The organism is Vibrio sp. Of14-4 (genome assembly GCF_022347625.1).
GTDB lineage: Bacteria > Pseudomonadota > Gammaproteobacteria > Enterobacterales > Vibrionaceae > Vibrio > Vibrio pristinus.
In genome coordinates, this window is record NZ_JAKRGI010000002.1 from 57,672 (window position 1) to 115,342 (window position 57,671).

The 57,671-nt window shown below is 41.8% G+C and carries 56 protein-coding genes and 1 pseudogene (2 of these 57 cut by a window edge); 16 read left to right on the forward strand and 41 right to left on the reverse strand.

Annotation, left to right across the window (positions count from 1 at the left end):
• The 5 genes from MHN79_RS02495 to MHN79_RS02515 form a co-directional block, all read right to left on the reverse strand.
• Window positions 1–605 carry the 5' end (the start) of a TldD/PmbA family protein gene (locus tag MHN79_RS02495; RefSeq protein WP_239171573.1) on the reverse strand. It extends 736 nt beyond the left edge of the window, so only the first 605 of its 1,341 coding nucleotides appear in the window; its start codon is at window positions 603–605; the stop codon falls past the left edge of the window.
• The gene (locus tag MHN79_RS02500; RefSeq protein WP_239171574.1) at window positions 605–1,990 is read right to left on the reverse strand and encodes a TldD/PmbA family protein; all 1,386 of its coding nucleotides are present in this window, start codon (window positions 1,988–1,990) and stop codon (window positions 605–607) included. The genes MHN79_RS02495 and MHN79_RS02500 overlap by 1 nt, the downstream gene beginning before the upstream one ends.
• Window positions 1,991–2,086: 96 nt before the next feature.
• The gene (locus tag MHN79_RS02505; RefSeq protein WP_239171575.1) at window positions 2,087–3,622 is read right to left on the reverse strand and encodes a BCCT family transporter; all 1,536 of its coding nucleotides are present in this window, start codon (window positions 3,620–3,622) and stop codon (window positions 2,087–2,089) included.
• The gene (locus MHN79_RS02510) at window positions 3,609–4,511 is read right to left on the reverse strand and encodes a homocysteine S-methyltransferase family protein (RefSeq protein WP_239171576.1); all 903 of its coding nucleotides are present in this window, start codon (window positions 4,509–4,511) and stop codon (window positions 3,609–3,611) included. The genes MHN79_RS02505 and MHN79_RS02510 overlap by 14 nt, the downstream gene beginning before the upstream one ends.
• A 112-nt stretch (window positions 4,512–4,623) precedes the next feature.
• Window positions 4,624–6,342: a hypothetical protein gene (locus MHN79_RS02515; protein ID WP_239171577.1), complete on the reverse strand. Its 1,719-nt coding sequence runs from the start codon at window positions 6,340–6,342 to the stop codon at window positions 4,624–4,626.
• A 394-nt stretch (window positions 6,343–6,736) separates the two neighbouring features.
• On the opposite strand from MHN79_RS02515, the gene MHN79_RS02520 reads away from it, so the two are divergent.
• Window positions 6,737–7,369 (forward strand): hypothetical protein, encoded by a 633-nt coding sequence (locus tag MHN79_RS02520; protein WP_239171578.1) that lies wholly within the window; start codon window positions 6,737–6,739, stop codon window positions 7,367–7,369.
• 58 nt (window positions 7,370–7,427) lie between these two features.
• On the opposite strand, the gene MHN79_RS02525 is transcribed toward MHN79_RS02520, so the two are convergent.
• From MHN79_RS02525 to MHN79_RS02535, 3 genes are read right to left on the reverse strand one after another with little or no spacing between them, the layout of a single operon-like run.
• Window positions 7,428–8,309, reverse strand: a complete 882-nt coding sequence (locus tag MHN79_RS02525; RefSeq protein ID WP_239171579.1) for a hypothetical protein — start codon at window positions 8,307–8,309, stop codon at window positions 7,428–7,430.
• 56 nt (window positions 8,310–8,365) lie between these two features.
• Window positions 8,366–8,575 carry a helix-turn-helix transcriptional regulator gene (locus tag MHN79_RS02530; RefSeq protein ID WP_114784013.1) on the reverse strand — a complete coding sequence of 70 codons (210 nt, stop codon included), beginning with the start codon at window positions 8,573–8,575 and terminating at the stop codon, window positions 8,366–8,368.
• A gap of 9 nt (window positions 8,576–8,584) precedes the next feature.
• Window positions 8,585–9,133, reverse strand: coding sequence for a DUF2975 domain-containing protein (locus tag MHN79_RS02535; protein WP_239171580.1), 549 nt, complete (start codon window positions 9,131–9,133; stop codon window positions 8,585–8,587).
• 253 nt (window positions 9,134–9,386) lie between these two features.
• Between MHN79_RS02535 and MHN79_RS02540 the strand changes: the two genes are divergently transcribed.
• On the forward strand, window positions 9,387–9,995 hold the full coding sequence (locus MHN79_RS02540) for a pyridoxamine 5'-phosphate oxidase family protein (RefSeq protein WP_160928657.1): 609 nt from the start codon (window positions 9,387–9,389) through the stop codon (window positions 9,993–9,995).
• A gap of 64 nt (window positions 9,996–10,059) precedes the next feature.
• On the opposite strand, the gene MHN79_RS02545 is transcribed toward MHN79_RS02540, so the two are convergent.
• The 3 genes from MHN79_RS02545 to MHN79_RS02555 form a co-directional block, all read right to left on the reverse strand.
• Window positions 10,060–11,241, reverse strand: a complete 1,182-nt coding sequence (locus MHN79_RS02545; protein WP_239171581.1) for a hypothetical protein — start codon at window positions 11,239–11,241, stop codon at window positions 10,060–10,062.
• 17 nt (window positions 11,242–11,258) lie between these two features.
• Window positions 11,259–12,104 carry a tryptophan 2,3-dioxygenase gene (gene kynA, locus MHN79_RS02550; RefSeq protein ID WP_239171582.1) on the reverse strand — a complete coding sequence of 282 codons (846 nt, stop codon included), beginning with the start codon at window positions 12,102–12,104 and terminating at the stop codon, window positions 11,259–11,261.
• A 175-nt stretch (window positions 12,105–12,279) separates the two neighbouring features.
• On the reverse strand, window positions 12,280–14,199 hold the full coding sequence (locus MHN79_RS02555; RefSeq protein ID WP_239171583.1) for a leukocidin family pore-forming toxin: 1,920 nt from the start codon (window positions 14,197–14,199) through the stop codon (window positions 12,280–12,282).
• Between the two features lie 695 nt (window positions 14,200–14,894).
• Here MHN79_RS02555 and MHN79_RS02560 point away from each other — a divergent pair.
• Window positions 14,895–15,722 carry an HAD family acid phosphatase gene (locus tag MHN79_RS02560; RefSeq protein ID WP_239171584.1) on the forward strand — a complete coding sequence of 276 codons (828 nt, stop codon included), beginning with the start codon at window positions 14,895–14,897 and terminating at the stop codon, window positions 15,720–15,722.
• A gap of 68 nt (window positions 15,723–15,790) precedes the next feature.
• On the opposite strand, the pseudogene MHN79_RS02565 reads toward MHN79_RS02560, so the two are convergent.
• From MHN79_RS02565 to MHN79_RS02600, 8 genes and pseudogenes are all read right to left on the reverse strand, one after another.
• Window positions 15,791–17,298 (reverse strand): annotated as a pseudogene (locus MHN79_RS02565) (M20/M25/M40 family metallo-hydrolase).
• A gap of 139 nt (window positions 17,299–17,437) precedes the next feature.
• Window positions 17,438–18,988: a M28 family metallopeptidase gene (locus MHN79_RS02570; protein ID WP_239171585.1), complete on the reverse strand. Its 1,551-nt coding sequence runs from the start codon at window positions 18,986–18,988 to the stop codon at window positions 17,438–17,440.
• Window positions 18,989–19,069: 81 nt separating this feature from the next.
• Window positions 19,070–21,409 carry a M4 family metallopeptidase gene (locus tag MHN79_RS02575; RefSeq protein ID WP_160928671.1) on the reverse strand — a complete coding sequence of 780 codons (2,340 nt, stop codon included), beginning with the start codon at window positions 21,407–21,409 and terminating at the stop codon, window positions 19,070–19,072.
• 664 nt (window positions 21,410–22,073) lie between these two features.
• Entirely contained in the window at window positions 22,074–22,502 is a 429-nt protein-coding gene (locus MHN79_RS02580; RefSeq protein ID WP_343283923.1) for a YccF domain-containing protein, read from the reverse strand.
• Window positions 22,503–22,585: 83 nt separating this feature from the next.
• A complete protein-coding gene (locus tag MHN79_RS02585) occupies window positions 22,586–23,314 on the reverse strand; it encodes a sulfite exporter TauE/SafE family protein (protein WP_239171586.1) in 729 nt (242 codons plus the stop codon).
• A gap of 104 nt (window positions 23,315–23,418) precedes the next feature.
• A complete protein-coding gene (locus MHN79_RS02590) occupies window positions 23,419–24,963 on the reverse strand; it encodes a cryptochrome/photolyase family protein (RefSeq protein WP_239171587.1) in 1,545 nt (514 codons plus the stop codon).
• Between the two features lies 1 nt (window position 24,964).
• Window positions 24,965–26,287, reverse strand: coding sequence for a DASH family cryptochrome (locus MHN79_RS02595; RefSeq protein ID WP_239171588.1), 1,323 nt, complete (start codon window positions 26,285–26,287; stop codon window positions 24,965–24,967).
• A 50-nt stretch (window positions 26,288–26,337) separates the two neighbouring features.
• Window positions 26,338–26,844, reverse strand: coding sequence for a chorismate lyase (locus MHN79_RS02600; RefSeq protein WP_239171589.1), 507 nt, complete (start codon window positions 26,842–26,844; stop codon window positions 26,338–26,340).
• A gap of 255 nt (window positions 26,845–27,099) precedes the next feature.
• Here MHN79_RS02600 and MHN79_RS02605 point away from each other — a divergent pair, with 255 nt between their 5' ends.
• A complete protein-coding gene (locus tag MHN79_RS02605; RefSeq protein WP_275435929.1) occupies window positions 27,100–28,005 on the forward strand; it encodes a LysR family transcriptional regulator in 906 nt (301 codons plus the stop codon).
• Window positions 28,006–28,018: 13 nt separating this feature from the next.
• On the opposite strand, the gene MHN79_RS02610 is transcribed toward MHN79_RS02605, so the two are convergent.
• From MHN79_RS02610 to MHN79_RS02620, 3 genes are all read right to left on the reverse strand, one after another.
• Window positions 28,019–29,017: a succinylglutamate desuccinylase/aspartoacylase family protein gene (locus MHN79_RS02610; RefSeq protein WP_239171591.1), complete on the reverse strand. Its 999-nt coding sequence runs from the start codon at window positions 29,015–29,017 to the stop codon at window positions 28,019–28,021.
• A 29-nt stretch (window positions 29,018–29,046) separates the two neighbouring features.
• On the reverse strand, window positions 29,047–29,793 hold the full coding sequence (locus tag MHN79_RS02615; protein ID WP_239171592.1) for an RNA methyltransferase: 747 nt from the start codon (window positions 29,791–29,793) through the stop codon (window positions 29,047–29,049).
• A 100-nt stretch (window positions 29,794–29,893) separates the two neighbouring features.
• Window positions 29,894–31,072, reverse strand: coding sequence for an MFS transporter (locus MHN79_RS02620; RefSeq protein WP_239171593.1), 1,179 nt, complete (start codon window positions 31,070–31,072; stop codon window positions 29,894–29,896).
• A 256-nt stretch (window positions 31,073–31,328) separates the two neighbouring features.
• Between MHN79_RS02620 and MHN79_RS02625 the strand changes: the two genes are divergently transcribed.
• Window positions 31,329–32,063 (forward strand): PilZ domain-containing protein, encoded by a 735-nt coding sequence (locus tag MHN79_RS02625; RefSeq protein ID WP_239171594.1) that lies wholly within the window; start codon window positions 31,329–31,331, stop codon window positions 32,061–32,063.
• Window positions 32,064–32,089: 26 nt separating this feature from the next.
• On the opposite strand, the gene MHN79_RS02630 is transcribed toward MHN79_RS02625, so the two are convergent.
• Complete coding sequence (locus tag MHN79_RS02630; RefSeq protein WP_239171595.1) at window positions 32,090–33,520, reverse strand: methyl-accepting chemotaxis protein; 1,431 nt, start codon at window positions 33,518–33,520, stop codon at window positions 32,090–32,092.
• A 279-nt stretch (window positions 33,521–33,799) separates the two neighbouring features.
• On the opposite strand from MHN79_RS02630, the gene MHN79_RS02635 reads away from it, so the two are divergent.
• On the forward strand, window positions 33,800–34,261 hold the full coding sequence (locus MHN79_RS02635) for a GNAT family N-acetyltransferase (RefSeq protein ID WP_239171596.1): 462 nt from the start codon (window positions 33,800–33,802) through the stop codon (window positions 34,259–34,261).
• A gap of 22 nt (window positions 34,262–34,283) precedes the next feature.
• Here the strand turns inward: MHN79_RS02635 and MHN79_RS02640 are convergent, their stop codons facing one another.
• Together MHN79_RS02640 and MHN79_RS02645 are read right to left on the reverse strand one after the other, a co-directional pair.
• Window positions 34,284–35,180, reverse strand: coding sequence for a DMT family transporter (locus tag MHN79_RS02640; protein ID WP_239171597.1), 897 nt, complete (start codon window positions 35,178–35,180; stop codon window positions 34,284–34,286).
• A 155-nt stretch (window positions 35,181–35,335) separates the two neighbouring features.
• Window positions 35,336–36,490, reverse strand: coding sequence for a tetratricopeptide repeat protein (locus tag MHN79_RS02645; RefSeq protein ID WP_239171598.1), 1,155 nt, complete (start codon window positions 36,488–36,490; stop codon window positions 35,336–35,338).
• A 334-nt stretch (window positions 36,491–36,824) separates the two neighbouring features.
• On the opposite strand from MHN79_RS02645, the gene nagB reads away from it, so the two are divergent.
• A complete protein-coding gene (nagB, locus tag MHN79_RS02650) occupies window positions 36,825–37,625 on the forward strand; it encodes a glucosamine-6-phosphate deaminase (protein ID WP_239171599.1) in 801 nt (266 codons plus the stop codon).
• A gap of 92 nt (window positions 37,626–37,717) precedes the next feature.
• Here nagB and MHN79_RS02655 read toward each other — a convergent pair whose 3' ends face one another.
• A complete protein-coding gene (locus tag MHN79_RS02655) occupies window positions 37,718–38,491 on the reverse strand; it encodes a PilZ domain-containing protein (RefSeq protein ID WP_239171600.1) in 774 nt (257 codons plus the stop codon).
• A 205-nt stretch (window positions 38,492–38,696) separates the two neighbouring features.
• Here MHN79_RS02655 and MHN79_RS02660 point away from each other — a divergent pair, with 205 nt between their 5' ends.
• Together MHN79_RS02660 and MHN79_RS02665 are read left to right on the forward strand one after the other, a co-directional pair.
• On the forward strand, window positions 38,697–39,581 hold the full coding sequence (locus tag MHN79_RS02660) for an N-acetylmuramidase family protein (protein WP_239171601.1): 885 nt from the start codon (window positions 38,697–38,699) through the stop codon (window positions 39,579–39,581).
• Between the two features lie 11 nt (window positions 39,582–39,592).
• The gene (locus MHN79_RS02665) at window positions 39,593–40,702 is read left to right on the forward strand and encodes a hypothetical protein (RefSeq protein ID WP_239171602.1); all 1,110 of its coding nucleotides are present in this window, start codon (window positions 39,593–39,595) and stop codon (window positions 40,700–40,702) included.
• Between the two features lie 76 nt (window positions 40,703–40,778).
• On the opposite strand, the gene MHN79_RS02670 is transcribed toward MHN79_RS02665, so the two are convergent.
• Window positions 40,779–42,107: an ATP-binding protein gene (locus tag MHN79_RS02670; RefSeq protein WP_239171603.1), complete on the reverse strand. Its 1,329-nt coding sequence runs from the start codon at window positions 42,105–42,107 to the stop codon at window positions 40,779–40,781.
• Between the two features lie 127 nt (window positions 42,108–42,234).
• Window positions 42,235–42,576, reverse strand: a complete 342-nt coding sequence (locus MHN79_RS02675) for a DUF4157 domain-containing protein (RefSeq protein WP_239171604.1) — start codon at window positions 42,574–42,576, stop codon at window positions 42,235–42,237.
• 218 nt (window positions 42,577–42,794) lie between these two features.
• On the opposite strand from MHN79_RS02675, the gene MHN79_RS02680 reads away from it, so the two are divergent.
• Window positions 42,795–43,802, forward strand: a complete 1,008-nt coding sequence (locus MHN79_RS02680; protein ID WP_239171605.1) for a hypothetical protein — start codon at window positions 42,795–42,797, stop codon at window positions 43,800–43,802.
• 13 nt (window positions 43,803–43,815) lie between these two features.
• Window positions 43,816–44,745 carry a hypothetical protein gene (locus MHN79_RS02685; RefSeq protein ID WP_239171606.1) on the forward strand — a complete coding sequence of 310 codons (930 nt, stop codon included), beginning with the start codon at window positions 43,816–43,818 and terminating at the stop codon, window positions 44,743–44,745.
• A gap of 61 nt (window positions 44,746–44,806) precedes the next feature.
• Here the strand turns inward: MHN79_RS02685 and MHN79_RS02690 are convergent, their stop codons facing one another.
• Window positions 44,807–45,418, reverse strand: coding sequence for a hypothetical protein (locus MHN79_RS02690; protein ID WP_239171607.1), 612 nt, complete (start codon window positions 45,416–45,418; stop codon window positions 44,807–44,809).
• Window positions 45,419–45,591: 173 nt separating this feature from the next.
• Between MHN79_RS02690 and MHN79_RS02695 the strand changes: the two genes are divergently transcribed.
• The 3 genes from MHN79_RS02695 to MHN79_RS02705 are packed head-to-tail and all read left to right on the forward strand — an operon-like array spanning window position 45,592 to window position 47,099.
• Window positions 45,592–46,068 carry a DUF2589 domain-containing protein gene (locus MHN79_RS02695; RefSeq protein WP_239171608.1) on the forward strand — a complete coding sequence of 159 codons (477 nt, stop codon included), beginning with the start codon at window positions 45,592–45,594 and terminating at the stop codon, window positions 46,066–46,068.
• 11 nt (window positions 46,069–46,079) lie between these two features.
• On the forward strand, window positions 46,080–46,688 hold the full coding sequence (locus MHN79_RS02700; RefSeq protein WP_239171609.1) for a DUF2589 domain-containing protein: 609 nt from the start codon (window positions 46,080–46,082) through the stop codon (window positions 46,686–46,688).
• A gap of 54 nt (window positions 46,689–46,742) precedes the next feature.
• Window positions 46,743–47,099, forward strand: coding sequence for a hypothetical protein (locus MHN79_RS02705; protein ID WP_239171610.1), 357 nt, complete (start codon window positions 46,743–46,745; stop codon window positions 47,097–47,099).
• Between the two features lie 98 nt (window positions 47,100–47,197).
• Here the strand turns inward: MHN79_RS02705 and MHN79_RS02710 are convergent, their stop codons facing one another.
• The 7 genes from MHN79_RS02710 to MHN79_RS02740 all read right to left on the reverse strand — a co-directional run bounded on the left by MHN79_RS02710 (window position 47,198) and on the right by MHN79_RS02740 (window position 50,468).
• Entirely contained in the window at window positions 47,198–47,452 is a 255-nt protein-coding gene (locus MHN79_RS02710; protein ID WP_239171611.1) for a hypothetical protein, read from the reverse strand.
• 10 nt (window positions 47,453–47,462) lie between these two features.
• The gene (locus tag MHN79_RS02715; RefSeq protein ID WP_239171612.1) at window positions 47,463–47,846 is read right to left on the reverse strand and encodes a RebB family R body protein; all 384 of its coding nucleotides are present in this window, start codon (window positions 47,844–47,846) and stop codon (window positions 47,463–47,465) included.
• A gap of 15 nt (window positions 47,847–47,861) precedes the next feature.
• Entirely contained in the window at window positions 47,862–48,134 is a 273-nt protein-coding gene (locus MHN79_RS02720; RefSeq protein WP_152432506.1) for a hypothetical protein, read from the reverse strand.
• A 54-nt stretch (window positions 48,135–48,188) separates the two neighbouring features.
• Window positions 48,189–48,467, reverse strand: coding sequence for a RebB family R body protein (locus MHN79_RS02725; protein WP_152432505.1), 279 nt, complete (start codon window positions 48,465–48,467; stop codon window positions 48,189–48,191).
• Between the two features lie 44 nt (window positions 48,468–48,511).
• Complete coding sequence (locus tag MHN79_RS02730) at window positions 48,512–48,778, reverse strand: RebB family R body protein (protein WP_152432504.1); 267 nt, start codon at window positions 48,776–48,778, stop codon at window positions 48,512–48,514.
• A gap of 67 nt (window positions 48,779–48,845) precedes the next feature.
• The gene (locus tag MHN79_RS02735) at window positions 48,846–49,091 is read right to left on the reverse strand and encodes a RebB family R body protein (RefSeq protein WP_152432503.1); all 246 of its coding nucleotides are present in this window, start codon (window positions 49,089–49,091) and stop codon (window positions 48,846–48,848) included.
• Window positions 49,092–49,286: 195 nt separating this feature from the next.
• Window positions 49,287–50,468, reverse strand: a complete 1,182-nt coding sequence (locus MHN79_RS02740) for an AraC family transcriptional regulator (protein WP_239171613.1) — start codon at window positions 50,466–50,468, stop codon at window positions 49,287–49,289.
• Window positions 50,469–51,009: 541 nt separating this feature from the next.
• Between MHN79_RS02740 and sstT the strand changes: the two genes are divergently transcribed.
• Together sstT and MHN79_RS02750 are read left to right on the forward strand one after the other, a co-directional pair.
• Window positions 51,010–52,227 carry a serine/threonine transporter SstT gene (gene sstT / locus MHN79_RS02745; protein WP_114784059.1) on the forward strand — a complete coding sequence of 406 codons (1,218 nt, stop codon included), beginning with the start codon at window positions 51,010–51,012 and terminating at the stop codon, window positions 52,225–52,227.
• A 208-nt stretch (window positions 52,228–52,435) separates the two neighbouring features.
• Entirely contained in the window at window positions 52,436–53,584 is a 1,149-nt protein-coding gene (locus MHN79_RS02750; RefSeq protein ID WP_239171614.1) for a CyaA/EF/ExoY family adenylyl cyclase toxin, read from the forward strand.
• 57 nt (window positions 53,585–53,641) lie between these two features.
• Here MHN79_RS02750 and pstB read toward each other — a convergent pair whose 3' ends face one another.
• The 5 genes from pstB to MHN79_RS02775 form a co-directional block, all read right to left on the reverse strand.
• A complete protein-coding gene (gene pstB, locus MHN79_RS02755) occupies window positions 53,642–54,391 on the reverse strand; it encodes a phosphate ABC transporter ATP-binding protein PstB (protein WP_239171615.1) in 750 nt (249 codons plus the stop codon).
• 46 nt (window positions 54,392–54,437) lie between these two features.
• Window positions 54,438–55,301 carry a phosphate ABC transporter permease PstA gene (gene pstA / locus MHN79_RS02760; RefSeq protein WP_160928727.1) on the reverse strand — a complete coding sequence of 288 codons (864 nt, stop codon included), beginning with the start codon at window positions 55,299–55,301 and terminating at the stop codon, window positions 54,438–54,440.
• A gap of 21 nt (window positions 55,302–55,322) precedes the next feature.
• Window positions 55,323–56,255, reverse strand: coding sequence for a phosphate ABC transporter permease subunit PstC (gene pstC, locus MHN79_RS02765; protein WP_239171616.1), 933 nt, complete (start codon window positions 56,253–56,255; stop codon window positions 55,323–55,325).
• Between the two features lie 91 nt (window positions 56,256–56,346).
• The gene (locus tag MHN79_RS02770; protein ID WP_239171617.1) at window positions 56,347–57,168 is read right to left on the reverse strand and encodes a phosphate ABC transporter substrate-binding protein; all 822 of its coding nucleotides are present in this window, start codon (window positions 57,166–57,168) and stop codon (window positions 56,347–56,349) included.
• A 241-nt stretch (window positions 57,169–57,409) separates the two neighbouring features.
• Window positions 57,410–57,671, reverse strand: the 3' portion of a protein-coding gene (locus tag MHN79_RS02775) for a MarR family transcriptional regulator (protein WP_239171618.1). 170 nt of this gene lie beyond the right edge of the window; the window shows 262 of its 432 coding nt (coding positions 171–432); the start codon falls outside the window, past its right edge; its stop codon occupies window positions 57,410–57,412.

Here is a 57,671-nt window from a genome sequence, read left to right on the forward strand (position 1 = left end):
AAATCAGCGAAGCGTCGACCGACCGACATTTTGCCCGCCATGGCTTGTTTACCATTTTGCTCAAACAAGGCATAGGCATAGCAACTAAACGAGCGTTCAAAGTGCTGACACAAGCTGCCTTTAGTATTCGCTACAATAAGCTCGACTTCCTCATCGCTATAGCCATTGTAAGGGGAACTGACGCCTTCCGACTTATCGATAAGGTTTTGCTCTAACCCAAGGGCTAGTTCAATTTTTTCATCGACTGATGTTGTGTCTTGCTGTGCCAGCTCGGCTACGTCAGTTTCAATCTGGCTATCGGTACAAGCGATGGTTTGATGCTCATCTTGCTTGGCAAATCGTGCGCTTTCTAACGCATTAGCCAACATCGAATCTAAACTAGATGGCTCCAATGATTCGGAATAACTGGTCGCCACGCGTGCTTGTTTGATAACGCGTACACCCATAACTTGGCTAGAGCTTACCTTATACTCATCAAGTTGGCCTTGGTTTGCTTTTAGAGAAAAACTGCTGTTACGACTGACAATCACATCCGCTTCCGCGCCATGTTCCTTGGCTTTAGATAACACGTAATCCACTGACTTAAGAAGTTGTTCTTGGCTCATCAGTTGCCACCTCCAACCAAAATATTGTCCACTTTAAGCGAAGGCTGGCCAACTGTGGTAGGAACAGAGCCACTGACCGAACCACACATGCCCGGTGCCAAAGCCATGTCTTGACCAACCATACTGATTTCTTTAAGTACTTTCGGTCCCGTACTGATTAGGGTCGCCGTTTTGAGGGGTTTGGTCACTTTGCCATTTTCAATCAAGTAAGCTTCCCTCACCGCAAAGTTGAACTCTCCAGTACCGGGTTGAACTGACCCTCCTCCCATTTTTTTGGCGTAAATACCTCGCTCTATACCAGCAAACATATCATCAAGAGAATGACTGCCCGCTTCGATAAAGGTATTTCTCATCCGTGAAGCTGGGGCAAACTTGTAGTTTTGGCGACGACCAGAACCCGTTGGTTGATAACCTGTTTTTAGACTGCCCATTTTATCAACCATAAAACTGGTCAATTGACCATCTTTAATTAGCTGGGTACGCTGCGTCGGCATGCCTTCGTCGTCAATATGAATTGATCCCCATTCGTTGGTCATAGTGCCATCATCAACCGCACTCACCGCAGAGTGTGCAATCATCTCGCCCATTTTGTCATGAAATACAGAGGCTTTCTTGGCAACGGCTGTGGTTTCAAGCAAGTGACCACAGGCCTCATGGAAAATCACACCGCCGAAACCATTACCAATTACCACCGGCATCTCACCCGATGGACACGCGTCTGCACCTAATTTCACCAAGGCTTGCTGAGCAATAGTTTGCCCAAGCTCTTTCGCATCCAAATGCTGACTAAATTCCCAACCTGATAGAGCGCCGGGGCCTTCAGAGCCAGATGTTTGCTCGCCGCCTTTTTGCGCAACAGTATTACCTGCGATGCGAATATAGTGACGAGTATCATCCACTTGTAAGCCATCTGAGTTGAAGATAGCGACTTTCTGCTCACGTTGAAGGACGCTACCGATAAACTGGCTAATACATTCACTTTCTTCACGCGCTGCTCGATCTGCATCCAGCAAAAAGGCAATTTTCGCATCGAGATTCGCATCTTGGCTAAGAGGCATTGTACAGCCATGTTGAACTGAGTAAGGGTGTAAATTTAACTCTCCTGCTGAGGCAATTTGCTCACGTTTATCTTTGGCTGCAAGCAAAGACGTAACGCGCTTTAATTCGGTTTCATCCGTACTGTTGGTGTAGCCATACAGGACTTTTGGGCCATAAAAAAGCCGGATACCGATACCAAAATCGATACCCGAATTGACTTTATCTACCTCACTTGAAGCAACTTGAACCGTATTCGTCTGATGATGTTCAACGAATAGCTCGGCAAAATCAGCACCCAAGAATAGGGCATGATCAATGACGGCTTTGGCTGTGACAGGGTTAAGCATGAAATCTCCTAGGCGACTGCACTGATACATTTCATCTTAACAAGAACCGCCCCTCACTGCCTCTACTCTTGGTCTGATTCTTGATATTTCTTAACGCTAGGCGATCAACTTTTTAGATACTAATGGCTGCGCGAGAGGCTCCCTTAGCTCGCTTTTACCCTTAAGTTCCATCATGATTTGTTTAATCAATATGCCATAAATAAACATCATAGGAAGCCCGGCCACCACACAAAGCGATTTTATGGTATTGATGCCTCCTCCGGTTAGAAACACGCTAAAGCTAATCAAGGCAATGGCTGCTGCCCAAAGAAGCTTAACCTTAATATCTGGGTCTCCATTTAACGACAGCTGGTTAGTCGTCAGCATAGAGGTAGCAACACTCGCACTCGACATCGTCGTCAGCATTAAAAAGAATTGGATAATCAAAAACAGAACAAGAACCAAGTTCTTAGCTGGCAGTGTTTGAATTAAAGAGACAACGGCAAAAGTGAGCCCGCCTTCACCCATCCAGTCTTGGATTGGATACCCCCCCAATAACTGAGCCCAAACCGCATAACCACCAAAAATAGAGATAAAGAACGCACAGCCCAAAGAGCCCATGGAAATAGAATAAAGAATAACTTCGCGTATCGTACGACCTCGGGATATGCGGGTAATGAATAAGCCCATCATGATCAGATAAGCGTAATACCAAAACCAATAATACTGGGTCCAAGCTTGCGGAAAACCACTTTGCTGTACCGGGTCTGTCCAAAGTGACATACGGAAAAAACTATCAAGCATTACACCAACAGAGTCGGTGAAGTTATTCAAAATAAATTGTACATTGGACGAGAACAGAACAAATAGAGCGAAAATAATCGCCGATATCACAGTATAGTCCGATACCTTATTGATTCCTTTATTAAATCCTACCAAGGTAACAGCAAAAAGAACCAGCACGAACACCAATATTATACTGCCTTGTAAAACGAGGTTGTTCTCAACGCCTAATAACTGAGCAGCGCCGGCGCTAAGCAGAGTAACCGTCAATGCCAATGAGCTGGCGAAAGCCGATAAGGTGCCAAAAATCGCCAGTAAATCGATACATTTAGCAATGAATTTATTGCGACCTAGTACTGGTTCACACAGGGTAGAAAGCTTCAAGGTTCGTTGCTTTTTGACGTAAAAGGCATAAGCAAACGGAATCGCAGGGAAACAATAAATCGCCCAGCCAGTGATCCCCCAATGAAAAATAGAATAGGTAACAGACCAGGCTGCAGCGCTGTAACTATTGGCGTCTGCAAAAAGAGGAGGTGATTGTAGATAATACATGGGTTCGCCAATTCCCCAATAAATTAAAGAGGCCCCCACACCTGCGGTAAATATCATTCCTCCATAAGAGAAATTGGAGTATTCAGGCTTATCGTCACCCAAGCGAATATTTCCGTATTTTGAGAACGCTAACCATAGCAAAAAACCAACCAGCGCAAGGCTGCTCAGTTGTACCAACCAGCCAAACCAATCAGTAACAAAAGTCATCGCATTACCCGCTAATCCCTGAGCTTGCTCTGGGTACAGCGATGAAACCAGCAAAATCAATAAAACGGTTACAATCGCGGGGATAGCCAGTCCTAAGTTAAGATTTTTCAAGGCTATCTCTCCAGTTTGCTAATGCTTGGATGTGGCTTGGCTCGATACCACAACAACCCCCAATGATACTCGCGCCCAGTTGATACCATTTTTGCGCATATTCAAGGTATTCCGAAGGTGAGAAATACCTCATCTCTTGTAAAGACTCGTTGGCTTGATGATCAGATTTAATTGGCGCAAAGCTGTTGGCATACGCGCCAATAATGAGCGCTTTACCGGTTTGCTCTATTACTTGATTCACTTCTTGGATAGCATGTTCGATCACTTCAGGTATTGAGCAGTTAAAGAAGATACCTGCTACATTTTTATCCAGCAGCTCAGAAACTGCGTCAGAAACTGGTTCTCCAGAACGAAGGCATGGTGACTGGTCAGTCTCATCCTGCAGGGTAAAAGAGATGTATACGGGCTTATCTGTGTTAGATAACACTTGCGTAATCACCCTCATTTCGCCAAGGCTTGCAACCGTTTCTGCCAACCAAACGTCCACATATTGCTGCTGAGCATCGACTAAATGAGATGTGATTGCCTGTGCTCTTTTCGCATCGAATAAGTCTGGACGATAAGACCCAAAAGCTGGTGGGATTGCTCCAGCGACCAGCACTTCTTTATCTGACTCTTGTTCCACTTCTCGGGCAAGCTGCGCGGCTTGCTGAGCCAACGCATATCCTTTTTCCGCATAAAGCGTTTCACCTAAATGGAAAGGCACACAAGCATAACTATTGACGGTTATGATTTGTGCGCCTGCATCAATAAAACCATGATGAGCTTGTTTGACATGCTTTGGTGATTCGATTAGTGCTTGCGCACTCCACAAGGGCTGAGAAAAGGGCGCGCCAATGCGTTTTAACTCGCGCCCCATTCCGCCATCTAATATTGTAAGCTTAACCATTCAGACATCCATACGTCTTAACATCCAAATAATCATTAAACCATAACAGTACGCAAGTTAAAGTTAGTTTTCTTCATACTCAACATGAATAATTTTCATGTTGAGTATGCCGTTATTCTCCTTTAATAGGCCATGGTTTCCTCGGTGCTTGGAAACTAGGCTCTCCTAGCACTTGGCTCGACAAGACATAGAAGCCATGGTTTGTGAAGAGCCAAAATAGGTTTCGGTCGTACTCAACATAGACAGAATGAGATAAATTGCCCATGGCATAGTCAACCACTTTGTCTGGTGCAAAAGGCGGTACAAAATAAGCTACGACAGACGCTTCATTTGGCTTAGAAACATCAAACACTTGTAGGCCAGCATTGTAGAAGTTGTAAGGCAGCAAACCAGATTGGGCCGTGCCTGGCTGATGGTAGGCTCCTGTTCGTTTGGGACCAAAGCTGCCTCGGCGCTGACAATAGTCTTTAAAGTCTGCCTCTTTTGGCGGCATAGGACGAGGGAGGACTCCTTTTACCGCCGGACTACTGGGCTCTGATACATCGATGATATAAACGTCCTTATAAGGCTCATAACAGTCTTCATTGAGTGGATAGCCGCTGTAGTATACTAGACCCGTTTCCTGGACTTGAGACACATCAATAAAATCCCCTTCTGTGCCTGCTACACTCGGTGGAAAGTTCACATGTCCTACGACCTTCATCTGACTAGGGTCACGGATATCGACCACATAAAAACCTAATCCACCCATAGCTGCATAGGCATAGTCCGCATCTTTATCACTCAAAAATAAGGACATACGAGCGCCCATCCACGACGTGCGGTTACCTGCTCTCGGATTATCTTGATACGCCTTTTCATGCTCAGCGTCACCAACAATTTGGCCCGGAACCGACAGCATATCGAGCAAACGAGGGTTGCGAGGATCCGACATATCCCACGCCTGATATCCAGCGCTATAAAGATCGTTGGCATATTCAGTTAGGGCATATCGTTTATCTGGGGCTGCAGCAAGATACATAACGCCGTCACCATAATACACTGGGATATCGCGTACACCAGAGCCTTGCTGTTGACCAACTGGCGCATCTGGGTGAAGAATATCTGTGGTGCGCTCAGCAAGCAAAGTCCAATCTTCCGGCATGGGCCCTTTCATGCTGTATACCTTAAAACCTTTTAAATGCTGACTTTGCCGAATAGCTTTAACTTGTTCTGGACTACGATACTTATCCTTAAGCAAGCCAAAGCGCCTTACCTCATAGGCTTGCACCATCACATAACTTTGCTCAGACTCACTCCATTGAATCGAGGCTGCGCCCATCATTTCTCCGTCTTTGAAAGGAGACTGCAGCTCTCCAGGGCCAGATTTCCCCCAAGTATGACCTTTGGTTAGTAGCAAACGCACATCTTTAGGGTTAGTCACATCAAAGATTTTTAGGTCACCTCTGACATACTGATATAAGTAGCGCTTGCCATCAAAATCCACCATATTTTGCCAAGTATGAAAAGGCTCAACGGTAATCGGATAATAGGCTTCAACCGTCATATTATGCTGATAGCTTTGTGTATCCCAATAGTCCAACTGGCCTTCAAATGGCTGGGCCTGATGAGAACTTGGCGCTTCCTTTGGGTGATAAAATCGCCCATCCGGACCAAACCCATAATCAGATGGACTGGGAGCTTTAGGCTCCTTATTGGGAGATAAAGAAACTTGCCTTTTTACCATCTCATCATCAATCACATATGGCGTATAAGCGCTCGCTGCACACACCATATTACTGGCAATTAATGAAACCAAAACAAGTGAACGTATCGGAATCGAATCAAACATAAACAGCCTTATTATCAATCAAGTAGACGCAAAAAAGACTATATCCTAGCCAGAATTCAGAAAACTGAACCTTGTTTGCTTTATCTCAATAGGATATCGGGAGTTTGGTCAGTAACAGGACTTCGTCATATAGTCGGATACTTCCTACTCTTATAATTGCAACGATAAAAATAAAAAGAGAAAGAAACATTATGTTCAATTAAGATATTAATGGTAAATATAATAAAAATACATTCCTTATCTATATAAAATGCTTGATAAAAAACACATAAAGAGTAATGATACAAATAACAATTAAATACACATTAAATATGAGATTAAGATCATACAATTAATAGTTTCATATGAAATGGTTGTTACATGTATAATATTTCTTGCTAAAAAGGTTTAGATAATGAAAAAATCAATATTTGTGGCTTTAGGTTTACTGGCTATTTCTTCCAACGTTCTTTCTGAGAGTAAGCTAGCAGGTCAAAATACATCATCCTTGACGCATGAGGATATTTTCAAAATTTATTTAGAAAATAATGTTATCTATGACCAAAATAACATGCCACAGGGTTATGATGGTGATATTACCGCAGTATACATGACACTCAATAAGGTTAGAGGAAGGCTACAAAATATTACATCTGACATCAATCGTGAGTTCCTATATAGCTCTCCTCGCGATGAGGACTCCAGGTCTGAGCTGATTGATATAGTTGAAAGCCTGATTAGAACAGTAGATAAGCTACAAAGGCTTAGATCTGACTTTTTGAGTAAGCCAGAGTCAATAGATAAATATTATGCTCGTAGTGTCAATATAAGTAACCATACGAAAAGAGTAATGAGAAAAACAGAGAAAATGATTTCAACAGGAGATATTCGCTCAGGTTATGCAAATGAGATTAACTTCATTTCTGATCTTTTGAAGAATATATCATATGGTTATAGAAACAAATCTTTAACATTAATATTATCACGCGGTGATACATCGAACAGTGAGAAAAATCCATACTCAGAAAGACTAAACCTTAAATTTTGAACAACCGATTAGGTAGTTTGTATTTGGATGCATCCTAGTGTAATGATGCATCCAATGTTTACTCTTTTTGTGAACCTAGTGGATCCAAAAGATATTGATTACTATACACAACAACACTAACCGCCACGCCAATAAACACCCATTCTAGGGTAAATTGGCTGATACTCAGCAAACGGTCCATCAAATCATCGATCTTTGAAGTCCACATATACAATACAAACTTTGCGCCGCTTTGAGTCAATATCAACAGAGCTGCTATAGTTTTGAGCACAAGAATTTTTAGATTTCTGATACCATTTTGACCAATCAAATAACACACAAAATAGGCGGCAATCATAGGCTCAATAAAGGTCACCGATGCGATAATGTCGACTATCTTAGGATATGGGAAAGACAGCACCCCCGAATCGGATGGCGGAGTAACAAACTGAGCAAGTGGGGCCGTGATTTGTTGCAAAAATGGGGTTAACCAAAGATGTATCCCAACGCTATAAACAGTGACCACTATTGCTATGACAAATAGAGTGTAGCGCCTTACTAAGTAGCGTTGAAAGCTAATAATGCCAAGCGTTGTCACAAAGGTGACTAAAAGCTCGGGAAGATAACTTAAAACCCAGACAAATAAATACTTCTGGTCCACCGTATAGCCAGCAGTGAGTGGTAAACGGATAAAAAGCTCTTGGATTGCAGCCATAGTGACAAAAGCGATGCCAAATTGTTGAGCAAAGCTGATTGATGACTTCCAACGCACCAATTGCAAACTCAGCCATAATAGTCCTAAGCTTTGAATGACAAACATAGCGGTCTCTGTCCATTGAGTCGGTTTCCATTGAGGGTACAACACCCCCAGATGCATCATTTGTATATGGATATTCACAGCAATTATACCCATGACAAACAAATACAGCCCAAGCCATTGTCTTGATGGTTTAGTGGACATAGATGACTCCTCAGTCACTGGCGCTGAATAACAGCGCCTAGTTAACATTGTCTTGATTAAGCACTTGGCTGATATTCCAAAATATCACCGGGTTGGCATTCTAAGACCTGACAGATTTTTTCTAATGTACTGAAGCGAATGGCTTTGGCCTTACCATTTTTTAAGATTGATAGGTTTTGCTCACTGACACCCACTCGCTCAGATAACTCCTTTAAGCGCATCTTACGTTTGGCCATCATCACATCCAGATTGATTATAATATCCACCGCAAACTCCTAAATTGTGTGTTTTTGCTCATCAGCAATTTGCTGGGCTTGGTGCATAACATGTGAGATAACCAACACAATACACCCGCAGAATATGGCCATCACATCCAAACCTGAAAAACTTAGCGACAAAACACGCTCACCTGGCGGATTATTAAAACTTAACGCCACTGAAATAAGCCCTGAGTAGATAAAACCACCAATCGCCCAGTAAAAGAATACCAAACCAAGCTGCCGATAGTACTTAACCGTCTGAAGAGTAAATATTTCAGCATTTTCGTAACTTCTAAATAATTTCTTCAATAAAACAAGGGCATAAAACACAATCCCACAAGGCAATGCGCTAGCCAACAAGGCCCAGAGACGAGTTTGAAGTGTTAAAGGCTGCTGGATAAAAGCGTCAATTTCATAAGATAATTGAATGATACCAGTCTCGTTTAAAACATCACTCGAAGTTTGCACCGTGAGCCAAAAATAAACCGTCGCCAAAGGCAATAACACCAGCAAAAAGTTAAGAATTAGTCCAATTTTTCGGCTGTAGGTTTGAATCTGTTGCATAAAAGTCTCCTATTAATTGATGGAGGCATCTTAACATCAAAAACCAATAAAACAACAAATATTTATCGAAAAGCATTAAATTTTTAATATTTAATGCGTGTTAATGTTCATGGTTTAGGTAAGCTTAATAAACTGGCGTGATCTATGGAGCAAAACGCCAATAGAGGCAGTTAATAGCAGGCATATTCTTAGATATAAATATTTGTTTAGGTTACAGTTTAATGCTCACTGTCCTTAACAAAAAAGTTTAAAAATGAGTGAAATTAAAACAATAAACCAGTTGGAAGCTCTCTATCCCAAACCCAGTCCTAGAGCCCAGAACAAGGTTTTACCCACTTTAGATCGCCACGCCAAAACAATGGTCAATCACACCCATTTTGTCATTCTAAGCACTTGTGACGCACTAGGCTTTACTGACATCTCTCCACGAGGAGGCGTTCCTGGTTTCGTCAAAGTGGTCGATGACTCCACCATATTGATACCTGATAGCTCGGGTAACAATCGATTAGATAGCCTAAGAAACATTATCAACAATCCCAAAATTGGATTGATGATAATGGTCAACGGTATTGATGAAGTGATTCGCATTAAAGGCAGGGCAAGCATTCACACCGACTCAGAGATATTGGCAGCGTGTCCTGATGGAAAAAAAGCGCCTAAAGTAGTCATCAAAGTTACCATAGAAAACCTGTATTTTCACTGTGCTAAAGCCATAATGCGAGGAAAACTGTGGTCAGGTGAATATAAGGTTGAACGTTCAATACTTCCCTCTCTAGGCCAAATATTAAAGGAGCAACAGAGCCTTGACTGTAAGGATATTGATCAAAAAGAAATGGTGAAATACTACAAATCAACTCTTTAGGATACTAGGACACTCACGGTATTGAGTGTCCTATACATTTCCGTTTGTATGCTTTTAGGGACCGTTAAGAAAACTTCTTAGCTACCGCCTCTATCTCATTAAGCGCATTATCGATTTGCTCATTGGATACATAGGGCGCTGGGCCGAGTCTGAGCTTGTTTCCTCTGCTATCACAATGGATACCTCTATCTTTAAGTAGATTCACCCAATCGCAAGCATATGGTGAGATTAAAGATAAAAAACCTGCGTTATCTTCAATGTTATGCTGCGGAAGAGATAAGACTGTGCTGCCGAGATTTAAACTCTCAATGCCTTGCCAAAGCCTTTTTACTTGCTGCTTGTTAAGATCAGCAAGTCGACCTATAGATAAGTCCTGCTGGTCAAAAAATTCAAACACAGCAGCCGCGCGATAATGGCTAGTCGGGTCATAAGTTGAGCCAGCAAATGCCGCTTGCCCTTTTCCATAGCTCACTTGATCAGGCGCTTGACTGAGCGACTCAAACTCAGCAAACCAGCCTGTGATAATTGGGGAGCCTTGGTAGTCAGGAGGAATACGCATAAAACAATTGCCCTCGCCTGCTTGGCAATATTTATACCCGCCACCAATAACAAAAGCGCCTTGTAACCGCCACTTGGCAAGATCAAACTCAAGCACATTAATCGCATGATAAGCATCAACAACACATGGAATGTTGAGTGATTTTGCAGCCTGTACAACTTCACCGACTTGCTTAAATATTTGGCTGGTTGCGAAGAAGACCGCTGACAACATGACAGCATCAGTCGATCGATCCAATTTTTCGATAATCCGATTGGATAAGGTCTCAAGTGGTAGAGTTGGGACGACCTCGATATTAATACCCAGTGTTTTTAGTCTATTTAACTGACGGCGCATTGAATGAAACTCGCCATCCGTCGTGACTATTTTTATCTGTGTGCTTTTCTTCACTTTGAAGCAATTGAGATCCGATAAAAACCTCAAGATAAGCTCGTGTGTTGAGTCTCCAAGCGCAATTTGTCCACTAGGGTCGCACATAGCACGTCGATAGAAATTCCTGACTTTTTCTGCTTTTTCAAACGCAAGCTCCCACTTATCATCAATGTGCTTGGCCGCATCATTAAAACAATCCATCACGCCCTGTTTGGCCACATCAGGCCATGCTTGATGAGAATGCCCAGATAACAAAATGCGCTCACTCACATCAAAGCCCTGATAATGCGTTTGCAGGTCTATGGTCATATCCATATTTAATCTCACTTCGTCTAAAGTTGTGTACGCACTTCAAACAGCTCTGGAAAAAAGCTTATATCAAGCGCTTTTTTTAAAAATGCCACGCCAGATGAACCACCAGTCCCTTTTTTGTGGCCTATGATACGCTGTACTGTATACATATGTTTAAATCGCCATTGCTGGAAACTGTCCTCAATATCCACCAGTTTTTCTGCTAACTCATACAACTCAAAATATCGGTCAGCATCTCGATAAACCCTAACCCACGCGTTGAGCACCGACGTATTTCTCTCATAAGGTAAACTCACATCCCTCGACAAGTGGTTTTGATCTAACTCTAACCCTTGGTCATCAAGCAGAGATAGTGTTACGTCATATAAACTGGGTGCTTCTAATGCTTCTTTAAGCTCGTGATAAACTTTAGCATCGCTTTCATGAACTTTAAGAAATGCTTGATTTTTATTGCCAAGCAAAAATTCAAGCTTTCGATAACCATAAGATTGAAAACCTGAAGAATGGCCCAAAGCATTTCGAAATTTTAAGTAATCGACAGGAGTTAATGTCGACAGAATGGTCCAAGAATGAGTAAGTTGATTAAAGATTTGTTTGACACGAGAAATTACTTTAAATGCGTGGCCAAAGTCTCCTTGTTTAAGGTTTTCTATTGCCTCAGACAACTCATGTCCAGCAAGTTTCAACCACAACTCACTCGATTGATGAATCACAATAAACAACATTTCATCATGTTGTGCAGACAAAGGGGTTTGAGCGGAAAGAATTTTATCCAATTTAAGGTAATCACCATAAGACATATCATCTTTAAAATCAGTATGAATGTCTTTTTCCATCTCTCGAAAACTGTTGTACGGACAACTCACAGCAAAATTCCTTCTTATTTTACGAATAAGACATCATGAGCATATGATGATGGGGAATTCAAGCTGACAACAAAAATAAAAAAGACACACTTGATGTAAGTGTGTCCTTGATATACGAATAAAGAGTATAATAGTCGTAACTTACACGCTGTCGACGTCTAAAACAGTAAGTAAACTACTGAGCATCCGCAGTAAAGACATCTGCATAAGTCGTGATTGTACGAAGGCTAACTTCGGCACTGTCAGTTTCTTGCGAATACAAGCCTAACTGACCCGTTGATTTATCATGACCTAAATTCTGGTTATTAAGACCATTGACCAAGTGATTGCTGTTGTCTTTCCAGCTCCAACGCTGGCTCAGGTTTTGGCTACATGTTTGAAGCTTGTCTAATGACTCCCCATCTAGGCACATGCTCACATTATTTGCACTCATGTATCGCCCCGATTTATCAAAAATAAAAGATTGTGTATCTTTGGTAGAATCGCATGTCTCAGGCACAATAGTTCCATCCTTGCTAACACCAATACAACGGTTGTTGAACCCACCTAGTTGCAGGTTAACAGGTCTGCCACCAGTAAATACAGGGTGATTCCAATCCACTTCAAACGAGACACTCTTATTAACTCGGCGACGGCCATCGTTTTCAAAACCATGATATGAATGGTTTGTTACGAAATGTTTATAGGTACCGTTATAGATAGGACGGATATTCACCGAAGAGTCAATGGTAAATTCAGTTTTACCTGTCGCATTCGGGTCAGCCGTATAAATGACTTCCATTTTCGGAACAAAGCCCGTGTGACTGATAGTACTTATCCTGCTGATATCCAATGGATACACATTGGCCCATAGAGCATCTGTCGAACGGTTCATCATTGACTCAGCGGTATCAAACTGATCACGTACCCATTTAAATCGAATATTCTGTGCATCGGTACCTATCCTTTCAACACGGTAATCCTGTGTGTCGAACGTGAATCTAAGCTGCTGACTATAACTAGCACTTGCACCCAAAGATGCTTTAGGACCATCAGGGCCAAGGTCTCCGCCTGCGCTCACCCCTAGCTCAAACCCAGACACCTCTGTAGAACTGTATTTTGCATTAAGGTTTGTTCTTGGAACGGTTCTCAAAATTGCCGCTTTATCATTTGAAGCACTAAAAGCAAATTCATAATCTTGCGCTATGGCATCCGTTGCCCAATCAGTTACATACCCATCATAACTATTGTAGTCAGTGCCTGATGCACTAAGAGCACCAATAGAACCGGCACCGATAATCGGACTCAAGATACTCGTTACAACCGCTCCTGCAAATGCAGCATTATCGGCTTCGAGGTCGATATGAGAAAACTCGTGATCAAGATTTTCATTAAGATGGATACCAACACCTGATGTATCGTTATCTAGACTAATACGAACAATTTTTGCATCAGGAGTTGCAGAACCAGACTTACCATAGGGTAGAGAACGCTCCAAAATAACACGGTAAATAAGAGACATATTGGCGTTATCACAAAAAACTCTTTGACCCTTATTTTCAAAGTTGAGTGACTTATCAAAGGTACATTCTTGGTCAGTAATCGGACGATTTACCCTTAAATAGAATGCTACATGAGGAATAGTGCTTGCATCAGAGTTAACACTTTCACTGCCGTCTCGAAGTTCGGAGATTAGAGGGGTCTCTAGTTCAAACTTATTTGGATCGTTTTCATCGACTAGTGGAGTATAGAGCAACTCTCCTTTGTGTGGTGTAATAACCAAAAAGTCACTAGTAAATGATAGTCCAGTTTTATTACTGAGAAGCTTTTTTGCTTCTTCTTTTTGAGATGGGTCTTCAATTGCAGTGAAGTCAATTAGATAACGTCGTTCTAACTTTAAAACATTATCTTTAATGGTCGTCATCGATGGAGGCTCAACTTCTCCATTCAGCCAATAGCTCGCATTAATGTAGGCTACTTGGCTACTATTTTGTAAGCTACTTAATATTTGAACGGATACACCTTGGGGCTCATTTATCGTCGCACTAGCTGTATTCCATGCTATACAAGATGCAATAGTAATAGCGATAAGTGTCCTTTTTTTGTTTAATACCATAAAAACCTCTACAAATTTGTCATTTAGGTCCTACCTTTTAATAGATCTCATTATCTTTCATATAAAAATATATTATTATAATCAGAAATGACTGTAATGGAGCGTTATAACCAACTAGAAATCAATTGCATAAGAAATTGTTTTATAAGCAGAATATTGCCCTTTCATCCATGGGTGTCTAGAACGAACTTTAATTAAACAAGTAGTCTCGACACAAATATAAATACAATTATCAATATAAGTTGAGAAGTGGAATTATTTTCATTTTAACCATGGATCGCAAAAACAAAAATAAGCCTAAATACATATTGATGTTAGTGGTAATTAAATGATAGAGTAAAAAATTTAATGTGGTGTTAAATTATAAAAATAATTAATATTTAAATTATTATTTTTAATTTTTTAAGAAATTAAAATGCAAAATAATAGTATAATTAAATTTTATATGAATTTAATTATAGATCAACCCGCTACTATTTAAAAATTATTAAATAATTTATTTTCCGTTTTTAATGTGAAGTTAAATGCATATTTCATTAACTAAGTATCAAACTAAATAATAAAGCAGACTTTGAGTAAATTTTGGATCAATAACGTGCATTATTGCTTAAAAAGCATTTTTAAAGTGACTATCGGAATGTTTTACGCTATACATCAAAATCCTATAAGGATTGACTAACGGATTGGACCAAACATTGAAAAACAGCAGAAAAAAAATGGTAGCTTGGGGCTTGGCGACTCTAGCATCTATCCTACCTAATACGAGCTCTGCCTCTGATAACAATCACAATTTACTCGGCTACTCCGTTGCTTGGAAGCAGACCGCAGCAGAGTATAGAGCACTCTATTATCAGGGCTTTAATCTTGCCAAAATGCATCTTGATAACGCCCTAGCGGAACATAAAAAGGGAGATAAGCCTCTAGCTATAGTGACAGATCTTGATGATACTTTAGTGCTGCCACTTGAATACTGGGGAAAATTGATACAAAACAATAAGGATTTCTTTGAAGATCCATTATGGGATGAATGGATCCCGACAAACGGTATGGTTGCAAGCCCTGGTTCTAATGATTTTCTTGAATACGCAACTCGCAATAATGTAGACATCTTCTACGTCACCTCTCGCGATCAAGGAGAGCCAACATGGAAGTTAGCCAAGCAAAATATCTTAGCTATGGGCTTCCCGCTAAAAGACGATGCCCATCTTACCGTGTTGACAGACACATCCAACAAAGAAACACGCCAAAATGAAATATTAAGGGATTATAACGTGGTTGTCTTTCTTGGTGACAACCTCAATGATTTCAGGCGTAAGTATTACATCAAAGGTGATGTGAAAGGACGCATAGCTAAAATGGAAGAAGATAAAGATCTTTTTGGCAGCAAGTATATCCTTTTCCCGAACCCAACAGATGGCCATTGGCTTGCCGCTATTTTTGGTCAATCAGAGCCCGAAGCAACACCAGAAAATCGAGAAAAACTCATTCAAGCCGCAACGAAATCAGCTTGGTTAGGTAAGTAACCCCCGTCAACACCAAACCAAAATAGCCGTTCATATTCAATGAACGGCTTTATTTTACACTCTAGGTGTTAGTTAATAGACCGATCTAACTTGAAGCTTGCCACAATACTGACATCATCAAAATTCCGATAGCCACGGACCATAACATTGAACTTTCCTGCTGGTTTATTGAAAACACACTGCTCGTTGCTCCCATTTTGGAATGGCCGACAGTCAAATTCAGTCTTTGACACAGGACCTTCATAACTTACATATAGGTCCGCATCACCACCTTGAGGACCAGAAATGGAAATAGTTACTTCGCCAGCTTCCGTTGTTGTGAAACTGAACAACTGCTCATCAAAATAGCCAGAGGATAGCTCCTCAACTGGTACTCCATCTTCCAATTCTTTTATTGGCGAATCAATATCATCAAGACTTGTTTCGACCAAATAAGCTATCGCCAATTTGGCAAATTTTGTTGCATGACTTGCAGTAGGGTCAGAATTTTCTAGCGTGTCATTTGGTGTGTGAAGATTTGGGTTGGTATCATGAAAATAGCTTTGTGCTGGTATTGCTGCTGAGTAACCTGCATTGTGCCAAGACGCATGATCAGAACATGCGTACCCACAACGATCGGTATCATAAGTTAATTCACTGACGTAGGTATCCATTAATTCGGTAAGAAATTCGACTAACTTAGCGTCTGTATAATCCGTCATAAAGGTCACATCATGAGCCGAACCCTGATGGTTGGTCATATCAAGCTGCAACACAGAAATCACATTAGCCTGCTCTGCCTTTAACGTTTCAGCAATATCTTGAGAACCTCTCAGGCCCACTTCTTCTGCTGCATACGCATAGAACTTAATTGTGCGGTCTGGCTGAATGCCACTAGCTAGCATAAGTCGTAGGGCTTCAGTTGTTGTAGCAATACCTGATGCATCATCATCTGCCCCTGGCGAGATTGTCCCTTCTGTTGTCCATGAACCCACTGTCGAATCAAGATGTCCGCCTATTGCAACAATTTCTTCAGGATATTTAGCACCGAGTAAGGTTACCTCAACCGACTTTTGTGGATAATCACTATGTGAGATTTGCCTTGCCGAGGCAAAAGGCACCTCTTTTATTTCCTCACTCCAGCGCTGAAAAAGCCAGTCGGAGGCTGCCACTCCTGTGGTTGTAGTATAAAAACGATTAGTGAAGCTAGTAAGCTGTTCAATAGTATTCACTATGTTATTGGGTTCAACTTGACCTATGAGTGATTGGACCGTCTCGTGATGACTTATGACTGGTTTTCAAACACACTAATGGAAAGGGGCATTGCTGCTGCTCTTAAAGCGCTCTCCTCGTTATCATGCACCATATAGCCGCCGCAGCGGTGTTTGTCTTTATGCATATGACTCGACAATGCCGCTAGCTGGCCTTGATCAATTTTTGCGACAACCGCATTAGGGTAGGCTGCAAAACCTTTGTGAGCAAAGCTAGTAAGTATCGTTGCTCCATGTTCCACGATAAGATGCTTGGCGTCAGCGTCTGTGGTGATCCAAACTTCTTTCTCTTTTAAATCGGTCGATCCTGCTGAAGATACTGACATATATCCAAGTAAGCCAAGAGCGATAAGCGTTTTATTCATACAAAATTCATCCTTATTTTGATGTTGCTTAAATACAAAAGAGGGCTCCATGAGGAGCCCTATATTGTTGTGATCTGATTAAGCGTGACTAGATTGACGGTTAGTCTTGAGGACTTTCAGGGCTGAAACTTGCGACAATATCGACGTCTTCAAAGTTTCTATACCCACGAACCATGATGTTAAACTCGCCTGCTGGCTTGTTGAACACACACTGCTCGTTGCTACCATTTTGGAATGGACGACAATCAAATTCAGTCTTCGATACTGGGCCTTCGTAGGTCACATATAAGTCCGCATCACCACCTTGTGGGCCAGAAATCGAAATGGTTACTTCTCCAGCTTCAGTCGTATTGAAGGTAAAGAATTGCTCATCGAAATACCCTGAAGAGAGGCCTTCAACAGGCACGCCATCTTCTAGTTCTTTGATCGGAGATTCAACATCATCAAGGCTCGTTTCAACCAAATAAGCAATGGCTAATTTGGCAAACTTCATTGCATGGCTGCCAGTAGGGTCAGAATTTTCTAACGTATCTTCCGCAGTATGAATATTGGAGTTATATTCATGGAACATGGTTTCAAAAGGCATAGCTGCTGGATATCCAGCATTGTGCCAAGAAGCATGGTCAGAACAAGCGTAACCACAACGATCAAATCCGTAAGTGAGTTCGCTGGTGTAAGTATCGATAAGTTCTTTCAGAAAAGCGGTTAGATTTGAATCTGTGTAATCAGTGATAAAGGTAATATCATGCGCGGAACCGTTATAGTTGGTCATATCAAGTTGCAGCGCTGACACCACATTAGCGCCATCCGCCTTCATGTTTTCAGCAATATCTTGTGACCCACGCAGACCCACCTCTTCAGCAGCATATCCATAAAACTTGATCGTACGATCAGGCTGAATACCACTGGCTATCATAAGGCGAAGTGCTTCGGTGACCGTAGCAATACCCGAAGCATCATCATCGGCTCCCGGAGAAATTGTACCTTCCGTTGTCCATGAACCAACAGTCGAATCTAAGTGACCACCAACCACTACGATTTCCTCAGGATGTTTGGCACCCAATAATGTCACTTCAACTGATTTTTGAGGGTAATCGCTGTGAGTTATTTGACGTGCCGATGCAAAAGGAACATCCTTAATTTCCTCACTCCATCGTTCAAGCAACCAATCTGACGCCGCTATACCTGTAGAGGTAGTATAAAAACGGTTGGTAAAGCTCATCAGATTTTCAATCGTTTCAACCAAATTATTCGGTTCTACCTGAGCAATCAGAGACTCCACAGTATCATTATGGCTAATGACTGGTTTTTCGAAATCGCTCATAGAAAGAGGCATAGATGCCGCTTTGATCGCACTTTCTTTATTAGCGTGCACCATGTAACCACCACATCTATGTTTATCCTTGTGCATGTGGCTTGATACCGCAGCAAGCTGACTTTCTTTAACTTTCGCGACAACCGCATTTGGATATGCTGCAAAGCCTTTATGGGCAAAACTTTTCAATACAGTAGCCCCGTGCTGAGTGATCAGCTCCTTCGCATCTGCATCTGTAGTAATCCAAACTTCACCCTCTTTTAATATGCTGTTATCCATTGAGGCAAAAGCAGATGTGCTGCTTATTAAAGCAATAGCTAATAGTGTTTTTTTCATAATGAGACTCAATTCCTTGTGACTTCTTTAGACGAATTGCAAATGAGGGCTCCAAATGGAGCCCTGAAGGTTTAGGGTTGGCTATTGAACTTTGATAAAGCGATAGCGCTTGGTTTCAGAACAGATACCACCTGAAGTACAGACTTGGTATTCAACATTGATGCTGCCGTTATGGCGGAACTTATCAACGTAAGATGTGAACTCAGTCGCACCTACCACTTTACCGTCACGCTTCACTACGTAGTAGTCGTCCGTCGCATATTCCCATGCTAACTTGACTCGCGCTTTACCATTTGGCTGCTTATCACCAAATTGTAGTCTTAGTGGGAATGCATCGGTTTGACCACCTTCAATAGTGACCGTCTTGTTGGTCGAAGTCGCTGTGCCTGCGTCATCTGTTACTGTTAGAGTTACCACGTAATCACCTGCTGCTGCATAAGTATGGCTAACAACAGCACCAGACTTCGAGGTACCGTCACCAAGATCCCATTGGTAAGACACAATTTGGCCGTCGCTATCAGTACTTGTGCTAGTCAAATCGACTTTTTCACCTGTGACAACATAGTCAAACGACGCTACTGGTGGCACATTAGTACTGTCAGAACCATAGGAAGCCGTTAGACTTGCATCTGCATATTCTGAGTAACCGAATACATTGATTGTGTAACGCCCAGCCTCAGGATTTTCAATCACACAAATTTCATCAGATACAGAGTCACTCTTACAGATGTTCTGTTGCTGATTCGGTGCATAATCCAAACCAATATAGATATCTGGATCACCACTTGGGCCAGTCAACTCTACAGTGAATTTGTCTTGGCCCTCAGGCACCTCTATATCAAAGTAGGTCTTAGAGCCTGTTTCGCCTGCAACTCTTACTGATTCGCCATTTTCTAGGCGTTGATATTCTGGCTCTGGTGGTAGTGGTGGCTCAGCACAAGGTTCAACACCAACGATATCGAATGCTGCAACGACATCATCTGTACTGTAACCTAGGTCATTAGCTGCGTTTTTAACACCACAAGCGCCTTGCCAATAGTTGCTGTCTTCCGCCCAGTAGATCTGGTTTGCTAGTACAAACAATTCAAAGGCTTTTTTGGTATCCCAACCTTCTGTCGTAGCAATATGGTAGAAGGCTTTATTGAATACCCCTGAGCTGTAGTGAACATTCAGCCCATCGTAGTATTCAGATGCATGATTAATAGACACGCCATCACGAGATGGATCGTCCATGTAGCGCAGTGCACCTTCCTCTTTGAAAATGTCACGCCCAACCATCCAGTCATTGGTTCCTTTCATGAAGTACTCAGCAGCCTCACCAGCAATATCCGAGAAAGCTTCGTTCATGCCACCTGACTGATTAGCATAAATTAGACCCGAGTTCTGCTCTGTAAATCCATGGCTGACTTCATGAGCTGATACATCCAGACTGACAAGAGGATAGAATCGGCTTCCACCATCTCCAAATGTCATCGCTTGACCATCCCAGAAAGCGTTTTCATAACTGCTTCCGTAGTGAACGCGCATCATCAACTTAAATGTCAAAGGCGCAGTGTCAAACCAGTTTTTGTACATATCGAACACAACATTACCAAAGTAATGTGCGTCGTTTAGCGGTGAGTATGCGCCGTTAATTGATTTGTGCTCGTTACGTGGACACTCATATTTGTATGGTGTTGTGCCGTCAGTTGCCCCATCTAAATCAACGGTAACAACGTTTTCCGACTCCATGATGCAGTCAGTACCATCTTCTTGAACATCAAGATAGTGGTAGTCCGTGCCATACTCATACATACCCGTTTTTTCATTACCACCTGGGCCTGTACCAATCTCTGCGTGCGCGATACCTTCCCAACGTTTAATGATTTCACCACTATGAGCATCAAGCATAGTGAAAGGTCGGGATGGGTGTCCTTGGCCTTCAACTAAGTAAGAAACCACATAAATCAAGCGAGTTTTGTCGCCATCTTGGTAAACATAAAGCTTATCTTGCGTGTTGGATAACGACTTATCACCTGTTAGGCCAGTTTTAATGTCCTTACTTGCTAGCTCTAAGGCTCGAGCTCGATTGAAAGAAGGCTTAACAAACTTACGATCAACGCCTGTCATCTTGACATAGTTACCCTGAACCGACTTAAGCGCACCACCTCGGAAACTTTGCGTTGCATTTAGGTAGTGCCCCCAAACAGGTACACCCCAAATGTTTTGTTGAACCTTAACTTTGTGAATACCACGCTTCTGTATGTTGACCTGCTTTACCATTTTGAAGCTAGAGGAATTATCCACACCAAGCTGAGAGTTCAGCCCAGAAAAAGAAGTAAAGTTGATGGGTTTGCTCAGATAGACTGACTCACCGGCATGTGCTGACATTGAAAGAGCACTGGCTACGGCTACAGCCAATAGACGGTTGTCTAATTTCATTATGATTCTCCTTATCATGGCATTGATAAATGCCACTAGAACCATAACACTAATGATTAAAAAAAATACTACCCATTTTTAACATCAATTTAATAAATCAAACATGTGTACAATAAATTTAACTTATAATTTATAAAATCATACAGTAAAAATACAAATGTCTTGTTGTATCGATTTAATTACACAAAACGCAAAGGGATATTTGTATATAATATTAACTAATACAAATAAATGCTTCACCATAAGAGCAAATAAAATACCAATGCCAGAATAATTAACTAGTTATATGGATATTCAGATAGATTATATTGGGATATAAACAAATAATATAGTGACTCATTAACGATGATAAAACCCCTTGTAATAATATAATAAAAATTATATTAACTTAATTTTATGACATAAATCATAAATAAAACTGGATAAGTGAATGACATTATTCCATTTTTTTAGAATAAAAGAATTTAAATAAACCATACCTTTTTATCGTCTGTGTCTCTATAAAGAATAAATGACTTTTCGCAGTTTGAATTAGGTCATGCTGAACATAAAGTAGATCTAAAGTGCTAGGGCGAGAATTATCATGTTCGTATCAAGAGGTAAACCTCAGCAGAGTTTAAATGCTGCTGAGGTAGGGTATAGATTTGTTGAGAGTAATGACTAATTAACGTCCATATTTTGCCATTGCCGCTTGTTCTTTGGGTACAATGGTTTTTCCGATCGGTGCTAAAGAGATGTAGGCCAATTTCAGGTGTTGGAGAGCAAATGGAATCCCTATTATAGTTATAAAACAAGCGACCGCAGACATGATATGCCCAATGGCTAGCCACATTCCTGCAAATATAAACCAAATAACATTACCAATGAGCCCCAAAGTTCCAGTACCTATATCTTTTTGCTTGGTCAGTTCATCACGAGCAACAGCCTCGTGACCAAAAGGAAAAAAGGAAAACTTTCCTATAACAAAGCAGGCTCGCCCCCAAGGTATTCCCACTATACTGATAAACGCAAGTAGACCAAAGAACCACCACATTAGTCCCATCATGACTCCGCCCAGCACAAACCACAGAATATTACCTATCGTTCTTAACACCTGATTTTCTCCTCATCAAAACCCTAGCATCGGCTCTATTATCATTAATTATTCTGAATCGAGAATGAACATCAGAACAAAAATCATGATAAGCCTTGCCATACCGCTGTCACACCACTGATAGTACAAAGTAGCAGGGCTGCGAGACGAATTGTTTCTTTAGGTAAACTCTGAGTGGTTGCCAGTGCTAACTTGTAACCAAGCCAGCTTGCAGGAAGTAAAGGCACGGTTATCCATAAATGGTGGAATGTCAAAAAGCCAACTGGAACCTGAACAATTAAAGACATAGCTGAGCTAAAGACAAAAAACGCCGAGAGGTTTCCTCTGAGTTGATTCGCTTCTTGGTGTTGTAGTAATAATGCCATTGGGGGACCACCAATCCCTGAACTGGTGCCAAAAAAACCAGAGAAAAAGCCCGCTATCCCCATCCTTGATGAAGTAGGCTCGATACGAAATGGCAGTAGACTCACTCCGACAGCTAACAATACTAATAAACCCAACCATAAAGCTAAAATGTCAGTCGATACCATCACAAGCAGTAAACCACCAGCAACCGAACCGGGGACACGACCGATTAATGCCATTTTAAGCCCTCCTATTTCGACACTCTCTCTATGTTTGAGGGCATTGAGAATCGAAATGTATAGAGCAACTAAACATATAGGTGCTGGCACGTAATCTGGTGATATCAAAAAAAGTAAAGGCGCAGCAACGATAGCCAAACCAAAACCTATTGCTGTTTGAACGAATGAGCCCAAAAAAATCAAAAACGCCGCAATTAATGCTTCGCCGGTTATCCATTCACTGTACATATCGGTTAAGACTTTGTTAAATTAGAGTCTTTATCATACTCTAATTTTGTCGTTTAGCTCCTTCTCAAAAGTGAGTTTCTGACATTTATTTAACTTGATCATAATTAGAGTTCATCCAAGTGTTGCAGATAGTATTCCGCTTTTTGCAAAATTTTTCCTTGAGCATCATCGTCAAGATTGTCCCACGAACGATAAATCATGCCCACGCGAGGGTTTTGGGTGAGAAGCTCCCTGTGTTTATGCATAAAACGCCAGTACAAACTATTCAGTGGACAAGCATTAGGCTCTGACTTGCCTTTCACATCGTAGTGGCAGCTTTTACAATAGTCACTCATTCTATTGATGTAAGACCCACTCGCTGCGTAAGGTTTTGTTCCAACGATTCCACCATCGGCAAATAAAGCCATACCCCGTGTATTCGGCATTTCAACCCACTCGATTGCATCGACATAGATCCCTAAATACCAGTCATCGACTTGATCTGGTTCTATCTCAGTGAGAAGGCAGAAGTTTCCAGTTACCATTAAACGTTGGATGTGATGGGCATAAGCAAACTCTAGAGACTGACCAATCGCCTCTTTTACACATGACATTTTGGTATCACCTGACCAAAAATAGTCTGGTAGATCGCGACGAAACTGAAAGTGATTACGCTCAGCATAATCGGGCATATTGGCCCAATACACACCTCGAATGTACTCTCTCCAGCCCAAAATTTGGCGAATAAACCCCTCTACCTGAGCAATATCAACCTCAGAGTTCGCTTCATAGGCTGATAGTGCACTATCTATCACCTCTAATGGGTCTAACATCTTAGTATTCAGCGCAAAAGAAAGTCGGCTATGATACAGCGACCATTTAGCTTTGTGTTCTTTGGTCATTGCATCTTGAAAGCGGCCGAAGTTTGGTAGGCATATTGAGCAGAAGTGAGCTAAAAGCGTCAGGCTTTGATTGCGATTTATCGGCCATAAAAGCGGTCCAGACATGTGCCCTATGGTTTTAATTTTGTGTTCATCTATAGATTTCAATACCTCAGAAACATCGGTGCTAAAAAGTAAAGGCGAAGGTAGGGTCTCTATATCTGACGTTTTGAGCTTACTTCTGTTGCTGGCGTCGTAATTCCATTTCCCACCAACAGGTTTGTTCCCATCCATCAAAATGCCAAATTTCTTGCGCATCTTACGATAGAAATGTTCCATCATGATGTGTTTCCCTGTCGGAAAAAACTGTTCAATCTCATCATATGGCAACAGAAAGTGCTCAGTCTCGACACATTCAATATGACATTCCAAGAGAGTAAATCCCTTCAAAGCGCTCAATAGACGATATTCATCAGGCCTTTGATACTCAAACCGTGTCGCATCGGCTTTTTGCACGACAAATTGTATAAGATCAGTGATAGCCTCAAAGTCTTTGGTTTGATCAAGCCTTAAGTGCTCAACTTGATGCCCCATCTCTCGTAGTTCATTGGCAAAGGCCTCCATAGCGCAAAAAAATGCACAAACTTTTTGGACATGATGCTTAACATAGGTTGCTTCTGTATGAAGCTCAGCAATCACATATAAGACAGAGCTATCTGCTTTTTTAAACCATGAATGACGAGCGTTGAGTTGATCTCCCAGAATGAGACGAACGGTACGATACCCCATATTAGTTGTCTCCTTTAGCGGGTTCTATCGGCCAGTCCACCATATCTACTTGATCTAATTGTCTCATCACCGCTTTACCTTGCCATTTTTTGATAAAGGTTTCATCTGGGTCGTACATCTGAGTTTGCTTATCTAAATTGAACTGGCGAGATCCCCTCGGATCAGCTCCGACACCTGCCAGATATTGCCAGTTTCCCCAATTTGAAGCGACATCATAATCAATGAGCTGAGTTTCAAAATACGCTGCGCCATAACGCCAGTCGAGCTCAAGTTCATGAATCAAACAACTTGCTACCAACTGCCTACCGCGATTGGACATATATCCGGTCGCCTTCATCTGCTTCATACAAGCGTTAACAATAGGAAATTGTGTTTCGCCTTGTTTCCATTGCTGAAACCGATAACCGTAAAAGCTCGTTAACGGCGTCTGTCGGTTTATGCCCGAGAAATGAAACAAGCGTGCTCGCCACTTTCTCGCATACCATCGAAAGTACTCTCTCCAGAGTAGTTCAAAAAAAATCCAATAGGTTGAATCATTGGCACCTTGCTTACTCTCAAATTCTTTGAGTAAAATAAAAATTCTCTTTGGGCTTATGCATCCCAAAGCCAACCATGGTGAAAACTTTGTTGAAAATTCAATACCATCTAGCCCGTTACGATTCTGCTTATACTGCTTAGCCAAGTGACCCGAAAAATAGTGTTCACAATGAGCCATTCCTTCTTGCTCTCCACCTAAAAACTGCTTGCAAAGTCTTGATTGAAAAGCGTTTGAATCCATATAGCCTGACACGATTGGTGGTAATTCCGAAATTTTCGGCGTCAAGCCTATGGGAAGATGCTCTACTTTCTTTCTGAACTGAGTGAACGTGTTGGGCAGGTCTTGCAATGGAAAAGGTAATAATGCTTCACTAAATAGGTTATTTACCGGTAGCTGAGTGCAAATGAGTTGAGGGTATAGGCGGGATAATGATTCAACCGTACTCTGTTCATTAGACCCGGGGAACAAATCACAGTAGAAGTGGGTAACCCTATATTGTTTGATAAAATCCGAGAGTATATCGAAAGCTTCACCATGTAGAACGATAAGCTTCTGACCCAAACTGCCAAGTGTTTGGGATAAGGATGCGACACTCTGAGACAAGAAGGCTTGTCTCTGTTCACCCAATTCTCGCTCTTGTGAATATTGGCAAAGATACTGGTCCACACTAGGAAAACAATAAAAACAAATCAACCGATCCACTTCTCGAGAAGCTTTGAAAAGTAGATCATTGTCCTGAACTCTTAAATCACAATGAAACCAATATAGTCCAATCTTTTCACTCACTCTAGACTCTCCCATTTTGTCTTTAATGAGTGTTACGAAAAAATTCGTATTCAGGACTTATAGGGGGTGAAATTTCTATGAATTTCTTCTTCTCTCGATTCAAGTAATGCTAGCGCAGTCTCGTTGAAGATTTCCGATAACACTAATGTAGTCGAATGATTATGCCATGAGAACTTGGACAGACGTGCTATACCTTTTTCAAACTCATACCCTGAATCGAACTGATCAATTCCTCGGCTACACACTCCAAATTGATAGGGTCCTCGACTCACTGAGTCGCCAGTAAATAGTAGTTGTTCGCCAAGAGACCGCCCATCTAAGCCCAAAAACGCATTGATTGTCGACCTATCCGCAGAAAACAGATAGGACTTAGCCCAAACCAAAGGATACTCACCATCACACAGTATTACTTCACGGGCATAGAGAGGAGCTTCACTTTGTTGCGTAAGTTTTCTTATATTGAAATTTAAACACACAAACCTAAGAGCCTGAGTTAACGACCCTCTATACTTCATCATCTCAGGAACTATAGATGAGTCCATAATATTTATTTTCATACCACCACCATAGGTACGTCGGCAAATTTTGATACACCTTTATTAAAACAAGATAGATTAACACCGAAGGGTGAGTAACCTAGGCATAGATAGGGTTTGGGTTTAGGCACTCGTATTGTCTCAGGCAAAGATCGAATACTCACAGCATAGATTTTTATCTTGCTTTCAAGAATGGCAAAAAGTGCAACACAGCGTTGCTTTAAGTATTGATTAGAATATGTTATTTGACGATATCATGAATAAAAATCGTATACTATGAATTGGAACTTAAATGATCTTCCCGTATTTATCGCCGTTGTAAGGTCGGGCGGAATGTCAAAAGCTGCAGGACAGCTTGGTATACAAAAGTCCAGTGTCAGTCGTGCAATTTCTAGGCTTGAAGAGTCGCTGGAAATTAAGCTCATAGAGCGCAACACTCGCCATCTAAAACTTACATCAGATGGACAACAATTCTTCAATCAAGTGGAACCCTTAGTTAAAAACTTAAATCACATCAAACAACAGGTATACTCGCAAAGTCTTAAAGGACCTTTATCAATAGCGACTACGTTTGCTTTTTCACGTGAGATTTTATCGCCTAAGCTAACAACCTTTACTGAGCGTTATCCGGAGATAAGACTGTCTATCCGAAGTATGTCAAACAAAGCGCGCCTGCTTGAAGATAACTTTGATCTGGCTATTCAACTCGGAGATTTGGCACCTTCAGGCTTCTACGCTAAGACTCTAGTTACAGTCACCCTACTCTGGTTCTGTGCGCCCGATTATCTGCACGCAAACCCAGAGCTCAAACAGTCAACACCAGACACACTTTTACCACATGTTAACTTCTACCATGATCAAGAGAACAATCAGCCTGAGCTGTATATGAATGGCCTAGATGGCATCAAGCAGAAAGTTGTATTTCCACATGCGAATCAGCTTGACGATGTGCTAATGGTAAGAGATCTGGTCGCTTCTGGAAATGGGGTTTCTCTATTACCCGATATCTATTGTCGTCAGTTGTGCCGTGAAGGGAAGCTAATACAAATTGCGCAAGAAATTAGTGTTTTCCCTAAAGTGGCAATCTCAGCAGTTTATGCCAGTAAAATGACGCAATCACCGCGCTTGAAAGCCGTGATTCAATTTATGGAGGAAATCAGCCAAGAATATATAAGGCAATAATCTGAATGTGGTACTAATCAATCAAGCGCACCACAAGGGAGCCTGGCGCACGCACAGATTCAACATTATGACTAATCACCGTGCCTTGAGTCGGAGCACGGTAGGTATGAATTTCGTCACCAAAACTATTATATTGTGTTGCTAACACCTGCCCTGTTTCGACAGCCTCAAGCAAAGAAACATGGCAAATAACAAAGCCTCCTTGCTCTGCTCTTATACTTGTTATGCGACTCCCTTCAACACATGGTTTTTTCTGTTTATCAACTTGACCATCAATAATTTTATAGTGCTTACAAATGTTTAAGATCCCATGAGCAGCACGCTCTATCATGTTAATATCCGTATATCGACCAATGCCCACTTCAATCGTGATCGAGGGGATGCCCGCTTGGTTATACACGGTTTCCAAAATGCCCGGATCCCCGGGATCATTTAAGATAACATCTGGGCAAACTAGCCTTGCCATCTTAATCGCATCATCCAGTCTGTAATCCGCAAAGGCATACAGAGGATACGCTGAACCACTGGTTTGTGAATGAAGATCGATAGCCAGATCCGCATTGGGCTGAAGTAGGTTTTGCCAAAGGCTGTTGGCGTAACGATTAGCATCATCTCCGTTAGGACTACCAGGGAAGATACGATTGAGGTTTGCCGATGAACTATCAGGAGCCGCAGAATGAAAGTCTCGGCTGTGGCGAGCTATACCTGATAGGTTCACGGTAGGCACTATGGTAATACAACCTGTAATCGTTTGATTTTCCAGCACTCTTGCCAGTTTCTGAGCAGTCAAAATCCCGTTTTGTTCATCACCATGAATACCTGCGGTAATGACGATACGTTTACCAGGTTTACTACCTTTAAAAACTCTCACAGGCAAAGTTTGAGGGTGACCAATTGCATCAGTTGCAACAGCGAACCAAAACTTGTGTTCTCCTGGCTCTAAAGTATCAACATCTAATGTCTGTATAGTCGGATACATAGGCACTATGCATTCATTCAATGTTTTACTCATTCGATCACTACCTCATACATCCTGAGTACTCAAGCTTCATCATATGCTTGCTGGCGACGCATATTGTCCAAAATAATCCCTGTAGCCATAGCCACATTAAGTGATTCAGCCCCACCAAATAAGGGAATAGTAATTTTGTCAGTCACAAACTGCGCTGCGGCTTCACGAATACCATGAGATTCACTCCCCATCAGTAAAATACCCTGGCCTGAAAAACTTGTTTTGTGGACGCTATCACCTTGCAGAAATGCTCCATAAATAGGAACCTCAGACTGCTCAAGATATTCAGGCAAGTCAAGCTGCGTCACTGTCACTCGGCCAAAACTGCCCATAGTAGCGCTAATAGTTTTCGGATTGTACGGATCTGCGCAATCTCTACTCGCAACGATGTGCTTTATACCATACCAATCGGCAACACGGATTATGGTTCCCAAATTTCCTGGATCAGAAACACCATCTAGTCCAATAATAACTCCCTCTGCTTTAGGTACCTTGGTATCCGGTATCTCAACAACTGCAATCGCAGCATTATTGCTCACGAGAGTACTGACTTTGGTAAGTTCATCTTCCGTTGCTTGCACACACTCAAAACGATTAAGCTCATCGTGATAAGAGGCCAGAAAACCTGCCGTTGCAAAAATATGCTTGGTTTTTAAGTTACTGTTTGCTAACTCGAGTACGTTTTTTTCTCCTTGGACTAAAAACAGTCCCTGAGCTTTACGCTGTTTTTTCTGGCCTAAAGCACGCAAAAGTTTGAGCTGATTTTTCGAAATCATAATAAATCCAAGGTAAAAGGGTAAAAAAACACCCTTATTAAAAACGTGCGAGATTATAGAGTAAAGCTCTGGTTAGCTAAAGTGCTTAGCAAATATTCGCTCAGTTCCAGCGAAGAATACGCACCTCATTGCCCTCTTCTGGTTTGGCTGGAATATTCAAAGATAGAATCAGGGATACACCTGCCATTATCGCCCCGATGTAGAAAACAGCCGCAGGAGATACAAGCCAAATAAAGCCAAAAGATACGGGAATGAATACCGCCGCTATATGATTAATAGTAAAAGAAACACCTGCGGTAGAGGCCATATCTGCAGGATCAGCTATTTTTTGCAAGTACGTTTTTATAGCCAATGCTAAAGCAAAAAACAAATGATCGATAACATACAAAGCTGCCGCCCACTGGGCACTCTGCACTAAGGCATAACCCACAAAGACACCAATGAGACCAATGTATTCAAACATCAAGGCCTTACGTTCACCCACTTTTCCAATATAGCGACCAATCTTTTTAGCAAATAAGAAGTTAAACAAATAATTGATTAAAAATAGCAGAGTAATATCAGCAGCCGTGTAACCAAATCGTTCAACCATCAAAAATCCTGCAAATACAGTGAATATTTGTCTTCGGGCGCCACTCATAAAAGTTAAGGCGTAATACAACCAATATCGTTTTCTCAATACTAGCTTTTTGTTTTGCTGAACCTCGGTTTGAAACTGGGGAAATACCAAGGCCATCCACGCCACAAGTGCAAAACCTATCCCCCCGAAAATAAGATAAACCCATTGGTAATCCAGACTAAAAACTTCCAAACAGACCCAAAGCGCACCATAGGTAAATAAAGATGCAAGGGCACCAATTGAAATAAACTTACCCAGCATTTCTGGCGCTTCATCTTTTGACAACCATTGCAGAGACAAAGACTGCTTCAGCGTTTCAAAATAATGAAAACCTGTCGACATGAGAAGTGTGGTGAAAAGTAACCCAAATAGAGACGGAAAGAACCCCGTAATCGCGGTGCCTAAGGTCAAGGCGCCAAGTGCAAACAAAATGAACTTTTGCTCTCGAATGAACACCAGAACAAAGACAGCTGTGAACGCCAGAAAGCCAGGGATCTCACGTACACTTTGCAGCAATCCAATATCTGAACCATCAAAATTCGCACGCTCAACAACAAAGTTGTTGAGCAGCGCCATCCAACTAGAAAACGCAATCGGCACAACAATAGAGATAATAATTAAGAAATTCTGAGGAGTTTTCCAGCTAGAGTGATGAGTCATGATTAAGTCCTTTTAAACCAGTAGGCTTAGCTTAAATCCGTCCAAACCAATAGACAAATTTATTTACAATTAATTCACCAAGAAAAATTAAATTGCATAACTCTCAGTTGCATAAACTCACGAAAACATTAAGGTCTCCCAATCCTTGGGTAAAATCTAGCACACCCCTGTACGATAAATGAGCATTCTAAACTTTGACTAGGTCGATTTATAATTATAATATCATCAATAAGGACATCATTTTGTTGGAGGCTAGATGGAACTAAAGGAAGAGGATCATTCAGATCGTCTCTCGAATCCTTCTTCGGAGAAAGGTTTTACATCGATCAACAGTACTGATGCCCTTGCGATGCTAGAGCATGGCGGCGAGCTAACCGTCACTATAACGACACCTGTTGGCCGTGCGTTTAGTTGCAAAACACTATTCATTGGCGCTCACTCACACAACCTTATCCTAGCCGAACTGCCAAATTTGTCTCTCGAAGATACAGGATTTTTCTTCCAGTCAGGTTTTTGGGCAACAATCAGGGCGATTTCACCGCGTGGTGAAGGTGCCTTAGTGTCATTCAAAACACAACTAGAATACGTTTTACACAGCCCAATCCCAATCGTGGCATTTAATATTCCAAATACTATGCAGGTGAATCAACTGCGTAGGGAGCCGAGGTATAACCTCGACCTTCCCGCAAGCGTGAAATGTCAGGGAATAAAAATGGAATGTCAAATGCGAGACTTGTCTGTCCATGGCTGTCGTTTTGTCACATCACCTTTAAGCAAAGCTTTTCAAGTCGGCGATGAAATTACAGTCTGCATTCACGAAGCATTGGCGAAAAAACACCAGTTCCAGTCAATGTCTGGACATGTCCGTAATTCCCAAAGTTCAATCCACTATGCTAGTTATGGCGTAGAATTTGATGAAAAAGGCATTGAGGGCTCCAAGCTTCTGCTATCCAAGCTCAAATTTAGCGGCAACAAACTTATCCTCAGATAGGCTTGTCGCTCTGCACTAAACATAAACTAGGTGCGATATTGAATAAGTGTGTCTGACAAGGACTCTGACGCCTTGGTTAGATTACTGATACCAATTGATGATTGTTCAGCCACTTCACGAATCGTATTCGCTGTAGAGCGGATATCACTCAGCTCAGAAGCGATATTATTAACAACCGTGCTTTGCTGCTCAGCAGACGTTGAGATTTGAATGTTCATATCCATGAGTGACTGTGCAGAATTGAAAATTGAACGTATGTCATCGCCAACCTCTTGGGTCATTTGACTGCTTGTCCGTGCTTGTTCAACCGTTTTCTGAGTGATATGAGCAATATTACCACTTTCAGATTGTAGCTTTTCGATCATTGATTGAATTTCAATGGTTGCTGATTGTGTACTGCCGGCAAGTGCACGGACTTCATCTGCGACTACAGCAAAGCCACGACCTTGCTCTCCTGCTCTTGCCGCTTCAATCGCTGCGTTTAACGCCAATAAGTTGGTCTGCTCAGACACCCTATTAATCGTAGTAATGACTTCATGAATCTCGGCCGTCTTTTTGTTCAGAGCTTCTACCGATTGAGAGGATTGCTCAATATAACCCAAAAGCTGGTCTATCTGAGCAATGGTAAGTTGAACACGCTTTTGGCTTTGCTCAATGTGCTGCATGTCACTTTCCGTTCTATGCATTGCTTGCTGGGCTATGCTAGAGACTTCTTTCGCAGACGCCGTCATTTCTTCCATCGCCGTAGCAACCGAATCTAAAGAAGTATATTGATAATGAATCTGATCCTCACTGAGCTTGGCTTCTTGCTCAAAACATGCTGATGTTTCACTTAAAGTATCGGTATTGGCCTTAACCTTGTTCACGAGATCAGTTAGCGTATCCATAGCATCATCTAACGCACAACCGATAGTACCAAACTCATCGCGCCCTGGGTGGAAACCCAAACGGGAGGTTAGATCTCCAGCCGCTATTTTTTGCGTTGTAGTATGCAAAACCCATAGCGCACCGCCAATAAAAGTCGCGGTCCAATAGGAAAAAAGAGCAAAAGGTACCAGCCAAATACCCGCCCACATAAAATCATATATAGCTCGGGAGCGCGCTTGACGATCCTGTGCTTGATTATCAAATGTGAGTTGGTAAATCGAACCATCAGAGGTTTTTTTAGATACAGTTGCGACGCCATTTTTATATCTAGGCTCACTAACAAGTTCAACCTTACTAATATCAACTTGACTCTCTATGGAATTGACAGGTACTGCATGAATGATGGCATCCAGTCGCTGATGTGCAATCTCAATCGCCCGAGATTCTATTTGCTGCAATTGCGAATAAAACCCGTTCCCAGCAATACTTCCTATGGCCACTAAAAAAAGAACGAACAGTATCCATACTTTGTCGTTGATAGACATTTTTATGAACAATTTATCTATCGTTCTAAATTTGACTTCTTTCATCTTAATTCACTCGTCCTATTATTGGTCATTTCAATATGAGATATCGATTTTTTGAGCTACCGAACTATAAGATTGATTTATGAGATTAGAATCAAGCATCAATTGAAAGATGAACCTATTGAATTGTTATTTATGAGATCTAAGGCTTTGTTATACAAATCATCGTACTGCAATCAGTAGTTTGATGTAACTCACATATACAACTAGAAGAGTATTTGTCTTCAAAAAGAGTATGATGCAGAATGAGTGACGTTTTTAAATCGTCTACAAGGGCAAGGAATGCAAATTAAAGTAGATAAATTAAATCACCCTAAAGTGATAAAACTCCTTGAAGAACACATGGAAGATATGAATGCTACATCACCACCGGAGAGCGTTCATGCATTGGATCAAAAAGAATTGCAACAACAAGGCACCATAGTTTGGACAAGTTGGAAAGAAGATGAATTACTAGGGTGCGCCGCGATCAAGCCCATCTCTAACTCACATGTCGAATTAAAATCAATGCGCACTGCTGAAAAGGCACGTAATCAGGGGGTCGCATCCGCATTATTGTCACATATCATCGTTCAAATGAAGAATGATGGATACCAGCGTATTAGCCTAGAGACTGGATCCATGTCATTTTTCAAACCAGCAAGAGAGCTGTACAAAAAATTCGGCTTTAAGTACTGCTCTCCCTTTGCAAACTATCAACCCGACCCTAACAGTAACTTTATGACCTTAGAGCTAAACTGTTAACCGTAAAGCTAAGTGATGATAACTATACCTGCTTAATCTTTTGTCTTTTCCGAGTAAGTTGAGCAGGTGAAAATCCAGTCACTAACATAGTCCCCGATAGAACTAGAAATGTACCCAAAAAGGTATTTAGTCCTAAAGGTTCCCCTAAAATAAGGGCGCCCCATAGAATACCGAATACGGGCACCAAAAATGTCACTGACAAGGCAGAAGAGGCGCCTTCATCAACAACTAATCTAAAGTAAAGTAAATAGGCTACACCCGTACACAGAACTCCTAACACCAATACCGACCACATTTCTGCTATAGAAGGCTCTCCTTGCATAGGTACAAAAGGAAGTAAAGGCAGAATCCAAAGCATCGCAGCCCACATGTTGCCATGCGCATTGTCAAAGGCATCAATACGTGGCGCTGTTTTGGTATAGTTGGTTGCTACACCATAACTGCAAGCAGCCATCATACCTGCTGCAATAGGCAATATAGCATCTATACCTATGTTAACTGCATCTAGACCAACCAATACAATGACTCCAGTGACTCCCATCCCCATGCCAATTAACGCTTTAGGTGTCAAAATAGCTTTGTGCCAAAAAACACCTATTAAAGCTCCCCAGATCGCCGCCGTAGAGTTAAGCACCGCAAGAGTTGAGGCGTTAAGGGTTTGAACTGCATAGGCGAACAATAAGAATGGTAGTGCTGAATTCAATAAGCCTATAATCATGAAATGCTTAAAGTTAACCCAAAAAGCTAGCTTTTTTCGCAAATAAATAGAAACCAGAAATAAACTAAGCCCGGCAAAACCAACTCTAAACTCAATCAGAAATGCTGGGCCAAAGGTAAAAGTCGAAATCTTCATGAAGAGAAAAGAACTGCCCCAAATGGCAGCAAGACAAATTAAGCGTAAAAAGCTCGCTGTAGACATTGGTTACCTCGCTATTGTTTTCGCCTAATGTGAGCGAATTAGCGATAATAATCAATCAAAAGTTATGATTTATTAATAAATGTAAATCAAGAAGGTAGGTTTGTAACATTGTAAATGTTTGGTAATAAAAGCATCAATGTCGGAGTAATAAACCGCTAAGCTTTATCTATATTTGACTGAGTAAAATCAAGGTTCTGATCAGAAGAAGGCGCATTAGCTGAAGCTTCATCACTCGCCGGTTCTGTGGATACAGTATCTTGAGGCGCTTCGGCATCGTTATCAGGATCTTGTTCCTGCAAAACTTCTTGATCTTCTAGGATAATACCCCGCTTATAAAGCTTATTTAAGGCTTTAATTACCGAGTGCTTACCCACCTTATTCTCACGAATTTTCTTCAAGATAGGCTTAGCAAGAGATTGCAAGCCCACAACCGTATCAACACCAATAGTTAGAGCGATTTGATCACGAAGCCCTGCCGCTTGTTTATGGCCAAGATGAGCAGCAACGAATAACCAGATATATGCCACACATTCTCCATCAGGTGGCCTTTTCATCCATGCCTCAGCGACTTGATACATGGATTCAGTATGCCCTTTTTCAGCAGCTCGCTCCATCCAGTAACAGCCTTTGAGGAAATTAGGTGCAACACCAATCCCATTCAGATAGTTTTGACCAAGCTTTAAACGCCCTTCATTACTTCTCATCGCAGCTGCTTTTTGGTAGTACTGAGTCGACAGGCTTGGATTAGGCTCTGGGTTTCTGGGCGATACGAACCATTCACCTAAAAATAGCTGAGCTTCGACATAGTTACTATCTGCAGCATTTCGCATAACTTGAACGGCTTTCTCTACATTTTGCTCTGTACCCAGACCATTAAAGAGTGCAGTCGCCATCTCAAATTTATGAGGCATACTACCTTCTTGAGCTTGGATACACACTTGCCAAAATTTTGCTTGTTCTTTTAAAACAACATCGTTCAGTTTCTCACTCAGGCGTACAATACCAAACATACCAGTGGTATTATCAAGCTGAGCCGCTTTCGTATACCAGTAAACTGCATCTTTCTGGTTCATCCGCTCAGCTTCTTTAGCGAGGAACAAAATCGTTGGTATATCTCCACCTTCGGCTTTTTTGACGCGATCTTTCTCTTCTTGCTGGCGATTTTTTTCCAGTGCTTTGCGCTTGGCAATGCCACGCTCTACGCGCTCTTGCTCTAATCTCTTTTTGCGCATTTGTAATACAAGCATCCATATGAAGGTGCCCAGTAATAACAAACCCGTTGCGCCAATCGCTATCCCTATCAAATTCATCAGCTTACTTTCTTCACATATAATTCAAAACGGTTTTATTTGTATAGACCCAGATTATCCTGAGGCTTGATGCATTTACCTTTATTATCTAAGTGTACAGTACTCTTAGGATTAGTTGATGAATAAAGTGAAAAATCGCCCTCAAGATCAAATATTAGCCCTTATTTCTCGGTGGAAAGTTTTACTAGTAAAAGCGTTTATAAAGGCGCATTTAAAACTCAATAAAATCAAAATTTGAGCAATGTGGATGGAAAACGATAGCTTGGAATTGGATCTTATTTTATAATGAAAAATAACAAATCAAAGTGCTAGTATTTTTCATCAGAGGTTATCAATGAGACTCATCCCATTACGCAGTGCAGCTCAAGTCGGTCAGTGGGCTGCAGCACATATTGCCAAGCGCATTCATCAATTTAACCCATCAGAAGCACGCCCTTTTGTGCTAGGACTTCCAACTGGCGGCACGCCGCTAGCAACTTATAATGCATTGATAGACCTTTATAAAGCAGGAAAGGTAAGTTTCAAAAACGTAGTTACCTTTAACATGGATGAATACATCGGCATACCCGCTGAACATCCAGAATCATACCGCTCATTTATGTATAACAACTTTTTTAATCATATTGATATTCAAGAGAAAAATATCAATCTCTTGGATGGGAACGCCAACAATCATGAAGCCGAGTGTCAGCGCTATGAAGATAAAATAAAATCTTATGGCCACATCAACTTATTCATGGGTGGCGTCGGTAATGATGGACATATCGCCTTTAATGAGCCTGCTTCCTCATTATCTTCTAGAACCCGAATAAAAACGCTGACTGAAGATACTCGTCTTGCTAACTCTCGTTTCTTTGGCGGTGATATCAACCAGGTTCCGAAATACGCGCTAACCATAGGTGTGGGCACACTCCTCGACGCTGAAGAAATTATGATATTAGTGACTGGGCATAACAAAGCACTTGCACTAGAAGCCGCTGTGGAAGGATGCGTTAATCATCTTTGGACAGTGTCTGCGCTGCAGCTTCACCCTAAATCTGTGATTGTGTGTGACGAGCCTTCGACTCAAGAATTGAAAGTCAAAACCGTGAAATACTTTACTGAATTAGAGGCGGAAAATATTAAGGGCTTTTAGTAAAATAGCTCCATAGTTAGCTATCGGCTAGCCGTCATCAAGCTTGATTCACCTTGAGTCGGGCTTGATAGCTATGCGTTAACAACCCATAGCTACAAGGTGAACTTTTGGCTCATTCGACAAAAGTGTAAGTTATCAATCAAGTTTGCCACTGGCTCAAGGCTAGTTTCCACAAACTTTACCCCAATCTTATTATAACGACCTGTTGTTTTAACATTACGAACCACGGCTTCAAGTACTTCTGAAGACACCGATTCTTCACCACCTTTATCTTCAATACGCAAAGAAATAATGTCACCGACTCTGTGTTTGGCTAAATCACGCTCTAAAACAACAAGACAGCCATGGCTCGAAATATCTCGTACCTGACAGCTAAAGTTATGGCTAGTGGGAGCCAGTATGCCATCTAGAGCTAGCTCCAAACGGGCACTTTCTCTCAAACCAGAAGCAACTTGAGTTGCCAAAGGAAGAGAGATCAGAAAAAGGCTGTTTTCTCCGGCATCAATGACATATTCAACCTTACTTTTGAAATAAATTCGAGCACCACCTCCTGATTCAGAAATCACACACGCTTTGATAGGAAATCCACGCTGAAAAAACACAGCGAGTTCTTTTGGCGATGCATTAGGAGTTTCAAGCAACATCAAGTTGTTGGAGTGCAGACCCACATATTTGGTTTTACCTTTAAATATTTTCCCTGTTGGGGTCATGATAAAGAAAGCAACTTCACTTAGTGGCTTAACATCACTGAAAACGTCTTCACCATATTGAACACTTTCCAGACTGGGCGATTGTGCCTCTTGCTCCTCTTGAGCTGATTTAAGCTCCGCTACATCTTCCGGTTCTTGGGGCTTTTGTTTTGCCATAACATCAATCCAAACCGTAAATTTAGTCGTGCCTTTAAGTGTATACCCAATTCGCTCATACCAACAAAATTAAGCGCTCGCAATTCGTAATTTCATCCAATAGCAAGTCCATTTAAAACCACCAATTAAACATAGATAAGCCCAAGGTTCACAAAAGTCGACTAAATACAATCTTACTGAAAGTAAACAATAAAGGCACATATCTATGGCACCTGTATCTATTCAAAACTCGGTAGGAAACAAAGCTTACAACAGTCCTGAGGACGTCAAAAAGATCCAAACTATGCTTAATAGTCTCGCGAATAAAATTCACCTAAAACCACTTCTTGTCATTGACGGCCAGATTAAGGGCAACTTTGAACTTTCCCCCACTTGCCAGGCTATCGGACTTTTTCAAACATCCGTACTTTGCTTTAAAAAACCTGACTATCGTGTCGATGTAAATGGAAAGACTCATAAGCAACTCAACTGCATGTGTATGGACAAAGTTTCCAGTCTATTTCTGCCTTCCATTGAGCCAGTTTTAGGCTTGAGCCAGCAAGATTATCTGTTTGCTTCTAAAGCGCTTGACTGCGATATCGCAGCCATCAAAGCCGTCTCCGACGTTGAATCAAACGGTAGTGGCTTTTTGAGATCGCTCAGACCTAAAATTTTATTTGAAGCTCATCAGTTTTCAAAATACACCCAGCGAGTATTTGATGGTTCATATCCAAACTTGTCTAGCAAAGCTTGGAATCCATCTTTATACAGTGGGGGTGAGAGTGAATATCTGCGATTGCAACAAGCCATGGAGCTAGATAGATACGCAGCACTAATGTCGACCTCTTTTGGCCGCTACCAAATCATGGGGTTTAACTATCAAGCGGCAGGCTATAATAATATCGAAGCTTATGTTCGTGACGTATTCTTGTCCGAAGCAAATCACCTCAAAGCCTTCACGAATTTTATTAAGTCAAATGTGACGCTACTTAATGCAATACAAACCCACAACTGGCCTCGATTCGCTCTACACTACAACGGCTCTGGCTTTGCTCAGAATCACTACGATGAAAAGCTCGCTGCCGCTTACAATAAATATTGTGCTGAATAGGATTCAAACATATGAGTCTTGAAAACATCAAACAAAGACTGCGCTCCCATATCAAACCGATTGGTGTCGCGGCCATCGGCTTTTTGTCCGCAGCAGCTATTCCAATCTGGCAAATTTATTTCGTAGAAACTTCGGACATTGAGATTGAAATAGGTGAAATTCGCCGTATTCATTCAGACGATTACCGCGTAGCACTGTCGACAGAAGAGCTCCAGTTACTCAAACCCTACATTGATGAAGCGCTTTTTTACGAAGTTGAAGCTAATGGCGAACGCGGCGATAGAATTCGTTACCCAACATTCGATGTAGATACACTCATCCAAGCGTACAAAAAAGCAAAAATTGATCTTAAAAATATCGCAGAAACGAAACGTCAACTTTCACATTATATTGAAACTATTGACGCCTATCTGACCACCGATAACCTTGAGTTTCAATTAATGGAGTTTCGTGTGGGTGAGATGAAAAGCTGGGGACTGAGCTCCTACATCGATGACGACGAAGCAGCTTACTATGAACATGAAGTGCTTTCTATCACTCGAAATTACTCCGATATGACGTTCAAGTCAGGTAAGGCGCCTAAGCTCAATGTTCCCGCGTTGGAGTTTCTGCTGTCCGATTTAAAAGAAGATCTGTTAGAGGTTATCGCAGCCAATGATGTTAGGCTTGGTAAGCTGCGTGATAACATGCGTGGCATTGATGTTCAGCTCAACAAAATCCAGAGTGAACAGCGAGATCTTTATAGTTACTTTGAAGTTGACGCTGTCGCGACCAATAATGGTCGGGTGGGCGCTGCACTTCGCCCTATTGGTTTGATACGCGCTACAATTAGTGGCAATAACTATGTTGATATAAAACTTGAGATGCTTGATTTTCAAGCATCCTCAGAGCTTCCCCCTTCGTCTACACGCTTGGTTCGTTATCGCTCTTTTGAACTGCATCAAATGCCTTTAGAAGATCGCAACTTAGTCAATGCCTTTTGGGGAACGACTGGTCAAGCAAGGCTACTAAACCTTGACACCAAGCGTCAAGTCTATACATCAAAAGCTACTGCCTTTGCCGATAAAAGTAATCGGAAAATACTGTATGACCAACTCAAAAAGTCCGCTGCATCGCTATAACCATCATCAATTCATTATCAACATAGCGCCGCCTAAACCTGAGATATCAAGTTTAGGCGCTTTAGCATAGTCAAGATCAGAAAAATGAGTGACGAGCGAGGTTACTGTCTAAACCATTTTGCAAACGCTTAACACGCGCTATACCTGCTTCAATATCACCCTTGAGCAACCATCTAGAGCCTTTACTGCATGCCTTAAGCGCTGCATAACGGACCACATTAATGATCTCTGCTCCGGTTAACTCATAATCACGAGCCAAGTGCAAAAGTGATATCTCAGGATCGACCCGATCACTGTCAGGCAGCGCATTTTTCCAGAGTGCTAGACGCACCTTTTCGTCTGGTTTAACGAAATAAACTGTGGTTTCAAAACGACGGAAAAAAGCATCATCAAGATTATCCTGTAAGTTGGTAGCCAAAATAATAATGCCAGAAAAGGATTCAATTCGTTGCAGTAGGTAGGCAACGTTCTGGTTAGCAAACTGGTCGTTCGCACCGCTGGTTTGTACCCGCTGACCATATAATGCATCCGCTTCATCAAAAAAAAGCAACCAGTTGTGCTTCTCTGCCATGGAAAAAACCTGTTCGAGATTCTTTTCAGTTTCACCAATATATTTGGATGTTACAGCGCCAATATCAACCCGATATACTGGCCGTTCAGTACGTTTACCTAGTAAGGTCGCCGTCAACGTTTTTCCGGTACCTGGGGGGCCATAAAACAAGGCTCGAAATCCAGGCCTTAACTTCCCTTCCAATTGCCATTCTTTTTCCAAGGTAGAACCGTGTTCTAACCAAAGGTCAATTTCATCTAGGTCTGCATAGACAGATTCTGGCAATATCAAAGCATTCCACTCTAGTGGTGTGGTCAATAAACTGGCAAGGTTGTTGACCACTATCGGTAGCTTTGCATTGCCTCCCAACAAATATCGGTTTAGCACGTCAGGTCTTAAGATCAGTGCTTGCCACATCAATGGGCAAGCTTCCGAAATCAAGTCCAGATCGAACAGATCGTATGCTTGAGATTCGTTGATACCTGACAGCCATTGAAACACTTGCTGCCGATGCTCAACTCTATTCTCACCAAGCAAAAACGCCAACGTTTGACCTGTTGCCCACACTACGCCTTCAATTTCCACGAGCCCAAATTCCATATATAAACGATGGGTATGTTCATTTGGCTGCATCAGAATTTCAAAAGCATCAGGTTGAAGATGGGGAATAAGCGCCAAGCAAATGGCGATTTTACGAACACTAAGATATTGACTAGAACAAGACCGAGCTTGGCAAAGCTCCGAAAACTCATCAAAAGAAAAATTTCTATTATCTTGATCGTCATATTGGAAGCCTTGTTCCAATCTAAGATGAATTAAAGAATAGCATTGCATTAATGCAATATGGATATTCATATTCGACCTCCAAATAAAACCAAATATAATAAGATGTTGAATGGTATAAATGTCATGAGTTTAAATAAATATGAAACCCTGTTATATTATAAATGAAAGTCATATAAAAATTAAAATAGTTAATAATTTAGTATCTATGGGATGCTATATTCCCTAATTCAGTTGCATGTTCCTCTAGCCAGGGGTCATCATTAATTTCCAAACCATTAATATTGACTGTCGGTTTTACCATTCCCTTAGCTTGTTGCACGATATGACCGAGTTCATGCGGTAAGTGCTGTTCTTGACCCGGTGCAATATAAATACTTTGCCCTTGGGCATATGCATGAGCTTGAACTTGCTCCGGTTTATCAGAGTTATAATACACTCTGACATTTTTTAAGTTTACTCCCGTTAGCTTTTCCATACTTCGCCTTAGTTTACTTGGCAATGGTTTAATAATCTCTATATAAGTTTTTTTTCTTTCCATAGCAAAAAACACTTTTATTAAGTCAATATGTTAACTATATAAAAGGAGTCTATGATTACTCAGGGTAAATAACCAAAAAGTAAGGATATATTATTACTCAGTAAGAATTGAACACGGTTAATTTATTTCCATGAATACTTCATTTATTAACCCGAATAAAGTTTACCAATTGTCTTTATTCTTATCCGATGATGCAACTCATAAATAAGGAAGGACTTATGTCATCATCACCACAAAACTCTAGCAGTCATTCAGACCAAATTAGCACCACGCTGATTGAACCAGCCCCTGACAATGCGGTTGTTCAGCGTGAAGCCGCACCAAGTGAAACTGTCGCTCCTGATGAAGAAATGCCGTTAGCGCCCATTGCTATATATGTGGCAGGTAAACTGCGGGTTGAATTTGCTAACAAAGGTCTCGAAAAAGAGTGTGAAGCCGCAGCGCAAGAGCTATCAGCCATAACCAATCAATCTATCTCACCCCACGACTACGGTACTATTTTTGGTTATGAAGCTGGCAAAGAAAGTGATGATAGCGCTTATTTAAGCCGTAAGACTCGTCCATATCGCTACTTAGCAGAGAATGCTAAATGGATACTATCAGTTGATGAACAAGACACCTATGTCATTGAACCACATAGTGTGGTGGAGCTTAATGAGTTCATTCACTTTTTGAAGCAAAATGAAAGTCAAAGCAATAGTCACAACTTGTGTGTGATTATTGGTGAACAATTCGGTTATACCGAAAGCGGCAATGAAGAAGCGTCTGTGCTGCCAAAGGTTCACTGCAAACATATGTTTTCTTTCAATGCGGACAACGAGGCGGTTGAGAAAAAACTGACAGGAGCGGGAATTAACACCACAAGCAGAGCGATCAACGATTTATTGCGTCTACTTAATGTGAAACAAAATCGTGGTAATACTGAATCAGAAAGGGCGAAGAACTTTTTGGCCTTTCGCTACCCAGATATATACGCAATACGCAATAGTGAAGTCATAGAAAAGTCTTCTGAACACACAACAGCCGGTCAGACGGAACATGAATTTTTGCGCCGCATTGACACCCGCATAGCTCAAAGTGCTCCTGAACACACCTTAGTTGATGTTATCTTTCACTACCAACGCAGTGTCAGTGGCAGACAATTTAGCTATTACGCCACTGTCGACGTCAGTCAGCTTTTTCCTTACCTACACTCACCGTTGAGTGATTATATTCCCCACAGCTAATAGGAGCGATAACATGATCATTCCCTATCATTTATCCAATTCAAATAATGTGATTCAAAAACACGCTTCAAATTCTACCTTTGGTTTACAGGATTTGGCTGGTGATGTATACGTCCTTGGTTGTGTGGGAACAGATTGGCCCGACAAAAGCGTCGAAAATGAGTTTCGAGCCAACGCCAGATGGATCGATGCCTACGGTGTTGGTGTTAGTCAAAGTGACTATTGCCAAAAAGTTGAGCCTTGCGCGACTACTCTTCTCAAAACAGGCTACGCCACTCGCAATAAAGACAAAGACCAAGCTTTAATCCGACAAGTTCTAAAAACACGCCGATGCCGATACCTCGCTAGAGAGCTAGATTGGTATTTGGAAGATATTTACCACAACCGACTTTATAAGTTGTTGCCAAGTGAGTACAACATGCAGCAGCTTATCAATACGTTAATCGATACCAAATCGACTCAGCAAAGAGCCATTAATGCCTTGGTTGTCGGGAAATCAAATGGACATATTAGTGGTTTAGATAATCTGACTATCACAAAATTTCGTTCAATGACGGCTCATGACATCGCGAAACATATTCCCAAGCTGCACAATCCTCAATCATGTCGAGATCTGACCCATGTGATCGAGCTTTATTTATCGCTGGCAAACAATAATGGAGTAACCGATGAAGAACGAGCACTCAATTACTTACTTAGTTACGGATATGACTTTTATGAGAAAATGTATCGGCAGCGCAGTGAAGGCAATCAAAAGTCAATTCATCTGGTAAGCATTGATGCTCGCGTCCATTATGCAGGTGAGAGAACGCTGGTCTATGTGGTATTTAATTTCCAAGACAGTAAAACCAGTGCATTAGAATCTTGGTATTCAACCGTGGATGTCACGGATCGTTTTCCGTTCCTAGTTAGTGCGTTTGAGCCATACATCAATGTACTCTAGTACTATCAGTTGGCCTCGTTAATCACGCCACCATGAAAGGTGGCGTTTATTTCAATGAACTCTAATCGCTACCACCAATAAGCCCTCCAGCAACCGTCCCACCAACACCAGTTCCAATTGACATTATGGTTTGAACACCCAAGCTATTGGATGAGAACTGAAGGCTCATAGTTTGTTGTTGACTCAAACTGGCAGCTTGAGCACAAGTCGCCAGTGCATGACCTATCGACACCATCTGATTGGCACTCGCCGCCGCTGGAGTGAGCATTTCGACTAGCTCTCCTCCATCGATTGAAACTTCAAAACCACTTAGCGATAAGATGATATTTGCAGCCCATGCATAGCTCCAAAGTTTATTCACATAGCGCGTGGGCATAAATTCCAATGTGATCGCTCTAGAATCCAACACCCATTGTGAAATATCGCATTTAAATACAGTTTGATAGGTTTTGTCATGATTATGAGTGGTTAAGCTTTCTGCTTTATTCCCATTGACATAAAGATCGATGAATTCATTGTTGTGACCCAAGTCTCCCTTCATCTCAATCGTCAACATCGCAGAATCAAATCGGCGGGTAGGAATAAAGGTAACAACCGCAGGCTCTTGCTCTCCTGCGATAACTTCAATCCTCTTACTTTCATTTTCAAGATAAGTGCTTCCTCGAACTGTCATAAGCTCCTCCTTTGGTTAGCTCAAATAGAGTAAAGAGCAATACTGCAAGGGACTTGGGGAAACATGCGCCATAATCCTACCATTGCCGCAAAATGCCATTGCTTCCCCCAATCAACAAACTCTCTAAGACTTGACAATAATGATGCATGCAATAATAGGAGGAACTTATGCACATGAAAAAGCAAGTCACACTTCAAGCTCTAGTAGAAGCCATTCTAGGCTCAGCATCCGAAGCCCAAAAGCAAATAGATAATGCCCAAGTCGCTTCTTTTCAGCAGTGGTTTAATCCTGATGGGACACCAAAGCAAATCGAAGCCAAAATCCCTGATATGGATAACCCCTCGACCTCTGAAGGCATCACGTACAAAACCATCTCCATTCCAACCATTACTTTATTCCAACCTTCGCCACTCAAAATCAAACAAATGAACACTAAGTTTGAAATAGGGTTAGATGACTTAGTTGAAGTTACGCCAGTAGAGACAAGAACCAAAACTGACAACATGGTGATAGAAGCGGAAAAGCACATTCTGGCAAGCCTATACAACGACAACAGTTCGCGCATGGCCAGTATTGAAGTCGAGTTCGAAAATGGAGAACCCTCTGAAGGGTATCTGCGTTTGATGAACGAGCTATATAAACTCATCTAAGGAGACAAACTATGCCAGACTCAAAACTACTTAACATCGCCGATCAATTCCGAGGTCTACCAATGGAAGACCTTATTGGGGCCCCCCTGACTGCGGCCTGTAACGCTCAGGAAATGTTGGCAAGTACTACTATCAATTTTATTGAACGTGTTTGTTTTAAAGATCTCAATGCTAAACACACACCGAGTGATGGCGCCATGCACATCCCAGAATATGAAATCCGCACTGTTCCCTTTTCTTTTAAACAACAAGAAGGAAACGAGCAAAAAAAGTACACAGTTGAAGTGCCTTTAATGTCGATCATTAATATCCCGTCTCTACAGGTCACTGATGTTGATATCAATTTCTCAATGGAGGTTAAGTCATCATTTTCTGAGTCGAGTAAAGACGAAATGGAAGCCAGCACTCAGGTTGAAACTGAGCTAAATGCTGGATTGTTTAAAATGAAAGCCAAGATGAGCGGTTCAATTTCATCGAGCAAAGAGTCCACCCGAAAAAGTGATAACTCAGCCAAATATGATGTCAATGTGATGGCTAAGCAGCTCCCTCCACCTGAAGGCTTGTCACGTGTTTTGGATATGCTTGATCAATGCATAATGCCGATTCCTGCGGAAGCCTAATCTCAGGCCTAAATTTATGGCACAACTAGGTTGTGCCTTCTAAAGGAGACAAATATGTTTAAGTCAGATCGAGTCACCTCCTGTTATGATATTACTGATATTGGTCACGTTGAACGGATAATTGTCGGTTCAACACAACCAGACGCTATTCCAACTCCAGAAGAAAACCAACTGAAAATTGATAAGCTCAACGCCTATTTGCAAACTTCGCCACGGGGAAGAATTATAGGTACAGAGCGCAGTTTTTCACTGGTCAGAATCGGTGAGCATCAAGTGGTATTGGAGGCCGTTGCCTATCATATTGGCTTTAAAAGAAAGCCTTCTTGGATTAAACCAAGTGCTCAAGAAAAAGAATTCAAGCCAGAGGTTGACCTGTGGGAAGTTGAAAAAATCATAGAGCAAAACAGATAAGGCATGGAGCCAGTCGGCTCCATATTTTTAATATTGAAATTGTGAGCAATAAAAAGCCTGACAGACATATATGTTCTGCCAGGAAGGCTAGTGGATACTCACACGTTATGATTTGATTCTTGGCTCATCTTTTCTGTAAGAAACGTCATATTGTCACTCAGTGCTTGTGCCAAATCTTTGTGCATAGTTTCTAGCTGTGTACTCAATTGCTCAAAGTTTTGGTTAAGCTGAGCATTTAAACTTACAAAATCGAACTGCGGCGCCTCAAATTGATCTGTTGGCCTTGGTGTATAGCGGCCTTTTTCAGCGTTTAAATCATCTTTGGCGATGTTTTCATTTTGCTTTTCTGTCATATTCTTCACCTTATATCGCTATGTATTGCCAAACTGTGCCTGCAATAAACAAAGATAAAAGAATCACACCAACGACAGGCAGTACAAGTTTAGATCTTGGTCTAGCCTTTTTTGTTAGATCAGATTGAACATCAATACTTTGTTCCAGCATAGGCTGCTTCTTCTCTCCCGAGTTGATTTCGATTGCTGCTTCAGGTTTTGATTGAGCCTGCAAAATTCTCGCACAAGCATGAGTGACGGAACTCGATGATGCCATTTGAGCATTTTGCTGTGACACTATCGCGTTTTGCATACCGCGCGATAAGGTATCAGCAAAGATGGTATCGACCATATCAAGTGAGTAATTATCTTGTGCATTCTCATCAACAGAATTTGTGTTAGTTTTTTCATCCATTATCATGCTCTCTAGTCAGATGTTCTTTCGTGCCTGATTGACATGCGAGTAGAGTTCAACAAAGTTCTCTTTAGACGCTTTTGCTTGTTCGTTAATTTTATCTAGCGCCTGCAAATAGGAAGCATCACCAGATTCAATAAAATTAGCCAATGCAACACCACTTGCGGTTGTCAGTAGCGTACTCATATCTCTAAAAGAGTTTGCTGCATCTTGTACGGCTAACGCCCCTGACTGAGCTAGTGATTTATCTGTGATATGGAAAGTTTGCTTAGTTTCATCTTTAAGCATGATACGCCCTCCTCAATAGAAACAATGTAGGGGGCGTCCCCCCTACTGCTTGAATTAGCGTCGAGTGTCACCACGGTCAATAATCTGACCGGAAACGGTACCTGTCACTGCATTACCCGTGTTCATTAATGCATTGATCCCTTGTACAGTTGCAGCTTGCCACATTACGTTAGCTTGCTGTTGACCAGTGGTTAAGTTTTGCGCCGCAATCCCTAAAGCCTGGCTTGTGGTCATCATTAAGTTGCCCATCGCGGTAGCGGGCACATCCCCAATAACTTTGGTATTCACTTGAGTCACTGAGTCTGTGATGGCTTCATTTACGTAGTTTGGCATTGGTTTTTCCTTTCTATCTGTGGGTTAAAATGTAGTTATCGAGATTATCCTCGGTCGATAATGTTGCCAGTAACCGTACCTGTTACTGCATTACCCGTGTTCATCAGCGCGTTGATTCCTTGTACCGTAGCGGCTTGGTGCATCACATTCGCTTGCTGCTGACCTGTGGCCGCATTCTGACCAGAGACACTCAAGCTTTGGCTAGTTGTCAACATCAGATTTCCCATTGCTGATGCTGGCGTATCACCCAAAACTTTAGTGTTCACTTGCGTGACAGAGTCGGTCACTGAACTATCGACAGTGTTTGGCATAGTTGTCTCCTTTGCTTTGTAGAGGTAGTTCACGGTGTGCCACACCGCATGTAATAGGCTTTGGCATTTATAAAATCTTTTCCACGACGGCACTTTGAACCGCACTGCCAGTGCTCATAATTCCCGTATTTGCCTGAATCGCCGAGGTTTGACGAGTCATATTTCCTGCTTGCTGATTCGCGACAGCATTCATTAGCGAGAGACAAAGCGCAGTGTTGGCTGTGTTAATTAAATTGGCAGCAGCGTTCGCTGATGACATACCAACCGTGAGCAAAGTAGCTTCTGATACAGATTGTGATACTGGGTCTGACATAGTGGTTTCCTTTGATTGTGACAATGCTAAACGCGGTCACCTCGCTGCTTTTATAAATCCAGTATGTAACAGCCAAAATAAATAAACTCAGGTGAATCAGCCCACTATTCGGCGTGAATTAGGCAAAACGTTTCCCAGTGATTAATCATAAAAAACGGCCCTATAAAGGACCGTTTTGATGATTGTTTAAGGGGATTAAGAAATCATTTTTGCATGAGCTTGCCGCTGAGACTCACGGAATTTCCTCGGCGTAGAGCCAAAATGACGCTTGAACATTTTTTCAAAGTGACTCAGATCGCCAAACCCAGATTGCAGACAGACATCGGTAATTTTGATGCTCGGACAATTCGCAATTAATTCTTTCGCATGCTGCATTCTCAATTGAACCAATATGCTTTTAAATGGGCGATTTAAATGCTCTCTAAATAAAAATGACAGATGCGATGGGCTGGTATAGCAGGCATTGGAAAGATCATGCAAAGAAACATCGTCCAAAAAGTGCCTACTCAAATATTCTAAGGCCTTATGCAAACCAAGGTGAATATGGCGATAGGCGTCCAGATCTTTAGTAAGGAGAGCATCAATTAGGTCAGGGCGTGCTTTTATCGACTCAGGTATGCCTAAGTTTACAATATCGTCTTCACTAATTTGATAGGTACAAGAAGAAACCAGAAATACCATAACCCTCTGCAACTGATTAACATTTTCAGGCCAAGAAAGCTGGCAAAGTCTCTCTTTAGCTGGAGGTGTGAGGTTAGCAGGGTTCCCACAGCCAAATTTTTCCATGAAGTAATCGATGTATTGAGGGATGTCTTGTGTTCGCTCGCGAAGTGGATCTAAGCTGAGTTCTAAAAATGGTGCATGACTGGAGAAAGTTTTAGAAAGGAAATGCTTTTGTTCTGTCAATAGATGTTCACTGGAAATAATCAACTGAGTATTAGCCTTGGCAAGCTGATTGTATATCTCTCGATTGGAAAAAATGTAAGTCAAATAGTCTTTATTTTTATCACTTAGCTTGTCAACTTCTGCAAGAAATAGGGTCCCGTTCTCCGCTTTCTTGATACTCTCACTAAAAAGGAATTGAAACTCATCAAACCCTGCAATTTGCTCAGGCACACAAACAAATCGACCAACTGTAAAACACCTATTTTTGTGAATTTCTTGTGCCACTGCACGTTTTTCTGTTCCAGTTTCTCCACATATGAAAATCGGAAGGCTAGCCTGTGAAGCATAGAGTATTTGCTGCTTTGTCCTCACTATATTCTCACTATTTCCCATGATAGGTGGGCAATCAATTAAGGCCTCAAGTTGTTTAGAGTCGTATTTCTCACGGGCCTGATTCCTTCGGGGTGACGAAATGATAGCTGTCTTATGCATAGAACTGTCCTTATATCTCGCTAATGGTGACGTTGCGTCTTTATGCTATTCGGGACAATTCAATATGAATCGGAGTGAACAATTAATTTTACAGATTAAACCTTTAACATTCATGCATTTAATAAAATGGAGATACAAAAAAGAAGGTAAACAGCCCTAGCCATATCAAAAGTTTCAGCATACTTGGAACTCTTAAAAATACATCAGGCTTGTGTCTATTGGGAGGCCACATAAGTAATCAAGGTGTATGCGTCAATGAAGAAAAATATAGAGATATAAGAGGATGAAATGTGTGCTAGAAGCTCGCCTAACATAATAAATCTAATCGGAAACTTCGATTTATCTATTAAAATAAATTTAGCCACATATCAATACATTAAACGAGAAACCTAGACTAACCAAGTATACATATGCCCAAATTTTCATTCTAATCGTCAATTAACCCTAGACACATTATTTCAAATCGCTAGTATTAGCCCTCTCAGTTAGCGAAAACTGAATTCACGTGAAATTTATATAACAATTCATTGCAGGGAAAACTATGCAACACAACTCTATTTTTGCCCGTTTCGCGCGCGGAAATTTAGTGTTACAGATCTTAGCCGGTATCGTACTTGGTGTGGGTCTTGCCACTATCTCTCCCGAATACGCACAAAGTGTTGGCTTACTTGGAAGTCTATTTGTCGGTGCTCTAAAAGCTGTCGCCCCCATTCTTGTTTTTATCCTTGTTGCCGCTTCAATCGCCAACCAGAAAAAGAACCAACACACTTACATGCGCCCTATTGTCGTACTGTACCTATTTGGTACCTTTACCGCAGCACTGACAGCCGTCGCATTAAGTTTCATGTTCCCAACGACGTTAACTCTCGTGTCTGGTGCTGAGGGTGCGACGCCGCCTCAAGGCATTGGCGAAGTCATGAATACGCTGCTTTTTAAAATCGTAGACAACCCAGTGAATGCGCTAATGGATGCAAACTACATTGGCATTTTAGCTTGGGCCATTGGTTTAGGTTTGGCTCTGCACCACGCGTCTTCGACAACCAAAGCCGTGTTTGAAGATCTTAGCCATGGCGTTTCACAAATCGTACGCTTTATTATTCGTCTCGCGCCATTTGGTATATTCGGTCTCGTATCATCGACACTTGCTACAACAGGTTTTGATGCATTAGCGGGCTATGCTCAGCTATTAGCTGTTTTACTTGGCGCTATGCTTATCATCGCTTTGGTTGTGAACCCAATTATTGTATTGGTTAAAACTGGCGAAAACCCATACCCTCTTGTGTTCCAATGTCTACGTGAAAGTGGTGTTACGGCTTTCTTCACTCGCTCAAGCGCGGCAAATATTCCAGTGAATATGGCCTTGTGTGAGAAACTACAGCTTGATGAAGATACCTATTCTGTCTCTATCCCGCTTGGTGCAACGATAAACATGGCGGGTGCTGCAATCACCATTACCACATTAACACTAGCTGCTGTGCATACTATGGGTATCGAAATCGACATCCTTACTGCTCTGCTTCTTAGCATTGTTGCTGCAGTTTCAGCATGCGGAGCGTCAGGCGTTGCCGGTGGCTCGCTATTACTGATTCCTCTGGCATGTGGTTTATTTGGTATTCCAAATGAGATCGCAATGCAGGTTGTCGCGGTAGGCTTTATTATTGGTGTTGTACAAGACTCTGCTGAGACAGCACTAAACAGCTCAACAGACGTAGTATTTACTGCCGCTGTATGCAAAGCCAAGCACAAGCAAAACGCCTAATCACCTCTTGATTAAATCTCTAGCCCCGAATATCGGGGCTTTTTTGTATCTGCAAAATCACATGCAGTATTGACTGCTTCACTCGAGCAGCAAAGCCTAACCATTCTTCATTGGTTTAAAATTACATGAGTATTGGGCGAAATTGCCAAGCTCATAGCCACCTCGTTGGATATATTGACCTGTATCATCCATCACTATTTTAACGATTATGTATTTCGGTGACTCTGCGGTTCAACAATCGGGAATCGTTCCTGCCCACAAAAATATTATTATAAATACAGCTAAGCGACACGACTGTATTATCATGATTCGTCCTGTAAACCCTCTCTCTACTGCTCTCATTGAAGAAGGTTACGCAACCAAAGATTTGCATGTAAAAGGCAAGTCCTCGGATTGGGGCCCACAAGCTGGCTTTATATGTTGCGATCAATCCTTTAGTAAATTGGTTCACAAAGGCCAGGAAGAGATAGAGAAGTTCAACCTCAAAGTCACCGAGTCTATACGTGACGACTACGCAAAAGCAGTACCTTTGCTGATCTCTGGTGAAAGATTACAGTCCCTCATCAAACAACAAATGCTTCATGTGATATCGAAAAGTGAGGGTTACATTAAAGTCACAAGTCATGGAAAGCCTCACCAAGATTTTATTCTTTATCCTAATGAACGCATGCCTGTTAGCGAGTATACACATTTCCATCGTCAGTATCATGCGGATATTTTGCCCATGTTTAAAGTGATGCCACACCTTAAAAAGGGCTACTGGGTAATGACTAAAAGACAAAAAATAGAACCACTCATGGTATTGGCAGAGCCGTCAAATAGTGTCCCCTTAACTGCAGACTATGATCTGTTTTGTGTTGCACCACACCTAAGCCAATTTAGTTCAGAAAAACCAACGCGGCTTAAGCCCGTGGTAAAACTAGTGCAAAGCGCACTTGCCCAGAAAGAACGTAGAATAGTTGATGCTGACCTAGGCAAAATTTCACATCTTACTCAAGAGGTGAAACAGGAAATCAATCAGAAGGCCGGCGCGAGTCATGTGATTCATCATGGCTGTGAAGTCGATAACCCTGTCACCGAGTTAGATTATCCTATTACTGCTTTTACCCCGTGGGAACAAGTGGTTGGCGCGAACAACCAGCAAGAGTTACAAACGCTAGCCAAGGACATGCTCAAACTTGGCTATATCTTCTATCCCAATCGACTCTGGAGCCAAACTGGTCAAGTTAATAGCAGCAGTGCCTCACCACTAAGAAATTATCAGTGGGACACCAATATTCAAGAAACTGAGTTATCTAAGCCAGAAGTACTCTCTCCTCCTGAAAACTATAGCCACCCACAAAAAAGCCCCTCATAATGAGGGGCAAGAGACCATCGCTTTTTTGTTATAGTGATAATCTTATGAGTCTAAAACTTAGCCAAAGTCACCATTTACGTAGCCCTTAGTACGATCATCTTTAGGCTGACTGAAAATAACCTGAGTAGAGTCATGCTCCACCAGCTCACCCATTAAGAAGAAAGCGGTACGATCTGAAATTCGGCGCGCCTGCTGCATTGAGTGAGTCACAATCACTATGGTGTAGTTCTTTTTCAACTCTTCCATCAGCTCTTCGATCTTGTGGGTCGCAATAGGGTCAAGCGCCGAAGTTGGCTCGTCCATCAAAATAACATCTGGCTCCATTGCAATGGTACGAGCAATACATAAGCGCTGCTGCTGGCCACCGGATAAGCCAAACGCATGCGACTTTAGGCGGTCTTTTACCTCATCCCACAAAGCGGCGCCGCGCAATGAGCGCTCAACAACCTGATCAATATGTTTTTTGTCCTTGATGCCCTGAGCTCTAAGGCCATAAGCTACATTCTCATAGATACTCATTGGGAATGGGTTTGGTTTTTGGAATACCATGCCGACTTTTATCCTCAGATCTGCCACATCGATATTGCCGTAAATATCATCGCCATCCATATCCAGCTTACCTGTGATTTTCACACCTTCGATCAGGTCGTTCATGCGGTTGAGACAACGAAGTAAGGTTGACTTCCCACAACCAGATGGTCCAATTAATGCGGTTACTTGGCGAACAGGAATCGGTAAATTAATCGACTTGAGTGCCTGATTGTCACCATAAAACAGGTCTAAATTTTCGATATCAAATTTGTTCATGATCTTTATCTCTTAAATCTAAAATGGGTCTTTAACGCTCTGTTGCCTAATAGTTCGCCGTGTTAAATCGGCGCGCAATGAGCTTAGTGATCATGTTGATCACAAGAACCACCACAATCAGCACTGTCGCTGTACCGTATGCTTGATTCCACTCTTCAATAGTAAATAACTCTGTAGTGAGCTTATATAAGTGAACAGTAAGCGTTCGACCTGAATCAAGAAGCGAGTCAGGTATGCGAGCTACCATGCCTGCGGTCAAAAATACCGGTGCAGATTCACCAATCACTCGGCCAATACTCAAAATAACAGAGGTGATGATCCCCGGCATAGCGCTTGGCAGAATAAGTCGCCAAATGGTATAAATCTTGGAAGCGCCTAGGCCGTACGAGCCTTCTCGATAGGTCTGAGGCACCGCCATCAAAGCTTCTTCTGTGGTACGAATAATTACCGGCAATATCAAAATGCTTAAGGTCAAAGCACCGGAAAGAATCGAAAAGCCCAGCCCGAGAATAGCGACAAAGAAAGTCATGCCAAACAAACCAAAGATAATAGAAGGTATGCCTGCGAGAGACTCGGTACAAAAACGAATCACTTTAACCAGCTTACTACCTACCTTGGCATATTCGGTTAGATAAATCGCCGTCATGATCCCAATGGGAGCGGCAACCGCAATCGAAGCGATAACCATATAAAGCGTGGAGACAATCATAGGGAAGATGCCATGCTCTTCACCTGTACGAGTGTAGTTGTCGGTAATAAAGTTCCAATCTACGTGTTGGAGCCCGTTGGATAATATGTACCAGATGATCCAGAATAAAAATCCAACGGTCAATGCCGCAGCAGTCCAGATTAAAGCGTTTAGAATATTATCTTTAAACTGGCGATGTTGTTTTAATGCCGTGCGATCCATAATGATTACTTCCTCGTCCGCTTATTTGGCTTTTTCACGATTGAGATAAAGCAGTGCAGCATTTAGCATCATGATAAATACCAGAAGCACTACGCCAGTCGCATATAAAGCGTTGGCATGCACACCGCTCGCATATGACATTTCAATCGCGATATTAGCGGTCAAAGTGCGCGCTGAATCTAAAATACCTTGCGGCATAGCAGGCGCATTACCCATCACCATAATGATGGCCATTGTCTCGCCAAGCGCACGGCCAATTCCCAAAATAACACCCGTCATGATCCCTGAACGCGCTGCGGGAACAAGCAATTTAAAAATCGTGAATATTTTTGAAGCGCCAAGCGCCAACGAGCCTTCTTTATAGGTATGAGGCACAGCGCGAATTGATGTTTCAGAAACAGTAATAACGGTCGGAAGAATCATCACGCCAAGAACAATAATCCCTGCCAAGATGGTATTCCCAGCTGGCACCTCAAAAATATCTTGAATTAAAGGTACTATGATGACAAGGCCAAAGAATCCGTACACAACCGATGGGATCCCTGCTAATAGTTCTACCGCAGGACGGATAACATCTGCAAGGCGTTTTGGGGCAATTTCAGCGATAAAAATAGCGGTCAAAACACCCACAGGGACGCCGACTAGTACAGCGCCAAACGTTGAAACTACAGAGGCGACAATCATAGTCGCCACACCATAAAGTGCTGGGGGCAACCAGTCTTGTCCAAGAACAATGCCAGAGACACCAGCTTCCTCAAAAGCAGGAATAGATTCTTGAACAATGAAGTAGGCAATAACCGCCAGAGATACAATGCCAATCACGGCACTAGTGAGAAATAAGCCATGAAAGATACGCTCTTTCACATCAACGCGACGTTTAGTGCGCAAACGTGGCTTGGGTAACTGAGTCGCTTGAGTATTCATAAACTCGTCACTATTTGTTGCAATGGTCATAATCGTCATACCCTTCTTACAAACTAAATTTGCTCGAAGTAAAGCAAAAGCTCAGCCCAAAGCAGGCTGAGCAATAAAAATATCAATATAATTAGTGAACTGAGATGTAGCCATTACTCTCAACCAGAGATTGAGCTTCAGGAGAGTGCATCCAGTCTAGGAATTGCTGAGTTTCAGCTGAAGGCTTGCCTTCTTTGTACAATACCAAGAATGGACGAGCTACTTTGTAAGAGCCATTTTTCACATTATCGACATTAGCTTCTACACCATCAATTGGCAAAGCATGGACTGAGTTGTCAACAGTGCCCAGAGAGATGTAACCAATAGCGTAAGGGTTTGAAGCAACCATAGTTTTCAGTGCGCCATTGCCATTCGCCACTTGCGCGCGCTGTGAAATGGCCGACACCTTGGTACCAGAGATTTTTTTGGTAAGCTTCATGATGTCTTCAAACGCGCCGCGTGTACCAGAAGCCGTGTCTCGAGTAATAGTAACGATAGGCTTGTCTTCACCACCAACCTGTTTCCAGTTAGTTACTTCGCCTTTGTAAATAGCGCTAACTTGATCAGCAGTTAAAGCTTGCAGCTTGTTTTTAGGGTTAACCACAACCGCTATCCCATCAATGGCAACTTTCATCTCTTTAAGCTCAGGTTCCTTTTCTGATGCTTTTAAGTTGCGAGATGACATGCCAAGATCTGCCGAGCCATTTTTTGCTGCTTTGACACCGGCTGATGAACCTGGGCCTTGCACTTCAATAAACACGTTCGAGTGTGTTTTCATGTATGTTTCTGAGAAAACTTCCATCAGTGGCGTTACGCTACTAGAGCCTACCGCAGAGATCGTTTCCTTAGCAGAAACGGAAGTCACTGCCATTGCACCTAGAAGTGCTATTGCACCGATAACTGTCTTTTTCATCACAATTTCCTTAGTTGGCATCATTGCCACTTTGTTTCACATGATCGATGCTAACTTTAGGACTCAATTGTGACAGTTGTGTTTCACTTCGTTGAAGCCTCTATGACAAGGTAATTTTATTTTGAGTTTTCTATTGATACTCAAAAACACTATGCAACAGATGAAAACTTTTGATAGATATAGAAAATACTTCATAGCAGACAATTTCTGGGCCTATCACAACACAATGACCCAGACGTCATCACTCAATATTAACCACTAATTTTTGTAGTAAGCGTATCATCTCTTTTTGCTCGGATAAGTCTAAGGCACTCAAAATATGATGGTTAACCGACAGTGGAATTGGCGTAATTTCCTTTTGCAGGGCTCGCCCTTTATCCGTTAAATAGATACGAAAAGATCTACGGCTATTTGGATCAACTTGCCTTTGGACTAAGCCAAGTTTTTCTAACTTATCTATCGTTCGAGTAGTCGTTGAACTTTCTACCTTTGACTTTTTCGCT

What these genes read in the sequence shown, in the direction of transcription:
- MHN79_RS02535 (WP_239171580.1), bottom strand. Translation starts at nt 9,133, where the DNA reads ATGCAACAGATTCAAACCTACAGCCGAAAAATTGGACTAATTCTTAAC.
- MHN79_RS02540 (WP_160928657.1), top strand. Translation starts at nt 9,387, where the DNA reads ATGAGTGAAATTAAAACAATAAACCAGTTGGAAGCTCTCTATCCCAAA.
- MHN79_RS02575 (WP_160928671.1), bottom strand. Translation starts at nt 21,409, where the DNA reads ATGAAATTAGACAACCGTCTATTGGCTGTAGCCGTAGCCAGTGCTCTT.
- MHN79_RS02610 (WP_239171591.1), bottom strand. Translation starts at nt 29,017, where the DNA reads ATGAGTAAAACATTGAATGAATGCATAGTGCCTATGTATCCGACTATA.
- MHN79_RS02735 (WP_152432503.1), bottom strand. Translation starts at nt 49,091, where the DNA reads ATGTCAGACCCAGTATCACAATCTGTATCAGAAGCTACTTTGCTCACG.
- MHN79_RS02750 (WP_239171614.1), top strand. Translation starts at nt 52,436, where the DNA reads ATGTATTTCGGTGACTCTGCGGTTCAACAATCGGGAATCGTTCCTGCC.
- MHN79_RS02715 (WP_239171612.1), bottom strand. Translation starts at nt 47,846, where the DNA reads ATGGATGAAAAAACTAACACAAATTCTGTTGATGAGAATGCACAAGAT.
- MHN79_RS02585 (WP_239171586.1), bottom strand. Translation starts at nt 23,314, where the DNA reads ATGTACAGTGAATGGATAACCGGCGAAGCATTAATTGCGGCGTTTTTG.
- nagB (WP_239171599.1), top strand. Translation starts at nt 36,825, where the DNA reads ATGAGACTCATCCCATTACGCAGTGCAGCTCAAGTCGGTCAGTGGGCT.
- MHN79_RS02690 (WP_239171607.1), bottom strand. Translation starts at nt 45,418, where the DNA reads ATGACAGTTCGAGGAAGCACTTATCTTGAAAATGAAAGTAAGAGGATT.
- MHN79_RS02720 (WP_152432506.1), bottom strand. Translation starts at nt 48,134, where the DNA reads ATGCTTAAAGATGAAACTAAGCAAACTTTCCATATCACAGATAAATCA.
- MHN79_RS02660 (WP_239171601.1), top strand. Translation starts at nt 38,697, where the DNA reads ATGGCACCTGTATCTATTCAAAACTCGGTAGGAAACAAAGCTTACAAC.
- MHN79_RS02590 (WP_239171587.1), bottom strand. Translation starts at nt 24,963, where the DNA reads ATGGGGTATCGTACCGTTCGTCTCATTCTGGGAGATCAACTCAACGCT.
- pstA (WP_160928727.1), bottom strand. Translation starts at nt 55,301, where the DNA reads ATGGATCGCACGGCATTAAAACAACATCGCCAGTTTAAAGATAATATT.
- MHN79_RS02515 (WP_239171577.1), bottom strand. Translation starts at nt 6,342, where the DNA reads ATGTTTGATTCGATTCCGATACGTTCACTTGTTTTGGTTTCATTAATT.
- MHN79_RS02665 (WP_239171602.1), top strand. Translation starts at nt 39,593, where the DNA reads ATGAGTCTTGAAAACATCAAACAAAGACTGCGCTCCCATATCAAACCG.
- MHN79_RS02700 (WP_239171609.1), top strand. Translation starts at nt 46,080, where the DNA reads ATGCCAGACTCAAAACTACTTAACATCGCCGATCAATTCCGAGGTCTA.
- MHN79_RS02635 (WP_239171596.1), top strand. Translation starts at nt 33,800, where the DNA reads ATGCAAATTAAAGTAGATAAATTAAATCACCCTAAAGTGATAAAACTC.
- MHN79_RS02680 (WP_239171605.1), top strand. Translation starts at nt 42,795, where the DNA reads ATGTCATCATCACCACAAAACTCTAGCAGTCATTCAGACCAAATTAGC.
- MHN79_RS02675 (WP_239171604.1), bottom strand. Translation starts at nt 42,576, where the DNA reads ATGGAAAGAAAAAAAACTTATATAGAGATTATTAAACCATTGCCAAGT.
- MHN79_RS02770 (WP_239171617.1), bottom strand. Translation starts at nt 57,168, where the DNA reads ATGAAAAAGACAGTTATCGGTGCAATAGCACTTCTAGGTGCAATGGCA.
- MHN79_RS02655 (WP_239171600.1), bottom strand. Translation starts at nt 38,491, where the DNA reads ATGGCAAAACAAAAGCCCCAAGAACCGGAAGATGTAGCGGAGCTTAAA.
- MHN79_RS02500 (WP_239171574.1), bottom strand. Translation starts at nt 1,990, where the DNA reads ATGCTTAACCCTGTCACAGCCAAAGCCGTCATTGATCATGCCCTATTC.
- pstC (WP_239171616.1), bottom strand. Translation starts at nt 56,255, where the DNA reads ATGACCATTGCAACAAATAGTGACGAGTTTATGAATACTCAAGCGACT.
- MHN79_RS02645 (WP_239171598.1), bottom strand. Translation starts at nt 36,490, where the DNA reads ATGAATTTGATAGGGATAGCGATTGGCGCAACGGGTTTGTTATTACTG.
- MHN79_RS02545 (WP_239171581.1), bottom strand. Translation starts at nt 11,241, where the DNA reads ATGGATATGACCATAGACCTGCAAACGCATTATCAGGGCTTTGATGTG.
- MHN79_RS02740 (WP_239171613.1), bottom strand. Translation starts at nt 50,468, where the DNA reads ATGCATAAGACAGCTATCATTTCGTCACCCCGAAGGAATCAGGCCCGT.
- MHN79_RS02615 (WP_239171592.1), bottom strand. Translation starts at nt 29,793, where the DNA reads ATGATTTCGAAAAATCAGCTCAAACTTTTGCGTGCTTTAGGCCAGAAA.
- sstT (WP_114784059.1), top strand. Translation starts at nt 51,010, where the DNA reads ATGCAACACAACTCTATTTTTGCCCGTTTCGCGCGCGGAAATTTAGTG.
- MHN79_RS02685 (WP_239171606.1), top strand. Translation starts at nt 43,816, where the DNA reads ATGATCATTCCCTATCATTTATCCAATTCAAATAATGTGATTCAAAAA.
- MHN79_RS02625 (WP_239171594.1), top strand. Translation starts at nt 31,329, where the DNA reads ATGGAACTAAAGGAAGAGGATCATTCAGATCGTCTCTCGAATCCTTCT.
- MHN79_RS02670 (WP_239171603.1), bottom strand. Translation starts at nt 42,107, where the DNA reads ATGAATATCCATATTGCATTAATGCAATGCTATTCTTTAATTCATCTT.
- MHN79_RS02525 (WP_239171579.1), bottom strand. Translation starts at nt 8,309, where the DNA reads ATGTCCACTAAACCATCAAGACAATGGCTTGGGCTGTATTTGTTTGTC.
- MHN79_RS02520 (WP_239171578.1), top strand. Translation starts at nt 6,737, where the DNA reads ATGAAAAAATCAATATTTGTGGCTTTAGGTTTACTGGCTATTTCTTCC.
- pstB (WP_239171615.1), bottom strand. Translation starts at nt 54,391, where the DNA reads ATGAACAAATTTGATATCGAAAATTTAGACCTGTTTTATGGTGACAAT.
- MHN79_RS02640 (WP_239171597.1), bottom strand. Translation starts at nt 35,180, where the DNA reads ATGTCTACAGCGAGCTTTTTACGCTTAATTTGTCTTGCTGCCATTTGG.
- MHN79_RS02570 (WP_239171585.1), bottom strand. Translation starts at nt 18,988, where the DNA reads ATGAAAAAAACACTATTAGCTATTGCTTTAATAAGCAGCACATCTGCT.
- MHN79_RS02510 (WP_239171576.1), bottom strand. Translation starts at nt 4,511, where the DNA reads ATGGTTAAGCTTACAATATTAGATGGCGGAATGGGGCGCGAGTTAAAA.
- MHN79_RS02710 (WP_239171611.1), bottom strand. Translation starts at nt 47,452, where the DNA reads ATGACAGAAAAGCAAAATGAAAACATCGCCAAAGATGATTTAAACGCT.
- MHN79_RS02730 (WP_152432504.1), bottom strand. Translation starts at nt 48,778, where the DNA reads ATGCCAAACACTGTCGATAGTTCAGTGACCGACTCTGTCACGCAAGTG.
- MHN79_RS02705 (WP_239171610.1), top strand. Translation starts at nt 46,743, where the DNA reads ATGTTTAAGTCAGATCGAGTCACCTCCTGTTATGATATTACTGATATT.
- MHN79_RS02725 (WP_152432505.1), bottom strand. Translation starts at nt 48,467, where the DNA reads ATGCCAAACTACGTAAATGAAGCCATCACAGACTCAGTGACTCAAGTG.
- MHN79_RS02605 (WP_275435929.1), top strand. Translation starts at nt 27,100, where the DNA reads ATGAATTGGAACTTAAATGATCTTCCCGTATTTATCGCCGTTGTAAGG.
- MHN79_RS02630 (WP_239171595.1), bottom strand. Translation starts at nt 33,520, where the DNA reads ATGAAAGAAGTCAAATTTAGAACGATAGATAAATTGTTCATAAAAATG.
- MHN79_RS02620 (WP_239171593.1), bottom strand. Translation starts at nt 31,072, where the DNA reads ATGACTCATCACTCTAGCTGGAAAACTCCTCAGAATTTCTTAATTATT.
- MHN79_RS02600 (WP_239171589.1), bottom strand. Translation starts at nt 26,844, where the DNA reads ATGAAAATAAATATTATGGACTCATCTATAGTTCCTGAGATGATGAAG.
- MHN79_RS02555 (WP_239171583.1), bottom strand. Translation starts at nt 14,199, where the DNA reads ATGGTATTAAACAAAAAAAGGACACTTATCGCTATTACTATTGCATCT.
- MHN79_RS02695 (WP_239171608.1), top strand. Translation starts at nt 45,592, where the DNA reads ATGAAAAAGCAAGTCACACTTCAAGCTCTAGTAGAAGCCATTCTAGGC.